Here is a 55,501-nt window from a genome sequence, read left to right on the forward strand (position 1 = left end):
CCAGATTCGAATGACTGGAAAGACAGTGCCGCTGTTTACGGACAGCGCTTTGCATCTGGTCTACGCAGCCAGCCGAGGGATCCCCCGAGTTGTGAACCAAATCTGTCTGCAGGCCCTGTACGCTGCGGCAGCCAAGGACAGCGACGTGGTGGAAGACACTCATATCCAGCGGGTACTGGCCGATCTGGATCGGCAACGAGGAGCAGTCGGTTGACCGGCTGCTCTCCCATGGCTGGGATGGCTGTCGGCACAGCGTTCAGTCCGCTGGCGGAATGACGGTACAACGCTCACGACAATGGCGGTGAGAAATTCACCGCCAAATAGCGTGAGCGGCTACACAATCGGGCAGATACCGACTCAGTTCTGGATGGGATTGAGACTCAGCGTTTCGTACCTGTTCAAAAGCGGACTGTGAAATTGCCATCACGGTTAAGATCGCTCGACTTCCGGATGCAGTATCTTGAATTTTTCCCGACAGAATTGGAACGTTCACCTCCTGAACAATCTTCAACTGTTCGGCGTTCAGGGCAGAGTGGATTTCCTTGATCACCGGACTCGAAGCGTTATTCGAGAGTAATTGAATGGAAATTGGGGCGATGCGGAGTGTGTTGATTTCAGCAATCTGGTGCGCGAAAAAAACCATCCCCAATCCCGTGAACATCGTCGTAAAGGTGAGCGTGACCATCGTTAACGTCCTTGCGTCTGCAACAACCCGCCGGTTCATCATTGCCATCATGAGGCGTGTCATCATGTTCCGCGAAGTTGTTCGGTACAGATGAATTGCGTGTGGAAGGGACCATCTGTACAACAGGTGCGTGCCCACACATACCATGAATATAACGGGAATGGTGGTTGTCAGGAAGGTTGTGTCCCTGGTGATTAGCGCCAAGACATACGCTCCCACTATGAACGCGGGTGCCAATACTCCCCGGAGAATCGAACGGGGCGAAAGGGCGGCGGGATGAATGGTTGTTGTGGGCTTCGTGTGCAGGTGGGTCTGTCTCTCGACACGGAGTGCAATCAAGATACTGTCTGCTATCGCTGCTAGGCCGAACCAAGTTACGGTCCTCCACACCGTGAACTGAGGGATGGAAACGGAAATGGCAGAAATGTGGAGCACGGTTGCCGCAAAAAGGAGGAACAGTCTGTTAAACAGAAGGCCTGCAACAATTCCTGTAACCAGTGCCAGAAGGCAGAGGAGGAGTGTTTCTCCGAAGGTCAACAACCAGATCTGCCTTGGTGTCATACCCAGCGTGAAAAGCAGCCTGATTTCATGTTTCCTGTTTGTTCCTTGAGCGGCGTGTACAAAGAACACGAACAGTGCCGAAAACAGCACTAGGGTCGCCTGACTCATTTCAACCATGGCGAACAGGATTCGTGGTGCCTTTCCGTGCAAAACCGCTGGATTGTTCACGAAGCATGAGTAGAGAAAATAGATCATGACCGCGAGACCGAACGAAATCCAGTATCCAGCGTGCCTGCCTCCGGCGTGCAGGGTGTTTTTCAGGAGTAATCGCGGCCAACTCACAGAATGGCCTCCTCCAATACGGAAAGTGCATTCAGGATCTCATGAAAGAACGCCCGGCGGTTTGCATCACGGTCCAATTGGTTGTACACCTTGCCGTCCTTCATGAATACGACTCGGTGAGCATAACTCGCCGCGAACGGATCATGTGTTGCCATTAGAATGGTCGCACCCTTGGTCTCGTTGAGTTCCATAAACAGTTCCAACACTGATTGCGATGACGCGGAGTCAAGGCTGCCCGTCGGCTCGTCTGCCAAGACCAACGTCGGGCTGTGAACAATGGCTCTTGCCACCGCAGCACGTTGTTGTTGCCCGCCGGATAACTCATACGGGTAACGATTACCGAGGTCGCTCAATTTCAGTTCGGCCATCACTGCATGGACTTGTTGAGTCGCGGACTCGAGGTTCATCCCGTTCAGTGCGAGCGGAAGCGCTATATTTTCTTCAACGGTCAGCGCTTCGAGAAGATTGAACTCTTGAAACACGACTCCGAGTTCGCTCCGCCTCAAGGTGGCCCACTCGTCTACGCTTATCGTTGTCACGTCACGTCCACACCACCAGATGTGCCCGCTGGTTGGACGATCGAGCCCCAAAAGGATGTTCAACAACGTGGATTTTCCGCTCCCAGATGGCCCCATAATGCAGACGAATTCCCCCTGTTGAATGTCCAAATCCACTCCATCCAACGCGGTGACAGCTCCGGAAATGCCCGCCCCGTAGACTTTTGTCAGCTTGCGCACCTTGAGGATACTCACGCGCGTCTCACTCCTTTTTGCCCATCTCCATGCCAAATGATAAACCTATCCGTATCGTGTCTCGGCCATCAATCGACTTCTCGTCGTTCAAACCATCGAATACCACCCCAACCCAGCGCGAATGTCAGGACAATGGCGGCTAGCAGCACAGCCAAGACCGCACTGCAGGATAGCCTTGTTGACGTCATTGGCACGAACAGGCCGTATACCTGATAGAGCAGTCGTATCGGCCAGGACCAAGGGATGAATTCCCAAATGTGGGCTCCCACGCTTGTCGCCCCGACGATGGAAGCAACCAGGATGCCCATAATCCCAAGGGCGATGGAAACCGCCCATCCGATAGCTTCCGCAATCCAGTATGAAGCGAACAACAGGGGCAACGTGGCACACCAACTCGTGACGATCGCGGTCAACAGGGCGCTCCATGCGATAGGTTGGGATACGCCGATGAGGAAGGCCGTTCCAATCGTGCATGCGGTAAGCCACAGAGAACTCAGGAACATTTGTACGACAAGCACGTTCAGCTTGGCCAGGTAAAGGTACGCGGGGGAGACGTTTCGCGCTCGAAGCGAGCGCCAACCGCACGTACCGGTTTCCATGTGAGCCGAGAGACCTGCCGTCAATCCGGCCGCCAACGGTATCCAGATGCCGGACCATAGCTGATTCACCATGTCAATGATGTCATTCCAAGCCGTACGGGACACGTGCTGGGGATGAACGTACAGGGCTGCGACAGCGGTGCAAGCTACCGGCGCCAAGATCATCATCCACATTGTGACGGTTCGGCGGTATTTCATCCATTCTGACCAAGTTGCAGTGAGCAAGGCAGATCCTCCTCATGCCTCAAGTCATCGTGCTCATGTCTGGTGGCGGTTTCCGCTCCCAGACCAATCGTGCACAAAACGTGCTGAATTGAGATGGGAAACCGGCACCCCTTTTTCTCGTCCATCGGGAACATTGCGTCGGTTCTTTAACGCACCTCTGTTCTGCTGAACCATTGTGATCCAAGAAATGTGACCATGACCGCGACAACAATCCCCAAAGCACTGGCGACCGCGATGACACCAGTGTTCCAAAATGGGCTGTTGGCTTCCAATGGCAAGCCATTGGCATGGAACCCGAAGATCGGTTCCAGGGCTCGCACCGGCCAAGCCCACGGATCGAACACCCAAGCCGCCCTTTCACTGGTCACGACGCCGGAAATCAGCCCTATCAACCCCAGAACGACGGTGACTCCGAAACGGAAGACCATCGAGCACCACAGCATGACGGCCAGCAGCGCCAAGCTAGAGACCCAACTGACCGTCGTTCCAAGAACAAGTTTGCCCCACGGAACCGATCCCCGAAGATGCCAGAACTGGGTGAGCAGGATGAATACAGCAAACAGTGCGGTTGCGATCGCGGTATGCAATGCGAGGACGGCAAATTTCGCAGAGTAGAGCCTGCTCGGACTGAGGGGGTGGCTTCGGAGGACCCTCCAGGCACCCGAACGGCGTTCATATGAAGATGCAAGGGCCGCAAGCAATGCCGAACCCAGCGGCAGCCCCAGGACCACCCACCAGTTGTAAATGGTAAGAAGTGTCAAACGCCACGTACGCCCAGCCGGGGCGATGAGAGAAAAGACGAATTCCGCCAGTGCAAGGAGAAGCGGGCCACCCACGATGAACCATGGGGTCAGGGTTCTTCGGTATTTCAGCCACTCTGAGCGAATCACTGACAGCATTTCGGTTCACCATTCCTTTCCAAATGGCTGATCCTGGACGTACTTCATGAAGATGTCCTCAAGATCTTCGCCATTTTCCTGCGTGATGAGATCGTTCAGAGCTCCCTGGTACCGCAACTGTCCACGGCTGATGATCGCTACGTCTTCCACGATCTGTGCGACCTCGGAAAGAATGTGGCTTGAGAGAATCACGGTGATGCCTTGGTCGGCGAATGAGCGGATGAGCGAGCGCATTTCTCGAATGCCGATGGGATCAAGTCCGTTCGTCGGCTCGTCCAAGATCAGCAAATGCGGATGGTTCAGCAACGCGATGGCGATGCCCAACCTTTGTTTCATTCCCAAGGAGTACTGGGAGACACGTTTCCGTTCGTCCACGTCGGCGAGGCCGACGATGTGCAGAACCTCGTCGATTCTGGCTTTGGGCAGTTTGAGCAACCTGCGATGGACCTCGAGATTTTCACGGCCTGTCAGATGTCCGTACAGCGCAGGCGTTTCGATGAGGGCGCCCACGCGAGCCAGGTGCGCTCGAGACCACGGTTCGCCAAACAGGAGGACTTGACCCGATGTGGGACGGAGCAACCCCAATAACAGCTTGAGAATGGTGGTTTTTCCGGCACCATTCGGTCCCAGCAGCCCATAGATTGATCCTTCACGCACCGTCAGGTTCACATTCTGAACCGCACATGTACCGCGATATTCCTTGGTGAGTTTTTTGGTTTCCACGATGGCGTTCATGCCGGAATACCTCCTTCGAAACCGTATCCTACGTCGAGTATGCATCCGGAGGCTGGGACTCGCCTTGATGAAACCTTACAAAACGGCACCGGGAATCTTACAGTTCCGTAAGATTCCCGGTGCCTCAGGACGAAGTTCTAAAAAGCATCAGTCTTACTGTGGACGATTCAAGGCTGGGTGGCAGGAGAATAGAACTTTCGAGTTTCCAAAATCAACGTGAATGTCGTTCCTTGATTTTCTTTAGAAATTACTTCCAAACGGTGTCCTAAGCGATCACAGACTTGCTTCACCAAATACAGCCCCATACCCGTTGCGCGCGAATATGTCCGTCCATTGGTTCCGGTGAAGAATGGGTCGAAGATGTGCGGCAGATCCCGCTCGGGAATACCGATCCCTTGGTCCGTGAATGATATAGTCACACATCCAGGGTACGTTTTAACTTCGATGCGAAGAGGGGTTGGGCGTGTTGCGCCGGGCTTGACTCCGTACTGGAGAGCGTTTCGCAGAAGCTGGTCGCAGATGAAACGTAACCATTTCCGATCCGTGGGCACCGTCACTTGCGTGTCTGGGCCGATGATTTGCGGATATAGGGCATGGCGAATCCAAGCGGTCTTGTGTTCGTTCACCGCTTCCCGCAGCAACGCGATAATGTCGACCGGTTCAATGCGTGCGTCGAAGGAGAACGAGGTCAGGCGAGCAGTCTGAAGAATGAGATTGAGGCTGGCATCAAGGCGCTCCCGTTCCTCCGCTAGGTTGTCGACCAGTGCCATACCGTGGGCCGGCTCTGGAATTTCACGTAGAACCCTCTTGAGTTCTTCTTCAAGAAACCGTATGACGGTCAACGGCGTCTTCATTTGATGTGCAAAGCGTGTCAGGAATATTTCGTAAAATTGACGCCGTTCATCCACTTCCGCGAGCCGTTCGAGATGGGCGCCTTGCACTCGCCGCAACAACCGGATCCACAAGCGCTGTTCGTAGGTTCCACTTGTGGGGATTTCCCCAAGTTGTCCGCTTTGAAGATTTTGGCAGAGCATCTGGGCGGCGCGATATGCACGGTGGCGCAGACGGTACTCGACCACAAGGTGGACCGATAGCATTACCATGGCAAGGAGGCACGCGTAGCCCACGTCAGCGTACGGCACGATGGTCCCGCGATTGCGGGCGTCCAGTACAGGGACCGCAACCGCCATGAGGACACCCGCAAGGTAAAATGCTGCGAGTCTGATGTGATCACGAAGAAAGGTCGACCATTTCATGCTTAATGCGAGCCACCTTCGGGAAACACAAACCGATAGCCCACGCCGCGTACGGTGTGAATGGCATTCGTTAGACCGATGGACGCCAATTTGGCTCTCAACCGTGTGATATTGACGGTGAGGGTATTGTCGTCGACAAAGTGAGTATCGTCCCATGCCTTTTCCAGCAGTTCCTCGCGAGTCACCGCAGCGCCGTTGGCTTCCATCAACCCTTGAAGCAAGCGGAGTTCCGTCGCGGTGAGGTTCTCTGATCGATTCATGTAGGATATTTGTCCTTTCAACAGATCCAACATCACCCCGTGCCTCACCAATACGTGAGACGTGTTCGCTTCTTCAGCATACTCTCCGTACGCGCGGCGGAGCAGTGCTCTCACCTTAGCGAGCAAGACCTCGGGGTTCAATGGTTTCGTCAAATAATCGTCTCCACCGTAGTCCAGGGCAAGCACCTTGTCCATATCCCCAGTCCTCGCGGACACATATACAATCGGGGCTTTCGAGAATCTTCGGATGATCCGGCACCAACGAAAGCCATCGTAGTAGGGAAGATTGATGTCAAGCAGGATCAGGTGCGGATTGTACCTCTGTACCTCTTCGTCGACATGTTCAAAATCACGTGCTATCTCCACTTCGAAGCCGAAACGGCTCAGGTGACTTCGCAGCAATTCAGCCAGGCTATCGTCATCTTCCACGATGAGTATGCGTTCATTGTACATCGGACCCATGCCTCCACAGAACGGCCATTGGCACGCAATTTCATTATACCCCCGTACAAAAGGGTCAGGTGTTCATCACCGGCACACTTTAGTAAACATATGTTTACAAATTTAACCTGAAAGTGTATGTTTACGATGATGACCATGGTCGAGGTACGGTAGGACGAGGAATGATCACGTAGGTCCAGCACGGATGTATGGGCCGGAACACGCTTCCTGGTCCTCTGGTGAGAACCTCCACGCCTCTTTTCGGATCATTACGGGTGACAACCGCGAAAGAGGTGAGGACCATGGAAGTCGTTCAACTGGTCGAGGCATGTCGCCAGGGCTTGCCAGAGGCTTGGAACACGCTTGTCTCCATGTTCCGCCCACAGGCGCTGGGCTGGGTCACGCAGTTTTGCCGGGATCGCGATTTGGCGGAAGACATAGTACAGGAGAGCTGGCTGACCGCCGCACGTCACCTGTCTGAGTTACGGAATCCGCAGGCGTTTCCGCGTTGGTTCTTTCAGATTGTCAAGACGCAGGCGTACCGCGCGTTAATGCGAGCGTACAGGCAGCAGGTCGGGGAGATGAAGGAGGTGGCGTCGGACGCAGACCAAGAACGGAGTATCGTGCTGAAACTGGATTTGGAACGTGCGCTGGAAAGCCTGCCATTGGAGTTAAAACAGGTGTTCGTGTTGGCGGGCATCTACCAATGGCCCATCCGGGATGTGGCCTCATTTCTGAGAATTCCGGCGGGGACCGTCAAATCGCGTTTGTCCAGGGCAAGGCAACAATTGCAAGCCGCCCTGAAGGAGGATGGAGGTGATGCGGCCGGCCGGGAGCCTGTCAACGGGTCGTTGGACGAGGTCCTGTCCGCATGGGGCTCCAGGGAGGGGATGGATCATGCAACGGTGCGCGATACGTTGGCCAGAGCCTGGGCCACGATGAAGAGCCTGAGGTTCACGCTCACCCGGGAATGGCTTTCAGGTGAGCAGATCGGGAGAAGACAACAGGCGCGGTATGCATGGCGTGCGCCCAATTGGCTGCGGATCGAAACAGAATCACCGGATGCTGGGCGCGTCGTCACGGTCATTCATGGACGCCGCATGCGGATTTGGATGGCGAGCACCGGCGCGATTCAAGAGGCACAGGTCCCGCACGAGGCGGATCCATCGTTCATGTTGGGCCATCTTTGGAAAGAGTTGCTGACCCGAGATGACTTGGTGGTCATGCCGCCTGAGCAGGGCGAACGGTTATGGCACCTGTGGGTGGAGCTCGATCGCGATGCCACCGCCGAGCAGGATCATGAGGCGTGTGAGAGCGTCCACTTCTGGATTCATCCGGAAGACGGTCTGCCCAGGCGCATCGAGTACTGGAATGGGCGCGGGTGTGTGTTCCGCGAGGTGATGGAGGACATCGAATGGAACGTACCGGTTGCCAGGCGCGAGTTTCGCCTATCCCCGGATGGCTTACCCGCGGATGGGAAGAGGCAGCGCCTGTGGACGTTGGGCGACATCCTCGGCGGCCTCCCGATTCGTGTTGAGCCGAGCGACGCGATACGGCAATGTCCGTTTCCGTTGATGGGGCTCGACCGGTCCGGCGTGAAAGAACTCGGATTGCGCGACCACATTGAAATCTCCAAGTATCATCACGGACGAGAGTGGGCGGTTCGATACGGTGCACCCGCGCGTTCCATGGCGGTGTTGCGGGGTGAAGCCTTCATCATCTTGTGGCAGGCAGGAGCGGTAACGGACGACGTGCATCGTCATTGGGGGATCTCAGACCTCCAGGACGAGTGTCTGGAACTCGGGACCTAGGCGAGAAGCGGTGAAGTGATCACGCCTCGTTTTGTGATTTCGAGACTGTATTGGGAAATGGACGGGAGGCCGTACCTGCTTATGGCTTCCGGAATCACCACGGAACGGTTGGTGCGCTTGGTGCAGTCGGTGAGGCCCCTGCGCGAAGACGACACGCAGTGAGTGGGCCATCCGCCCGACGATTGCATCGTGGTGATCGCCCCGGCCGACCCGTGCGGGCATTTGCATCCGGGCGCTCCCGGTGGCAATCTGGTGAGGGATACCCTGCCCGATTGGAGGGACGATGCGGTGAAGGCTGTCTATATTGAAGCGTACGGAGGGCGGGATCAACTTCGATACGGCGATTTGCCGGAGCCACGGGTGGGTCCGCGCGACGTGTTGATTGAGGTGCACGCGGCTGCCGTCAATCCGGTGGACTGGAAGATCCGCAACGGCTGGCTGAAGCAGCGGGTGCAATATGCGTTCCCGCTCATCCTCGGCTGGGATTTGGCCGGTGTGGTGGTGAAGACGGGGCCGGAGGTCACCCGCTTGCAGGTGGGCGACGAGGTGTTCTCGCGGCCGGACATCGCCCGCAACGGTGCGTATGCGGAGTACATCGCGGTGGACGAGCGGCTCGTCGCCAAGAAACCGTCCCGTCTGTCCTTCGAGGAGGCGGCCGCGGTTCCGTTGGCTGCGCTGACCGCCTGGGAGGCGTTGGTGGAGGTCGCACACGTGCAGGCGGGTCAGCGCGTGCTGATTCACGCCGGTGCCGGCGGGGTGGGTGTGTATGCCATCCAGTTGGCGAAGCACTTCGGGGCTGAGGTCACCACCACCGTGAGTGCGAAAAATGTCGGACTGGTGAAGGAGCTCGGGGCGGATCGCGTGATCGATTACACGGCTGAGGATTTTACGAAGGACGGGCGTGTGTATGACATCGTGTTCGACACGGTGGGATCAGAGGTCCAGGAACAGAGCCTGGATGTGGTGAAGCCGGGGGGAATCCTCGTATCCATCGTGTCGCCGCCCAAGCCGGAGGCCTGTGAGGAGCGAGGCATCCGCGGTGCGTGGTTTTTCCTCGAGCCGGACGGTGAAAAACTGGCGAAGATCGGGCGCCTTATTGAGGAGGGTCGGGTGAGGCCGGTGGTGGGCGCCGTGTTCCCGTTGGAGGAGGCGGCCAGGGCGCATGAGCTGAGCGAGTACCGCCATCTGCAGGGCAAGATTGTGCTGCGGGTGAAGTGAGTGCGGGTGAAGTGAGGCCGTGATGAATGCCCTCGCGATGGGGGCCAGGCCCGTCCGATGGTAAGCTTGCGCGGGGGCCGCCGGCGTGTACCCGGCGGCCCTTGGTCTCTCGAACCGCTGTGGCCGTCAGATGTACCCGAAGACCGGGGGGAAGAGAAGGACGACCGCGGCCGCCCAGAGGGCGTAGATCGGCAGGTAGACCGTCTGCCACCGCTCCAGGGCGGAAAATGGCGCCCGGCCGCGAAGGAAGCGAACGTAGAGCACGGCGGACCAGGCGAGGTTGGCGAGCAGGATCACGTTCTCGCCCAGGGCGGCCACGCGGTTGGGGCTCCAGCCGAACTCGGAAATCCGTGCGACGATGGCCCAGAGCGCCACCGCGTCGGCCAGAATTGCGCTGATGAGAAGCACCACCTGGAGGATGTCCAGCATTCCGGGCGGTGCGTCGGGATCGCGGGCGGAAACCGAGTACAGGACCAGCCCGAGCACCACGGCCAGCAGCAGGTCGAAGGCGATGAGCGCGTTGCGACCGATGTCGATCCCGCCTCCCCGCGCGAGAAAGGCCACGAGAAACGCCAGGAGGACGGCGGCGAACAGCGGCGTGAACAGCCGGCTCAACACCGGTGCCATGTTCTCGATGACGCTCTGCTTGGCCTCGACCAGCCACGAGGAGACGACGACGGCGCCGGCCGCGCCGCACGGCAGAAGCCACGATGCAAAGAAGGGCTCCGCATCGATGCCGATGGTGGTGAAGATCAGCGTCATCACCGCGGTGAGCACGCCACCGCCCAGGGCAATCAGCACGTAATAGATGAAGAGCTCTCCCGACCAGCGGACGAAATCCATCCGGCGGGCCCAGTCCTGCCACCGGCCGCCGGTGTAGGCCACCCCCACCACCAGCCAGAGGGCAATCGGCAGGTGCATCGCGGTCAGCGCCTCGGTGTTCCCGGCGGGATGGAACGGATAGACGTTCGCAAACAGCACCGCGGCGACGAAAACGGCGGCCAATCCCAGGATCACCGATTGCGGGAGTTTTCGTTTCCAGACAAAGTAACCGATCAGCGCAGGGAAGACCAGCAGGCTCGCGTTGCGGATGTAGAAACCTGCCCGGACGTCCCACAGGGATTCAAAGAGCGCGGGCGCCTTGATGAGCGCAGCCGCCAGAATTGCGAATCCAAAGGCGGCGGCCGCATCGGTCCACCTCTGGGCCCCCTCCTTCTGTTCGACGGACCCGATCACCAACTGCTTCCAGATGCGTTCGGAATGCTCCCGGGCAAATTCCCGGGAAAGGGCGTCGAGATCGCCCATCCGCCGGATTGCCACCAGGAACGCCTCGTCGGCAGCGAGGCCGGATGCCATCAGATCCTCGAGCACCCCGCGCAGGTGATCTTCCAATTCCGCCACGTCCGCGGTCCGAATGGCCTGGCGCCGGCGGAGATAGCCGCGCCACGCCTCAATCTGTTCTTCGAGCCACCGTTGGTCATGGGAGGCCAGCATCCGTCATCCCTCCCCCGGGGACAAGCCCGGACCATGTCCTGTGGACGCTTGGATGGGCTGGTTGAGCAGCGTCCACAGGTTGTGCAGGGTTTCTTCCACGGTCTGCCATTGACGCCGTTCCTCCGCCAGTTCCTCAAGGCCGCGTCGCGTGACGCGGTAGTACTTGCGGCGGCGTCCGTTCTCAGCCACCTCCCACCGGGATTCAATCAGGCCTAGCCGTTCCAGCCGGTGCAGCACGGGATACAGCATGCCGTCCGTCCACTCCATCCGCCCGTTGGACAGTTCGCGGACGCGCTTCAGGATGGCGTACCCGTAGCTGTCCCCTTCCGCTAGAATGGCCAGGACGATGGGGGTGGCGGAAGCGGCGACCAGCTCCTTGTTGATCTCCATGTTCTCCGCTCCTCGGCGGCCCATCGTGTGCGCGCGGGATCGGCAGAGCCGCCGAGCGATTCGGCGCGCCGGAGCCTGGGCCGCCCTCCGACATTATACATCATACTTCTAGGTATGTGGAGGGAGAAAAGGCCACCGACTCAGCGCGAGGTGGATTGTTCCACCCACCGTTGCAAGGCGGTTCCGTCGATGTTGATGAACGTGTTGTTCTGCATGTTGGTCTCGAGGTACAGGTGCCCGCCTTGGCGAATCAACAGATAGGGGAATGTGAGGCCGGGGAGAGACTTGAGCCGGACTTCCAGGCCGTATTGGGCATAGTCCGTTCCCCCGGTGGGAATGGTCATGGGCACGGAGTGCCCGGAGTTCAGGTCGGACACAACCTGTTGAATCAGTTCTGAATCGGTTGAGGTTCTCTTGCCCGAAACAATCATCGCGATATCATCGGTAGTGAAAGTCCGCGCAGGCAGACTTTCGCGCCGATACGTACACTGCCACATATCCCCAATGACATACACAAAGTCTCTCGGGCTTTCCCCATCGATCTTACAGATTACGTCACCGTTCTGAGTTCGGCCAACACGTTGTGAACAGGACTGTTGAATGGGTTTAACATTCATTTCGGCGATGTATGTAATGCCATTCAGTTTCAGCTCTGTTCCTGAGATTTGTCCGATGGGTTCTGTTTCAAACACATAGACCCTGTACAGTACATAGAGTCCAATGAAGAACGCAAGGACAAGAGCGAAGCCAAGGAACACATGGTTGGTCTTTCGTTTGATCATGACCCGTAACCACTCCGGGAATGAGATTAGGAAAGATTGTACCGTAAAAAGGGCGGAGTTCAAGAGTTTCAATATGTCGTCAAAGGATGACCAAAGCTTCCTCATGCGTTGAAGAATCGTTCTGCAGTGCGGGTACAAGGATTCAACCGCGTTTGATGAATTTTTCCAACGGCCACGCACCGGCCATGCGAAGTGCCGGTGTGTGCCGTTGTCTTAGGATGTTACCCCTCTCGTCGTTGGAACGGGATACCATGTCACGGCATCCCATTGCCAACTTGTGGGATGTCGTTTCGCCATCCGTCGCACAGCCAGTTGTACACTTCCGGACTTTCGAGACGCAGGGATTTTTCTGGATGATCCCCGTCCATGATCACCACCGTGTTGTGCGAGGTTTGGTCGAGCACGACCTGGACATTCTTCTCGTTTGACAGTTGCAATTCAAGACCCGGGGGTCCGGCGTACGTTCGTCCCGCTTCCTGTATAGTCTGCACTCCTTCGTTGTGGTTCAGGTCGTTCAGGAGTTTCTCAACCACGTTGTCAGGAACCAGGTACGTGTGCAGTACCGTGACGACAATACCTGAGGTTGGTGCGGGTGGAATGAAAAGCGCGCGCTGAACCTCTTGGACGGTGGGCAAGCATTCTTCGACGGTTGACGAATCCTGTTTCGACGTGGCTTGTGAAGGCGGTGCATCCCGGTCAATGGTGCTCTTTGCGAACACCATGGCGCCTGCGGTGGGTTTGGGTATACTTTCACGGGTTGCGATGGCGTCTTTCAGGTGGAACTCGCCGATCAACGTCTTTCCAGCCCCGATACTCAATCCCAGTGCAACGAGTAAAGCCGTAAGAACCAGTCTCGACATCGTGGCGACACCTCTTCCATCGGTTCATTCGTCAACATAATCGTCAACGGTGACCGGATGGTTACACGACGACAGAGTTGGCACGTGCATATGGGTGGCTAATGGCATGTTCTCAGCATCACGGCACCCATTTTCATGTGCCGGTGTAACACGTGGCCAGCCGGATACGACGATCTATGTGCAAAGCGAGGGATGCCGTTGGCCGACATTCAGCATCAGGCGAAGCGTGCCATTCAGGAACTGTTGGAGCAATACGGAAACGAGATTTACCAATACGTGCTGTACACGCTCGGCGACCGGGGTTTGGCGGAGGATGCGGTGCAGGAAATCTTTTTGCGCGCTCTGGAAGCGTGGCCCCGGTTCGAACACCGGAGCAGTCCCCGGACCTGGCTGTGGGCCATCGCCAGGCATTATGTGCGGGATATGATCCGCAAGAAAAGACGCGCAAGGAACCAAGCAGAGGTCCTGCTCGATCACGTGGCGGATCGACCGTGCGACGACCGTTCGTTGGATCGAATCGAGCTGGAGAGTGCTTTGCACAACCTTCCTGTTTCGTACAGGGAGGTCGTCATCTTGCGTGTGATTCAGGACAGTCCGGTGCGGGAAGTCGCGGAACTCCTTGGTTGGTCGGAGGTCAGGGTCCGTGTGACCCTGCACCGGGCCATCAAAAAACTGCAGAAGGACTTTGTGGAGGCAGATGAACGACGTCCCAACCCGCGGGAAGGAAGGGAATCCGGATGGACTTCAAGCACATACAGGAAAGGTTAAGACCTTTGGGAGAAGTGCAGATGCCCGCCCACCTTCGCGATCGCGTGCGTGACGCCATCGCGCGGGCGGAGGTTCCGTCACGTCCGGCGAACCGCGCGAGCACGAGAAAACCAGTGTGGATGGGCGGGAGCATCGGTGCGGTGGCGGTGTTGATGATCGCGACGGGTGTGTACTTGTGGAACGGTGCGCCTGGGCACCTACCTGGCCCGTCGGGGAAGCAGACGGACAACATGATGCATGCTGAATCACCGACGCAAGGTTTGGGGAGCTCAAACCGGCCGGGCAAGAACGAGGCCGGTACCTCTGCAAATGCGGATGCAACGAGTTTGCCGGGGAACCCCTCGCCTGGTCCAGCGGGAAACCTGCCGGCGAACGGCATGGGAACGGACAACATCATGATTCCCCATGCCGTGGCGTGGGGGAACAGAACGTATGTTCTCACATCCGAGAACGTATCTCGCGTAGGAGCGGAAATCGGGCGGTCCGGGCATTTTGAGCTGTATGCGATACCGGGTGTGCCGGACACGAGCGCGATCGCGGTACACATCAACGGCAACATGTACCTCAAGGCCACAGCAGAGTCGCACCGTGGGGCTTCTCCGTAACGGCGGGCGGAGTGGAACGCAAAGAATGAAAAGGCTATTCGGTGGCCGGGCACCATGTATGAGCGCATGATGGGATTGTGGACATTCAACCACAACCCGTCGTGCGCTTTTTGCATGGCTTCTTTTCGGGGAAGACATGGGGAAGCGCCGGCGCTCCCGTTCACTTGGCCGAGAAACGGAATCTCACGACTCGGTCTGAAGGGGGCGCAGGACCGCCGGAAGGTCACAATGCCGGTAGTCCGATGTCACGCAGACACGCCGGCAGGCACTCTGGCCAACGGGTGTATGGCGTGTCCGGCGTGGTGCACCATTCACATCTTCGGTCGTGCAGGCCCATCGCACACGGCCGGAATGGGGTGCACTTGAGCCGTACGGCATCGTGTACGGCACAAATTTGAAGGGAGGTGAAGAAAAGAGCAGGCAGTTCGGCGACAGGTGTCGCCGGTGATGGGCGCCAGGGCATAGCCCGGCGCACGACGCCCACCGCTTGCCGGAGGCAAGCACCCGTCAGGGTACGTGGGCGGCCACGGTTTATCACGACGGCATTGGCAAATGGCGTCGTGATAAACACCCGCGAAGCGGGAATGTGGCATGCATGCTAACCACAGGCACGAGAGACGGCGAAGGCTGGGGCGTCCGCCTCTGTCTCTGCGCCGGAGGCGGGCAGAGACAGAGGCGGACGGGAGCCGAAAAGTGGCTTGAAATCAAGCGGTTGGCGAGCGGATCGGACGGAAATTCGGCGGAAACGATTCGCCGGGAGCGGGGGATTTTCGCGTCTGGAGGGCAAGGCATCTATCGTTACTACCGTCATCGACCGTCACGGTACAAGGCGGGGAATGCACGCGTGGTGACGATGGTGACGATGGTGACGGTCGTTTTGGAGGAACCTCATCATGGGGAGCACGGAGAAGACACTGATGGACCAGGTGCGGGCGGTGTTTCGCCACACTCGCCAGGGGAGCATTCGCACGCGCGAGCGGTACCGGGAAGCCGGGCAACGGTTGGCGAAGTTTCTTGGTGCACAGTTTCAATTGAAAAATCTGCGAAATTTGCAGGACAAACACTTGGAGGCATACGTGCGGTACATGCAGGCGAACGGGCGAACGCCGGCGCACATCAAAACCGAGCTTTCGGCGATCCGCTGGATTGCGGATCAGGTCGGCTTGAAGCGCCCGCTGGAGGACGCACGGACATTCAACCTCCGGATGAACATCGGTCGCCGGAGTTTCCGAGGGCATGACCGGACGTGGAAAGCAGAGGAGTTGCGGATCATCAACGAAGCACCGGATCGCATTCGGAGCGTGCTCATTCTGGCGCGGGACCTCGGGTTGAGAATTCATGAGGCACACCGGATCGATGTCGCGCACGCGCGCCAGGCGTTGGTGACGAACGTGCTGGAGGTCAAGGGCAAAGGAGGATTGATCCGCTATGTCCCGCTTCGGGGAGAAGCGCGCGACGTGTTGGAACAGGCTGTCCGGCACGCACGACCCGGTGATAAGCTGTTCGTTGCCCCCGGCGTGAAAACCCACGAAGCGATCCGTGAGGTGCAGGATTACATACGCCATCATCGCCCGCCAGGGAGCACGGTCACCGCACACGGGCTTCGTCATGGGTATGCGCGGGACCGATATATGGAGTTTCGCGAGGCCGGGTTGTCGGATAAGGAGGCCAAGGCCCGCGTGAGTGAACTGCTGGGCCATCATCGAGAAGAGGTGACAGACATATATTTGGGGTCGTTGCGTTGATGTGTCACGATGGTGCGTCGTTGTGTACACGGTTGCGGGCGATAGCCGTTGCAACGTGTACGCAATAAATGGGAACCCAGTGAAAAGAGAGATGTTGTTGTGGCTTCGGATAGACGAGGGCTGGGTGATAGATAGATGGATGGCAAACAAGACGTGTATGCGTTGTGTACGCATGACGTACACGATTTCTCGGGAATGTGGTGGCATTCTGTCGGTACTCAGTACGCTGATCGGGCGGACTCGTAGAGATCACGTACGTGGGCACTCCGGGGGACCCGTTCGAACGACGGATCGAACGAGTGTACGGTGTTGAGAGCCGTCCTCGAACATTGACAAGGAAGACAAGTTCTCCACTTTTCATCGCGACGAACGTGGCTGTAAAATTGAACAAAAGTACATTTGGAATCACTGAACCGGGATAGGGTAGCTAGGGTTCCGCTTCGTGCCGGGGGCGCGAAGGTCTGCGACCGAGGGCTACATGTCCGGCTTGTGTCGCCGGATGCACCTATTGGCACAAAAGGCCCGAGGGGGAAGGTTCAGCGCACTGTCATGCGCTGAGAGCCTTTCTCCTCGGGCTATTTCGTTTAGGAGGGATTCGACGTGACACGGATCGACGAAATTCGCCCTGGGGTTGCCATGATCATCTTTGACTCGCACGGGCGTGTTCTTCTGCAAAAGCGAGCCGACGTCGACCTATGGGGCATCCCGTCAGGACATGTTGAGCCGGGTGAAACGGTCGCGAATGCGGCAGTTCGGGAGGTCTGTGAAGAGACAGGGTTACGGACACGGGTCAAGAGGCTCATTGGGATATACTCCGATCCCGAATCGCAGGTATTTCAGTACCCAAATGGGCGGGTCGTGCACTTTGTAACCCTGTGCTTCGAAATGGAGATTTGCGGTGGAAACATCGAGAAGGCTTTACCGGAAAGCTTGGATGTGCGGTTTTTCCCCGTCAATGGCCTACCCGAAGACATCCTCCCAATGCACCCAAGATGGTTGGCTGACGCGCTGGCCCAATCGGGTGCGCCGTTCATTCGCTAAGTGCACGGAAGAGAAAGTGAACGGCCTATGGGCTTCCGACGAGGGCGCGGGGGCTTACAAGTCTTTCTGGTGATTGCGTGGGTCAATGGATTGGGTTTTTGTCAAGTCTCTGAGAAACGAATTTTGTTGAAGTGCAGAACTGAACGACGTGTGTTCGGGCGAGGTGCGATAATGTACCCAGACATTCATGGAGGTGATAGTGAATGGTACGCCGGTTGCTCACGATGACGGAGGTTGCAGAGATCTGTGGAGTGTCAGTCAGTCGCGTGTATGAACTCGCCCGCGAAGGGTTGATCCCGGTTGTTCGGCTGGGTCGGCAACTGCGCGTGGATCCGGAACAACTGGAGCGTTGGATCCAAACGGGTGGCAAAGCTTATCCGGGTGGTTGGCGTCGGGAGGCGAACTGAGATGGTACAGAAAAAGAGCCCAGCTGGAACTGGGCAAAGCAACTCTAACGTAAACAGTGTATCACACAGGGTGACGGTCTGGCAGTATGCGGTCAGGTATGCCCAGCAGGGGTGGCCGGTGTTTCCGTGTCAAGCTGGGGGCAAGCGTCCATTAACCCGTCATGGGTACAAGGATGCAACCACAGAACTGGAGCGAATTGACGAGTGGGCTTGCGCATTCCCCAATGCCAACCTTGCCGTTGCCACTGGTCGAGTCAGCAAGGTGTGGGTGCTCGACATCGACCTTCGGCATGGCGGAATGGTCAACTGGCGGGAGCTCGTCACAGAGCATGCAAGTATAGCACCTACCTGGTGTGTACGTACGGGCGGGGGCGGTTGGCACCTGTATTTCCGTTACAGCCATGACGCTCCAATTGGATGTGGTGTCGGTTCTGGGCGTTTGCAAGGGATCGATTGGCGTGGCGACGGAGGGTACGTCCTGGTTCCACCGAGTCGCACGGAGCAGGCTTATGCGTGGGTGGTCGGACCTGGGACTGCCTCGGTCGTTGAGGCCCCGCATTGGTTGGTCGATTTGCTCTCTTCTTCCAAGTCAATCGTTGACGAGAGTGTCCAATTTGCTCCTTCGAGGACCGAATTGTCCCGGTTGAATGAGCTCCGGGCCATCGCGCAGGGGGTCTCAGAAGGAGTGCGAAACACTGCCGCAAGCCGTCTATGCGGATACCTACTGCGTCATAGGGTCGATCCGTATATCGTACAGTCCTTGATGATTGCATGGAATTTCCAAAATCGACCTCCCTTACCGCACAACGAACTGCTACGCGTGGTGGACAGCATCGCGGTCCGGGAACTGTTTCGGCGTCAGGGTGATTCGTATGTCCGCTAAGGGAGGCATCGCTCGTCTCGCCGAATACGAACGCCGACACGGTTCGGGGGTTGTGCATCGGGACGACGTCATGCCGTTGCCTCGGCATGACGTGCCCCCCTTTCCGGTGGACGTCTATCCACGTCCATTGCAGGAACTTGTGTGGGAAACCGCCGAATCCATCAGTTGTCCACCTGATTACGTTGCGGTGCCGATGCTGTCTGTCGCGGGTTTGTGTATTGGTCCAAGTCGGGTTGCAGAACCTAAGCCGGATTGGCAGGAGGGAGCACGCATTTGGACGGTGGTCGTAGGTCCCTCGGGTCGGGGAAAGACACCCGCAATCCACAAGGCCATCCAGCCGGTCGAGATGATTCAACGGGCGTACGACGAGGAATTTATTCGTGAGCGTGAGATGGAAGCAAGATCCGGTGATTCGGAAGGGTTGACTCCAAAGGAAATCTACACGACGAATTCGACTGTCGAGGCTCTCCTTGAAATCCTTTCCGAAAATCCAACGGGTATTCTGTATTACGTGGAAGAATTCTCCGGACTGTCGCTGTCGTTGAACCAGTATAAGGGCGGACGTGGGTCGGACAAGGCGGTCGTCTTGAGTTTGTGGAGTGGCGAGCCGGTGAGATACGTCAGGAAAAGTTACCGAATCTATGTTCGTAATCCATATCTGTGTATCACAGGTGGCATCCAACCCTCCAAATTGACGGGACTGGCTCATGAATTTAGTTTACATGACGGATTTGCCCAGCGATTTCTAGTCTCGTTTCCGCGACCCGTTCCACAGCGGAATGCCGAGGCCGTTGTGTCCGACCGATCCATGAACGCATGGGTGGATACATGTCATTACCTCCATGAAGTCAGCAGATCCGTTCTAACTCGGCCCATTGTGATGCAATTTTGTCCATCCGCACGGGAGCGCTGGCGGGAGTGGCGATCAAAGCACATCGCTGAACAGAACGACCCGGATTTGTCAGATGACCTGCTTTCGTGGTATGCGAAATTGGATACTTATGCGATTCGCTTGTCCCTCGTTGTGCAGTGTCTGATGGAAGCAACCGGTGAACATCGGGATTTGGTGATCAATGAGGAAGCCGTGTCCAATGCGATCCGGTTGGTGGAATATTTTAAGTCGCACACACGCCTTGTATATGATCAATTGACGTTGCCTATCCGGAGCGACCGGGTGCAACGGGCTGTGGACTGGATCCGACGGCATGGAGGCACCGCAGATACACGCGATATTCAGAGGGCCAATGTCGTGGGGGTGAGGCGGGCTTCGGAAGCAAGACAATTGATCATGGACATCGCGGACCACGGCTACGGGGTAGTTTCAGAGGGACCGCGCGGGGCCTTGCAAATCACCATTATCAGCTCACCCGACATTCCGACATAACCGACACAGTCAGACATCCAGTGCTGCTGGGCGCACGACGACGTGCGAGAACATAAGTTCGATCCGACACAACCCGACAAAAGCTCCCGGGTCACGAGAATATGTCGGGTTGTGTCGGAACCGTGGGCGAGGTCCCGGAATGCGAGGGAGCCAGGATGGACTTGAGTTTTCAAGTATGTGTCGGTATGTCGGGAATGTCGGTCATATGTCGTGAGGTTCCAATTCTTCTGTGGTCAACACGTTTCCTGTCTTCAATTCCCTTCGGGCTTGTTCAGCTCCCGTCCGTTCTCCTTCCGTCTCAGGTTCATCGTCCGCTGGTGCTGACGTGAGCTTCTTCAGCAGTGGATCTTCACCGAGATCGCGCAGATACCTGAGGTAGCGCAGTGCCGGTGCCACTTCACTATCTGGCAACTGGTCAATCAACCGATGCAGTTCCTCCCGCTCCACTCGCATGGGTGTTCCCCCTTGTCATGTTCATTCTGCCTAACTACCATGATACCCGATTTCACCTGAGCGGCGTCGGGGCAACACCGACAAGGGCGTGCGACAGCGTTGAGGACAGCGTTCCTTGATGGATCGGAGCGGTTGGTTTGATCCAGCAGGGAGGCGCAAGGAGGAATGGATCGTCGCGCAAGGACATTGCGACATCTCCGACAAGACCACACGTGATCCGAATCCCGCGTGTGAACCAATATGGTGCAAACACAGGAAGGGAGGTTCACGCAACGGCCATCCACGTAGAACCCGAACTGATTCGGCGGCTGCAGGTACAAGACGAGACGGCGTTCTGGGAGTTGTACAACCGCACCGTGACGGATGTCGCGAGGTTGGTGCACTATCTTCTGGAAAATCCGTCCGATCTCGAAGACGTCGTTCAGGACATCTACGTCGCGGTGTACTGCTCTTTACCACGGTTCGATTCCGCCCGGCCGTTCGGCCCTTGGCTCACGGGGATTGTCATTCGCCAGGTCAGCGCACACCGGCGAAAGCAGTGGCGCCTGGGCCGGCTGAAAGACGCTTTGGTTCGGAGTGCGGATGCGCGGGCCTGCGGGATCCACTTGGACCTCGCGGACGACGTGACGGAATCGCTTCAACGTCAAGCGTTGGTCCAGTCCATCCGCAGTCTGCCGCCCAAATTGAAGACAGTGGTCGTCCTGAATTACCTGCACGACTACACACGTAGGGAAATTGCGGAGATGCTCGGGATTCCGCCCGGCACGGTGGCGTCGCGGACACCGACACCCATGCACGCACAGAAGGAAACGCTCGGGCTATCCGCGGATGGCAAGCATTTCACGGCTGTTGGGACCTCGCCTTCACTCCCCTTGTTGTGTGTCGCCGTGGCGGGGATCACTCGAATGCCTTAATGAGGTCCGCGACACATGGTCTACGCCAGCCGGTTCCCCACAGGGTCCCCCACAGAATCGCCACCTGCATGACCCCGTTATTAGTTGAACTCGCGTCAGCTCGCCCAGGGCTTGTCTTGGGACTGGAAAACCGAGAGGATCGAGGTGTACTTGTCGGGTAAAAGCGGGTCGATGCCGGTGAACGCGCGACTGGTTTCCATCTGCGTATTGAGTCTTTACTTGGCTCTGATGGGGTGCGACCACTCCGGTGGGACGGGGCGTGTTGCGGCCACCGGGGCGGGCAATGAAGCGGTCGGGCAGGGACAGCGTGGACGTGGCAACGGGATCGACAACAGCGGTGAAGCGCCGGGTGGGAGTCGTGTGACGCCAGGGTCTGGTTGGTACTTTGTCCCATTGGCTTCCACCTTCGGTCCGAACGAGGCCATCGCGGGCGTGTCGTTCAGCGGCGATCGTTTGGACCTCTTGATCCGGACGGACTCGGTCGATGACGACGGGAACGTCATGTTTTCGAAGGTCTGGCACCAGGCAAAGTTCGATCCGGCGACAGCCACACTCACGAAAGAATCAGACACCCCGGCCCGGTCCCAAAACACCTATGATGGACCGGTCCGCCTGCAGTTTCCGATGACGTTCCCGGACCACTTTCAGTATCCGCCACTGTATCCGAATCAAGGGCTGCTATTGTGGGGGTTCCGCCGGTGGGATCGATTGGTGGCGTTCAACGTGCGGACGGGCGCTGCGGGCGTATTGGCCGAAGGGATAGGTGGGTGCGAAGACCTGGCGGTCAGAAATGTTTCTCGAGCAGCATACCGACTTGTTGTGCCATCAATGCTGGGGTATGCGGCATGCCTTGTGTAATCCACCATTCCACGACACCCACGTAGGCTGTCCCCACAAAGCGCAGCATCACGTCTTCATTTATCCGCGGGTCGCCTCCCCCTTCTCTGGCCAGCTCATCCCGAAACGACTCAATGAGGTATTCGAGGAAACGGATTCGAAACGACGGAGCTGCCTTGCTGGCCAGCATGGTCGAAAAGAACAGATAGTGCTGCTCGAAGTACTCGAAGAAGATCCGCGTGGCCTCTATCCAGTCCAGTTCACATGCCCACGCCGCGAGGTTTCGCATTTCCTCGATGTGTTCCTCGATGATCTTATCCAATAGATCGAATTTGTCGGCGTAGTGGAGATATATGGTGCCTCGGTTGACATTGGCTCTATCGGCGATGTCCTGAATCGTGATGTCGTCGAAGCTTTTCTCTGACATCAGCTCAAGTACCGCTTGTTTGATGGCCTCTCGAGACTTCAAAACCCTTCTGTCCACCTTTGAATTGGTCATACTGTGAGCACCGCTCCCCGTGGTAAATTTTGAACACATTATCGCGACCTGTTGATTTATCGACGGATGAGGTCAAATTAACGATTGCGTGTCTGTCGGGACTGCCTATGATTATAGACGTGTGTTGATTAAACAATCAACGTTGAGATTTGCCAAGCGAAAGGGGAGGTCGTGCGTGAAGGGCACTGTACTGTACGGCCCTGGTGACGTGCGTTTTGAAGAGCTGCCGGATCCGAAAATCTTGAAACCGACGGATGCCATCATCAGGATTGTCGCAACTTGCGTGTGCGGGTCCGACCTGTGGGATTATCGGGGCATCAACCCTGTAACCCAGCCTACTCCGATGGGCCATGAGTACTGCGGCATTGTAGAGGAGGTCGGCAGCGAGGTCAAGTCGGTCAAGCCGGGCCAGTTCGTCATCGGTTCGTTCTTTGCCTCTGACAACACTTGCGTCATCTGCCACCATGGGTACCAGTCGTCGTGTTTGCACAAGGAGTTCGTGGGCGGTGCGCAGGCCACACGGTTGCGTGTACCAATGGCGGATGGCACGCTCGTTCCTACACCGGAACAGCCACCGCAGGACCTGATCCCGAGTCTTTTGACGCTGTCTGACGTCATGGGGACCGGATGGTTTGCGGCGGACGCTGCCAACGTCAAGCCCGGCTCTACGGTCGTGGTCGTGGGCGACGGTGCGGTCGGTTTGTGTGCCGTGATCGCGGCGAAGCAGATGGGGGCCGAGCGGATCATCGTGATGAGCCGCAACCCGTTGCGGCAGAAGCTGGCACGCGAATTCGGGGCAACCGACATCGTTCCTGAACGCGGCGAAGAGGGCGTGGCTCGCGTGAAGGAACTGACGCATGGCATCGGTGCGGATTCAGTGCTGGAGTGTGTCGGTACCCAGGAAGCGATGATGCAGGCGGTGCGTACCACGCGCCCGGGCGGCTACGCGAGCTACGTCGGCGTGCCTCACGGGGTGGAGCTCGACGGGCAGGAACTGTTCTTCGCCCATGTCCATCTGCACGGGGGACCGGCTCCGGTGCGGCGCTACCTGCCTGAGCTGATTGACCTGGTGTGGGACCGGAAGATCAACCCCGGCAAGGTCTTCGACCTGACGCTTCCGCTGGAGCAAGTAGCCGAGGGTTACCGGGCGATGAGCGAGCGCCGTGCCATCAAGGCGTTGCTGCTGCCGTAAACAACGAGGGCGGCGCAGTCGCCGGAAGGGGCCTGGGTTTCCTCCCAGATCAGGTGGCCATGAAAAACACGTGGAAAATCTACATGCTTGCCTTCATCAGCTTCTTCGTGAGCACATCGGAGTATGTGATTGCCGGGATTCTGGACAAAATCGCTGCATGGGCACACGTCTCCGTATCGACGGCAGGACAGTTGATCACGGTGTTCGCGATTGCGAACGCCATCGGTTCCCCGCTGTTCGTGATGGCGACGACGAACATGAATCGGCGGAACTTGTTGGCACTGTCGCTTGCCATCGTGATGGTCGGATGTACGATAACCGTTATCCTGCCGGGCTTCGAATGGCTCATGCTCTCTCGCATCGTCCTTGCCATCGGTGGCGAGGTATTTGTCATCGGCGCCAAGACGGTGGCCGCTGCACTGGCGTATGCTCGTGATTCCGGCCATGGAAGGTGAAGCGCCCGCTCCGCTGAGGCAGCAAATGGCGCTTTTGACCAACCCGAACATCTTGTCGGGTTTTTCCGTCATATTCTTCTGACAGCTCGGGTATGCGATGCTGTATTCGTACATCGCGCCTTACCTGTTGACGGTGACCTCGATGAGCGAGAGAGATGTGAGCGCCGCTCTTCTGGCCTTTGGCATCGCCACCTTGGCGGGTTCCAGACTGGGCGGGTTCGTCACGGATCGCGTGGGGATCCCGAAGTCTCTGGTGGGGAGCATGGCGATCCAGGTCATCGCGCTGGTGCTCATTTCGACCACCGCCAGGTCGGTATTCGTCACCACGCTTTAGCTCATGCTGTGGGGCTTCTCGGTATGGGCATCCGGTCCGGGGATGCAGTTCAACTTGGTCGAGCTAGCCCCGGCGGCGGCAGGCATCATGCTGAGTCTGTACGGTTCCATCTTGCAACTGAGCATCGCGGCAGCGGGTGGCATCGGAGGCATTGCAGTGGAAAGCTTGTCCGTCCGGGCAGTTCCTTGGATGAGGCTGTATCGGTGGCGCTGGGCGTCATGATAGCGGCCGCCTCGTTTGCAGGCCTGTCGCGCCGCAAAACACGTGAAGGAGTGAATGAGTATGGAAATTAAACGCGTTGGTTACCGACCGTCTGAAAAGGGACCGTCCGAGTATTTTACCGGCCATGTGCGCATTGACAAGCTGTGGGAGGCGCCTGAACCGGCGCGCGTGGGCATGGCGAGCGTAACGTTTGAGCCAGGGGCCCGCACAGCGTGGCACAGCCATCCACTCGGGCAAACCCTCATCGTGATCGCCGGATGCGGTTGGGCACAGCGGTGGGGCGGTCCGATTGAAGAGATCCGGCCGGGCGACGTGGTGTGGTTCGCGCCAGGTGAGAAGCACTGGCACGGTGCGACGCCAACGACGGGTATGACGCACATCGCCATTCAGGAGGCTCTGGACGGCAAGAGTGCAGACTGGATGGAAAAGGTGAGCGACGAACAATACCGTCGTTAATCGAAGAGGAAGGCTCAGCGGCGTGCGTGCCGAGGTTCAGCACGACAGTTACACGTCGCTGACAGGGAACGTACGAACTCGAGGGAGTGAACGCATGCCGCACATTATCGTAAAGCTCTGGCCCGGAAAATCGCAGGTGCAGAAGGTTCGTCTGGCGGAAGCCATCGTCAAGGACGTGGTGAACATCTTCGGTTACGGAGAAGAGTCGGTTTCCGTGGCCATGGAAGAGGTTGATCCACGAGATTGGACGGATCAGGTGTATATCCCGGACATTAAGAACAAGTGGGACCAATTGTACAAGAAACCCGGATACAATCCGTTCGGAAGAGACTGAAGTCTGGGACGGCGGCAGGCTACCGCGCCATCCGGGTCATGGGATCAAGGTCTTACTGTTCGCGTCCATAAGGAGGCTGACTGATGACTACTTGGTCTGAGGATGAACTTCGCAAGATTGCCGAGGCGGATGACCTGCATATCTCACCGTTCCGCGACGACGGCGTGACCTACGGTACCCCGACCTGGATCTGGTCCGTGGTTGTTGGCGACGCCGTGTATGTGCGCGCGTACAACGGGAAAGCTTCTCGCTGGTATCAGGCTGCGGTACGAGAGAAGGCGGGTCGGATCACGGTCGCCGGCATGACGAAGGAAGTGACGTTCGAACCCGTACACGGACCGATCAACGACCTCATCGATGACGCATACCGAGCAAAATACCATGGCAGTCCGTATCTAGCTCCGATGATTAGCTCGCGAGCCCGGGCCGCGACGGTCAAGATCATGCCGCGCGATGCGGTGAGCTAAGTGCGTAGGGTCGCCTGGTCGGAAGTAGAACATTTTTGGAGAGGTTATGGGTTGATGGAAGTACACACATTGGTGGCCGTGAGCGGTTTAGGTGTGTCACTAAGTGTGTAAACTCTGGCGATTTCTCCAGAACTCCGCCGATATCCCTCGATACTCCAAACCGAAAAACCTGGTCACAACAAGTCTTTTCGTCCCTCAACGGAAGTCGAGGGACCTGGGAGAAATGGCTCCCAAGTCCCTCGTAATGAGCAGGTCGTCGGTTCGAATCCGACAGGTGGCTCCATAAAAAAGCCAGGAATGGCGCGGTGTTTCGAGATCGAGAGATCCGATGACACTGCGCCATTCGCGTTTTGTGCGCCTTGAGCCCCTATTTGCTATGAACGCCTCCGGTATGTTGGGGAACGTATGAATCGTTGATTGATTGGGTGTTGCATCGTGGGCATACGATGGACGTAGCAGACCCACTTCTGGATTGTGCAGCGTCCCCATCGCGCAGCCGGTGGTGTTTCCGCCCTCAGTTGCGCGCAGCGTCAGGCTCGGGCCCTCAAGTCAGGCAAGAAAGCGGTGCCGTTAGACCGGCTATTGCGCCAATTGGAGGAGGGGGCCAACCGAATACAGGTGGGGTTATAAAAGCTCTACGAAACAAAAGGGGCGCCACAAAACATAAGGCGGCGCCTCTGACCTTATACAGGATCAGCGTGACGCCGCCGAAAATGTGGCGATGAGTCGATAATGGGCTTCAGGCTATTCGTCGTCCTCGTCCTCTTCGTCGGACAGCAAGGATTCATTGTAGGCGTCGACGACCTTTTGCCATTCCTCTTCGTCCTCGATGATGGCCAGGACCACATCGTCCCCATCCTCGCCTTCGAGCCGCATGATGACGCCTTCATCGTCGTCTTCATCGGCGGGGAGGAGTACGGCGTAATCCTTATCATCCACGGAAATGAAGTCAGTTAGGAGGAAGTTGTGTTCGTTTCCGTCCTCATCCTGCAGGACAATGACCTCTTCGGTCTCGTGATCGTGGTCATGTTCGTGATCGTGAAGATGGTCGTGGTTTTGTTCGGACATGGGTAACCCTTCTTTCCGGTTCCGTCTGGACAACAGTGAGTTCATGGTATCATTATCCGTCTACAAACACAAACAGGATTCCAGACGCTATCGAGGAGGGACTGGCTGTCAATCCTCGGTGATGCGCTCTTGTACCACTCGCCCCAAGTGCTCGCTGACGTCTTGCAACAGGTTGTTCACCGCCGTTTGCGCTTCTTGGAATTCACGTACAACCGGGATTTTCTCCAACTGCTCCAAAAGGGATTCCGATTCCTGCGTCAAATGACGGTAATACCCCTCAGGGACTTTACGGGCCGCAAATTCCTCAATCTGTTCCTGAACGGACCGCAAGCGTCGAATCAATGCCTGGGCCTCTGAGTGCTGCTGGAGTTTGGCTTCGGCGGCCTGGTAGCGCTGAATTTCCTCGGTTTGCAGGATGAGGTCAGCGAGTTCTTCCGCCTGCGCCCATAACTCGTTGCGGTCCATGTGAACGGCCTCCTGCAAAGAATCATTGATGTAGGCGATGGTGCTGCTCGTTGTAACGCTTAAACGGTTCACTCGGCTCGTTTTCGAGCTTATCGGCGAGTACGGCCAACGCAATGCCGATGACGACCAATGCAATCAGCAGGGGATACGAGTGGAGAACAATCCCAAGAAGGACAAAGGCGAACAGCAGGGCGTAGAGACTGTACAGCATCCACCTGCTTTTGATGTGGTTCATCCGCGAGCCCCTTCCTGTCTATGCTGATTCGACCTGTCGGAGTTAACGTGCGCCGAACAGGCGGTAGATCGAGTTAATCTCATTATAGGTTCAACCCGAGAATGGGTCAAAAGAATATTGGTTGACCTCCCTGAGAAGCGCTAGTATTCTGGAACTATAAGCATTAACCTAGAAGCGGCAACACTTCAACCGTAATGACAAGGAAGCGAAACGGCGAGGAACGGAAAATACAGGGGGCGGCTGTATGGGCTTACTCGGAATGGCCGTGGCGGCGCTGGCCACGTTGTTCATGCTCCACATCTGCGCCTCGGAGACCAAGGAAAACTTTGACAAGGCCTTGGCGAAGGAATATCAGGATTCCGAGTCGTAACCCCAGATCTGAGTGTCGGACGGCGGTACCCGGCAAGCGACCCCCAACGGGGGACCGTGGAGCACCTGACGGGAAAGGGCGGATCGACAGAGTTTGGAATCCACCACTTGGTTTCAGTTTTCGGATGCGGATGCCTACGCGTTTTGGTATGAGGACGCGCACCTTGTCCTGATGCGGTTTCAACGCGACGAGGAAAAGATGTTGTTTGTGTTGCGGGAACAAACGGAAGTAGGAGCAAAGCTGACTTATCCGGGGCGACTGTTCCAAGATCGGGTGTTGGACGAGATCGGCGATGTCTTTTTTATCTCGCTGGAAGAATCCGACGGGAATTCGACGCCTCTGGCGCTCGGGGCATACTTTCGAGACAAACAATCCGCGTACGGGGCGTACTATCCGTTGACGGGTTCAACCTTGGAGGTCTGTTTTTTCCAGATTGACAACGAAAATGAGGCATCCAAACTGGGGTCACTCAGCGATGAAGCGTATCAGAGGGTTGCCGAATTGTTTGCGCATCGCTACGGGAGTCTGCTGGACTTACATGGGATGTGAACATGGCGACCAATCGTTGCGGGAACCCTTTTCTAAACGATCTCGGGGGGGACTCTGTGTGGAACACATATCCGCAGTTCAGAGGATATCCGAGAAAACCGGCGCCCGTTGGACACCGGTTTCTCTCAGACGTTTTCGAGCAGGAGTTGGGACAGTTCCATCGCTTCCTGTTCATTGCTGAGGGCGAAGGCTTGCATTAGGTAGGGAATATTCTCTAAATCATCGGCCCCTAAAATCGCGGTACGGCCAGACTGAAGCGCGGTGACCAGCGACTTTCCGTAGAAGTGGCTGGTTGTCGTGATAGCGAGGTCGTAGCGATTCCATTCGCCCGCGTATCCGAGATACCGAGTCGTCGTCGCTTCGCTTTCGTCGTACAAAACCAGTGCACCGTCCAAGCTAAGGCCTCCCATCCCGTGGGGAAAACCGGTTCGAATTCGGCGGTTCCTCCGATTCCATGAGCTGCTTCCATTCCTGTACCGCGTCAAAAAACCGTTGCTTATCCCGTTTGTCCAGCGCCTCATCTATGATTTGTTTCAGTTCGTATTTGCGGGCCGCCCGCATTTCGACTTCCCGAATGACGTCGGCGACCTCCGCTGGCAATGGCAAATCCGGCAGGTTTACAAACAGATACAGCTTTTCGTTTCTCGGCATATATGACTGAAGCAATGCGATAATATCCTTGGGCTGGCTCGCCTTTTGGATGCCTCCACCGTTCGGGATGCGAGCAATCATACCGTGGCGGCCGATGATCAACAGGGGCACGTTCTCTAACACAATGCTGGTCAATTCCACCTGCTGCAGATACGAAGACAGGAAATCCAGAATCATGTCCGCGCCGGCCGGGAGTATCTTCGTCTTCAAATGCAGGATGTCTTCCTTTGCAATCACGATGCTCCCCTCCCATCCAGTGGCTCACGAATATCCTGTCGATCCGTATGACCAGTTATGTTACCGTATGCAGCTTACGTATCCCAGGCGCGGGCGCTGTGGGACGTTGTGTGTACTACTTATTGTAGCAAAATTTATCTCGAGATAGAAGTCAAGGGGAGAAAGAGGAAAGCGCCCGACTGGTGACGTGAATTTCATACCGGGGATAAATATTGATTTGTTCTCGTTTGAATATTTTGCGTGATACCATAAGGGTGACAAACTCTTCGCAAAAAATCCTTATACCGCATTGACTTAGGATTCGCATGATGGGTACTCGGAATCGCATGCTTGCAACGGTGTATGGGGGTGTACATCGGTTGAAAAAAGGACTGATTCTGCTGGATGTGCAGGAAGAGTTTTTGCGCAGTTCGTTGGACTACGTGGCGCGTTTGTGCCAAAAGTTTTTAAATCAACACGGAGACGACTACGCAGCCATCATTTTGACGCGCTGGGTGTATGACGAACTGGAAGGAGAGAACACGCTCCTTTTGTCACATCCTCGAGCCTATGTCGTCGAAAAGTCTACCTACTCCGGGTATACGGAACGCGTGCGGCGCATTCTGTTAGAACACGCAGTACAAGAGGTGCACGTGGCCGGGGTGGACAGTGAGCTGTCGGTGTTGGCCACCATGTTTTCGCTGTGGGACGCAGGGTATTCGGTAAAGGTCTTGGAACGCCTATGTGCGTCGTACCACGGACGAAACTGGGAAGCCATGATGATTGCCCGGCACGCGATTGGCAATGAGAACGTGATACCGTTAGGCGGCGACCGGGTTTACCTGTAGGTTGTTCAAAACGGGGTCAGAACGACCTAATCCCTTTCTGGACACACAATTTCAGCGGGGGTAGACCGAGACCTTTGCGGTCGGTCCGGTAACGATTGGCGTGGGGAGGCGGTTCTCCGGAGCGCATACTAAAACCCGGGGGGAGGCGAAGCCGATGAGCCACTGGGTGTATTTCGCAGGGCTGTACGACTCGAAGTTTGAAGCCTATTGCGCGGTCATGTGGATTGAAGCGGATGAACGCATCCGCGGGCCTATACACGCGGATGAAGTGCAGGTGTATCAAACGCGGCACGGCAAGTACGGCGTCCGTTTCCGCCAATTTGCCTGAGGACGAGGGGTTCCCTGTCACGGCGAACCCCATAGCCTCTGCTTCTTTCTGCCAACACCTACACATCTTCGTCCGTATGTGTATGATCCGGCATCGGCTCTGCTGCTCCTTTTCGGGATGAATGACCCCGTTCCGACTCGTGGCTTTCTTCCTCGTTATGCTTGTCCCGGGACTGCCCGCTCGAGCGACGTTCGTCCTGCCGCCGCTCGTGTCCGGTGTGAATTCGGTCTCTTGCCTTGGTGACCGGTGGCCCATCAGTCGGTGTAAGGCGGTTGACTTGTTCCGCAATGGCGGTCAGCGGACACCAACCGGTGATCCCTTCGGCGACTTTCATGGCGCCAAAGGCCATTAACAAGCCTTTGCCGAGGCCTCCTTTGCGCATCTTGGAAGCGCCGCCGTAGGCCATTAAGCCGGCTACCAGGCGCAGGTAGCGGTCGGCCGTGCTGATGTTACTCTTCATGCTGGCTTTCCCTCCCTTCTGTATACTTAAGGACAATGACATAGGGCATGAAGGTAGTATTTCCGGGAAGGCGTCACCTACATGCGGATTTTGACTTTGACTTTCCTTGACTAATTCATGCGATTACGGCATACTGAATGTGTCAAAGCTATGTGCTGATGAGTGGTGAGGAGGGATTTTGGATGAGTTTGGTACCGATTGTCATTGAACAGACAAGCCGGGGCGAACGCAGTTACGACATCTATTCGCGGCTTTTGAAGGATCGGATTATTTTTTTGGGAACGGCTATCGATGATGAGGTGGCCAATGCGGTGGTTGCACAGCTCTTGTTTTTGGCGGCTGACGACCCAAACAAGGACATCCAGATGTATATCAACAGCCCGGGCGGATCGGTCAGCGCAGGTTTGGCTATTTACGATACCATGCAGCACATTAAACCAGATGTATCGACCATTTGTGTCGGAATGGCGGCAAGTATGGGCGCGGTACTGTTGACCGCAGGTACGAAAGGCAAGCGTTTCGCCCTGCCAAACTCGGAAGTGATGATTCACCAACCCCTCGGGGGGGCGCGCGGACAGGCGTCCGACATTAAAATTCACGCGGAGCACATCATCCGCACGCGGCAGCGCTTGAACAAAATCCTCAGCGAACGAACTGGTCAGCCGCTGGAACGGGTGGAGCAGGATACGGACCGCGACAACTTTATGTCGGCGCAAGAAGCGAAAGAGTATGGCTTGATTGACGACGTGATACAGCTTAAGGAATGAATCCGATGGCACTTAAACGGTCGGGGAGTCATCAGGCAACAGTGGGTGAACAAACGTTCGCCCACTTTATGGATTCGGCCTTATATGGGCCAGGCGGCTATTACTCCGAACATGTATCGATTGGCAGGCGGGGGGCCGACTTTTATACGGCCAGCAGCCTGCCGCTGTTTGCAAAGACGCTGGTACGGTGGGCGGCTGGCGTATGGCGTCGTTGGGGAAAACCAGCGGCCTTGCAAATTGTCGAGTTAGGCCCGGGTGAAGGAGACTTTGCGGTCTCCTTTTGTGAGGCTTGGAGTGAGCAGGAAGTGCGTGAATGTAAGCTTCGCTACGTGTTGGCCGAGGTTTCCCCAATATTGCGACGACGGCAACAGCAGCGGTTGAGCGCTCAAATTTCCGTCGCTCACATTCCCACCGTGATGGAAGTCGTTTGGGACGACATTCGCAGCGACTGGCCGACGCTCATCATCGCCAATGAAGTGTTGGATGCACTCCCGGTGGAACGAGTCCGCCGCACGGAGGAGGGCTGGGAGCAGGCTTGGGTCGTCTTGGATAAACGTCACGGCACCTCAAGGCTTGAATGGCGCACGGCGGATTCCCACGTTGCCAGACTCGCGAACGAGTACGTCGACTGTCCGGTGAATGGCGAAGCGGAGGTTGCGCCCGCACTGGTCGATTTCTTTTCGAGTCTTCGTTTCTGGGCAATCCCCATCACCGCGGTCTTCTTTGACTACGGAATAACGCGCGAGGAGTGGCAGGCCGGCGCCCGCCCCTTTGGGACCCTGCGCGGCTACCGGCGTCACCGGGTATACGGAATCACGGAAATTTTGGACCAAGCAGGTATGGTCGACATTACAGCGGATGTCAATTGGTCCCATGCGTGTGCGGCTGCCGAACAAGCTGGCTTTACGGTCTTACCGCTTTGTTCGCAGGCCCATTTTCTGATGGAACACGGGATCTTGCAGGTGGCCGAGGGGCTGGCGTCGCGCGTGTCGTGGTCGAAGATGGCGGCGCAGATTAAGCAATTGACGTTGCCGGATGGCATGGGGGAGCGGTTTTCCGTCTTGGAGATCCGGACGGAGGAGTGAGCGCGAGTGCTGCGGGGACTGGCGATTGCCTGTTTGGCTGCGGGCATGCTTTTCTTGCTGCTTGGTGTCCATTACGTCCTTACGATGCGATGAAGTAGGAATTTCGATGAAGTAGGAATTTCGATGAAGTAGGAATTTCGATGAAGTAGGAATTTCGATGAAGTAGGAATTTCGATGAAGTAGGAATTTCATCAGGGCCCGCTTGAGAGTCCACTGGGCGGGCTTTTTTGGTGACTTGCGTACAGCGAGTCACCCTAAACACTGACAATGTGATGTTATAAATGACTATAACGCAAATATATCGTGGATCATTACATAAAAATGATGTAATATATAGAGGAGGGATCCCTTTCGATGCTGTTCTGAGAAGGAGCGAAGGCGGAACAATGGCAATACGCATAGCCATTAACGGGTTCGGACGGATTGGTCGGATGGTCTACCGGCGAGCGCTGCAAGTGGACGGTGTTGAGGTGGTGGCGGTCAATGGCACGGCCGACGCAGACACCCTCCTTCATCTGCTCAAGTACGATTCGGTTCATGGCCGGTGGTGTCCCTCCTTCGAACGGACGGACGACGGGTGGGCGGTGGATGGACAACAAACCCGTGTCTTCTCCACGCGTTCTGCCGAGGAATTGCCGTGGGGGGAGCTGCAGGTTGACGTGGTGATTGAGGCGACCGGGAAGTTCCGGACGCGGGAGAAAGCTTCCGTACACCTTGCTCAGGGGGCGCAGAAGGTGGTCGTAACGGCGCCCATGAAAACGGATGCGGACGCCGACGTGACGATTGTGGTGGGGGTTAACGACGAGGCTTACGAGGCCAGCCGTCACCATATCATCTCCGGCGCCTCCTGTACGACCAATTGTCTAGCGCCGGTGGTGAAGACGCTGCACCGCGCGTTTGGCATCGAAAGTGGTCTTGTGACGACGGTCCATGCTTACACCAACGATCAACGAAACCTAGATAACCCGCATTCTGATTGGCGTCGGGCGCGTGCCTGTGGACAGTCCATCATTCCGACCAGTACGGGGGCAGCTCGCGCGATAGGCCTCGTATTGCCAGAACTTAAGGGTCGGCTGGACGGAATTGCCGTGCGTGTACCCACGCCGAATGTCTCCTTGCTCGATTGTGTGCTCTCTTTCCAAGACCACGTGACCCGAGACAGGATTCATGAGGTCCTCCGTGAGGCGGCCGAGACCGACTTACACGGCATTCTTGGGCTCTGCGAAGAACCCCTGGTATCGACGGACTTCAACGGTGACGCTCGTTCTGCGGTCATCGACACGGAGTCGACCCTCGTGCTCGGCGCGCGACAGGCCAAGATCCTGGCTTGGTATGACAATGAATGGGCGTACGCCTGCCGCATGGTGGATCTGGCCCGCCTGGTCGTACGTGAGCGTATGCAGCAGGATATGCGCCATGGGGCGGTAGTGGCGGTTTCGCAACCTTAAAAAATCATAACGACCTAGCGTATCTCCATAGCATGCGGGAGAGACCGCCGGACGGGTTGTGTGGCCCGTCCGGTTTTTATGTTAAAATGGTGTATCGCACAAAGGGGTTGGAGTGGATGGAGCTTTATTTTGACAATGCGGCCACGACGCCGCTATTACCCGCAGTCAAGGACGCAATTCGTGAACAGATGTGCGCGTTTGGGAATCCATCCTCTCTGCATCGCAAAGGCAAGGAAGCGGAAGACATCCTCACTTCCACCCGGCGTCTCCTGCTCCACGCGTTGGGGGCGGAAGGCGGCAAGGTCATCTTCACCGGCAGTGGTACGGAGGCGAATAACCTGGCCATCCTGGGTACGGCTCGGTTGTTGGCAGGGAGAGGAAGGCACATTGTCAGTACGGCTGTGGAGCACCCGTCCGTTCTTGAACCCTTGCGGGCCTTGCAGAGACAGGGATGGGAAGTCAGTTTCGTTCAGCCAGACGCAGATGGTAGCGTTGCGGTTGCGGATGTTTTGGCAGCCGTGCGTGAAGATACAGTATTGGTCACGATGATGCACGTGAATAACGAGACCGGAGCGATTCTTCCGGTGGACGAGGTCGGCCGTGCACTGGCGAAAAACCCGAAGGTTCGTTTCCATGTCGACGGGATTCAGGCGTTTGGGAAACTAGCGCGGCCAGTGCGGGCCTCTAGAGCCGATTTGTATACCCTTTCTGGCCATAAGCTTGGCGCCCCGAAAGGCGTGGGGGCTCTGTACGTGCGGGACGGAGTGTCATTGGAGCCCGTGGTCTATGGCGGTGGCCAGGAGTACGGTCTACGCTCCGGCACGCAAAATGTACTCGGGATTGCGGCGCTGAAGGCGGCGGTCGAGGTGATGAGCGAAGGGATCGACAAAGCCTGGCAACATGTTTCACGCCTGTGTGAACGGATGGTTGCTGGGTTGCGTGCGCTGCCGCAGTGTCAGGTTCATGTCCCAGAGCCACATTCACCATATATTCTCAACGCCTCGTTTCCAGGCTTGCGGGGAGAGGTATTGGTGCACGCGTTCGAGTCGAAAGGGTTGTATGTATCGACCGGATCGGCTTGCTCGACAAAAACGGGCCATTCCTCCCCCAGCCACGTGTTGACCGCAATGGGACTCGATGAGTCTGCGGTCGATGGGGCGATTCGGCTATCGTTTACGCGCTGGATTACCGAGGAAGAGGTGAATGAGGCCCTCTCCATCATTGAGCAGCAAACGCGCTGGCTGCGGAACATTTTGTAGCTGGTCCACGCGGTACGGCCGATCTGGCTTTGTATTCAGACAAGGTCGGTATCTTGACCGCGTGTAAGGGCTGGCGGTGGAAAGGATTGGACCCGAATGGTCGATCACGTCATCGCGCGTTACGGGGAAATTATTTTAAAAGGAAAAAATCGGACCGAGTTTGAGCGTCTGTTAATCCACAACATGCAACGGGCACTGGTGGACTGGCCGGAGGTCGACATCCGCAAGGCCGGATCGCGCTTCTCTATTTACCTGAACGGAGCACCGGTGGATGCGGTCATCGAACGGCTGCAGCGGGTGTTCGGACTTGTTTCACTGAGTCCGGTGCAGGCGGCGGACTTGGACCTGGAATCGATTCGCGACCGGGTGTTGCAGTTGCTGCAATCCTACAAGGAGCAAAACGGAACAGCCGGCAGCTTTAAACTCGAGGTCAAGCGGGCCAACAAACGGTTCCCCTTGACCTCCCCGGAAGTCGCGCAGCGTCTGGGCGCCCTCGTCCTGCCGCGGGCACGGGAGTGGAAGGTCGACGTACATAATCCGGACCTTACGGTGTACGTCGAAATTCGCGATACGGAGGCCTTGGTCTTTGGGCAGAAGATTCCCGCCGTAGGAGGCTTGCCGGTCGGCATGAGTGGTCGGGTCGGCCTCTTGTTGTCTGGCGGCATCGACAGCCCCGTGGCGGGATGGATGGCGATGAAGCGGGGGGTTCGGCTGGAGGCCATCCACTTTCACAGCTTTCCGTTTACGAGCGAACGCGCCCTCCAGAAGGTAGAAGATCTCGCCCAAATCCTCGCCGATTGGGGTGGTGAGGTGAAGCTGCACGTCGTGCATTTCACGGAGGTGCAAACCGCCATCCGCAAGGCCTGCAAGGAAGAACTGGGGATTACAATCATGCGCCGAATGATGCTGCGAATTGCGGATGAAATCGCGCGTCGGAGACGGCTGTTGGCGCTGTGTACCGGGGAAAGTTTGGGACAGGTGGCAAGTCAAACCCTGGAAAGCCTACGAACGATTAACGCGGTAACAAATCTCCCCATTTTGCGGCCGCTGATTGCGGAAGACAAGGTCGACATCATCCGTCGGGCGCGGCAGATTGGGACCTATGAGACGTCTATCTTGCCCTATGAGGACTGCTGTACGATTTTTGTCCCCAGAAACCCCCGGACCAAACCGCGGCTAGAGGAAGCCGAACAAGCGGAGCAAAACCTGGATATTGCGGGTTTGGTCCAGCGTTGTGTCGATGAGCTCCAAACCAAATCATTCACCGCTCGGCGAGGGCATTGAGGCGTCGAAAGTCGGCCACCCTAGAGGCGGGGGAGGCGGATGGTGATGAGAACACTCAAGACCCTATATCGCCTGTTTCGGTGGGCGGCGGTTATCTATACCTTTTTACAGACGTTCAAACGCAGCCGCATGCTCTTAGTGGCTGCGATGCTGTGGCGATTGCTGCGCCGGATTCCCTGGTCGAGTCCGCGACGGACGGCGATGGTCCGTTTTGTGGGCGGAGGCGAACCCGCGATTTATCGCCGTCGCGGCTTGCGCCGGATGGTCCGTTAAACAACCCAACAGGTCTGAGGAGGGTCGGAATGCCGACCCTCTTCTGCTGGTTTAAATCTATCGTTCTTTGGGAATAACGGTTAAAGAGACAAAGGAGTTGTGTACGCTTTTGGGAGGCTAGTGACATGCGACAGAGTGTACGGACAATGCGTCAGGACGCTTGGACACAGGAAGATGATGCAATCTTAGCGGAGATCGTGCTTCGTCATATCCGGGATGGCAGCACGCAATTAGCCGGATTTAACGAGGCCAGCCGTCGTCTGGGGAGGACCGCGGCCGCCTGCGGTTTTCGGTGGAACGCGGTGGTTCGAAAGCAATATCGTCCGTCCATTGAAGGAGCCAAAGAAGAGCGAAAGGAAAGGAAGTCCCAACAGATTCAAGCCCAGCTAGAGGGGGGCGATTATGACCACCCGACGGCTACCCTGATGAGTTGGGCGCAGGTGCTGCGCTTTCTTCGCCAAGAAAAGAATACGGCTCAGCAATGGGCTTCGCGTTGGCGGGCTGCCGAACGTCAGGCGGTTGAGTGGAAAAATAAGTTTGACGCCTTAAATCGGGATCACCAGAAGCTCTCGGAACAATATGAACGATTGAGCCGAGACTATGAAGTGATGGTTCAGGATTATCGGGCGCTGGTGCAAATTGTGGAGCGGGCCCGCAAGGCCGCCCTGTTTGAAGGCGAAGCCGTGGATCAAGGATTCATGTACCGCATTGACGAATACGGCAATCTCGAGCGGATCCCTCAAACCCGTTTGGAATCGGCCGAGTAGCGGCGATATGTAAGTCAGGTATAAAGGCGCAGCTGGGAGGCAAGCTAACGGCCATAGGGAAAGGTGGCCGAAGCGATGCACCGCCTGCGTAAGTGGGGAGTTTGGTTAATGGCGGTATCCTGTCTCAGCCTGTTGACAGGGTGTTTTGACCGCCAGGAGCTTGAACAATTGGCGTTTGTCACGGGGGTGGGCTTGGACAAGGCGCCACACGGATTGATTGATGTGACGTTACAGATTGCTGCGCCCGAAGGCAATGACGAGGGCGGCGGTGGCGGCAGCGGCAAGGAACAAGGCAAGGGCACTCAGCCCGTCACATTCCGCGTACACAGCATTCCTGAGGCGTTGTCGCTGGCCAATACGAGCATCGAGCGCACGGTCACGTTATCGCATTTAAGCATCGTGATCTTTGGTGAAAGTCTGGCGAAAGAGGGGCTGAAAAAGACGCTGGAGCCGATGGTGCGGTTCCGCGAGTTTCGGCGTACCTTGTTTGTGGCGGTGGCGAAAGGTGAAGCGAAAGACATTTTCGCCAACGATAATCTGATGCTCGAGCGTTCCACCGCCCGCCTGGCGGATAACTTATTCGTCATGGGGAATCGCAATGGGCTGTTTCCGTCGAAGCAGCTGCAAGACTTTCTGGTCGCGGTTGAAAACCCGCATGAAGATCCACTGCTTCCGGTCTTTGCCGTGAATCAAGCGGTGGCGCAGACCTCAGGCGGGGAGGCTGCCAGCGGCCAAAACGATTCAGGCGGCGGTCAAGGGGATTCGGCTGGCGGATCGATTACGAAGACGACGGTCGATTTCACCGCAGGTCAAGTGGCCCGCGCGGGCGGGAATCCGGTGGAGTGGATTGGCGGAGCCCTGTTTCGCGGCGATAAACTCGTCGGCTACCTCAGCGGCCGAGAAATGCTATATCTGCGGATTTTAGACGGATCGCTCCACAGCGCAAAAGTCGACTTTGCCGATCCGCTCCATCCTCAGCAAACGATAGGTTTGTTCTTACGTAAGGAGCGCTCGCCCAGTGAACAGTTGGTCTTGACCAACCCGCCGCGGGTTCGGTTTCTGGTCCCGTTAGACGCGGACTTAACCACGGCCGTGGAACCGTCCGCAGAGCGTTCGCTGGCCAGTCAAGAGATTGAACAATCCCTGGACAAAACGATGGCGAATGAGATGGCTGCGTTGTTGAAAAAGCTGTATCACCAATATGGAGTCGATCCCATTCCGTTGTCACGCAGGCTGCGCACGCACTTCCTCACGCATCAGGCGGTGGTGCAGTACCCATGGCGGGAACGGATGCGAAAGGCTCATTTTCAGGTGCGGGTCGACCTGAACATCCGTCGCTTTGGCATCCAGGCGATGCCGCGTCAAACAAAATAATTGCCCGAAAGGCATCGTAAAGCCGAGACGGTCATTCCAGCCAATACGGGCCTGTTGGTGCGGACGGCGGCCGCGGCGCAACCGAGTGTGGCCAGGCGGATGGGGGATTTTGGTTTGGTTGAGGCGTTCCGGGTGTACCGGGACCAGGGTATAGCCACCTGGGGGCTTCGCCAGCTGGAAAGCGCTCAGGGGCAGTATAGCTGTCTGGTGCCCTCGCACCCGGTGCAGCGGAGGCTCGCGGCGGATGAGTTTCTGTCTCGGCGTCATCGGCATTGGCGATGGAGGCGGCCGACTGGCAGGCCCATTGCAGCATCGTGCGAAACAATGGATTCTCCATCAACAGGAGCAGCGGTTTGCCATCGACAACCCCGTTTTGGACCAGTCCGCTGCGCAAGGTTTCTGCCAGGGATAGAAGCAGGTTGAGATATTCCTGCGCGGATAAGCCGAGTCTGGCTGCCTCAGACTGCACGCGTTCCCATAATGGCTTGGGCACCCGCATGGACCGATTGCGCTTGACGTGCCCGTGGCTCTGCGCTGACTTCGTTTGACTGCGCTTGCGGGCCTTGTTGGTCACGGTTCCCCACCTTTCAGGTGTCACCCACACATGCTTGAGCCGGCAGGTCCGGTTTTGGTTGCGCGTCTCACCGACATAGAATGCACTTCGCTCGCAAAAAGGCTGGGCCCCGTGGAGCGGGGGCACGTCTCTTACATGGTCAGGAGTCCCCCATTGGGACTGATGACCTGGCCGGTGAGGTAGGATGAATTGGGTAAAGCCAAAAAGCGCACGCAGTGCGCCACATCTTCGGGGCTTCCCATGCGACCCGCTGGGATTTCCGCGATGAGCTGGGCCCTGTCCTCCGTGGACAAGGAATGAGTCATATCCGTCGCGATAGCCCCGGGTGCCACAACATTGACCGTGATGCCGGTCCGTCCCAGCTCCTTGGCCAAGGCCCGGGTCATGCTAATCAAGCCTCCCTTCGCAGCCGAATAGGCGACTTCACACGCTGCCCCGGACATTCCCCAAATGGAAGAAACGTTGATAATCCGCCCGTACCCCATCCGCAGCATATACGGAAGAACGGCCTTTGTGCAGAGAAACGCGCCGGTCAGATTCGTGTCTAGAAGACTCTGCCAGACTTCGAGCGGAGTATCTTGAAACAGACCGGTCCAGGCCAGACCCGCGTTGTTGACCAGAATCGACGGTTGCCCGAGATCCGTCGCGAAGGTTGTCAATCGTTCTACCTCGGCCGGACGGGATACGTCCGCTTGGACGGCGCGGGCTGCGCCCGCAAGCTGTTGGCATTTTGCCGCGACGGCTTCGGCCTGGTCTTTCGCTTGCCGGTAATTGACGACGACGTACGCGCCCCAGGCAGCTAGGGCCAGGCAAACGGATTCCCCGATTCCCCGACTGCCGCCCGTCACAATCGCCACCTGGCCTCGCAGCGGCTGCGTGTTGTGTTCTTCGTTCATGGCCACTTTTGCCCACCTTCTATGGTCTCTCTGGCGCCCATCAGAGCAAAACCGCGCTGAGATGCTTAGACATTCGTCAAATGACGCTGTTCATTGTATCATAGCAATTGAACCGTATTGAAAGCGCTTCCCCTGTTTGGTCTGCTGGTTTTGGCCTGGATGGATTTTGGCTTCGTTCCTTGTACACGCGTCCTGCGCACGGCTGATGCATCCAGCTCGAAAGTGCGCATCCGGAAAGGGGATGTTCGCGTTGATACGCAAACTGCTCGTGGCCAATCGCGGCGAAATTGCCTGCCGCATTCAACGGACCTGCCAAAGGCTCGGAATTGAGACGGTCGCAGTCTACTCGGACGCCGATACGGACGCCCTTCACGTTCAGGAGGCGGACGAACGGGTCCACATTGGCCCACCGCCGGTCGCGCAGAGCTACCTGCAGATGGACGTCATCGTAGACGCAGCATTACAGACAGGCGCGGACGCTATCCATCCGGGGTACGGGCTGCTCAGTGAAAACGCCGCTTTTGCCGCCTTGTGCCAGGCAAAGGGATTGACCTTCATCGGTCCGTCCCCAGACGCCATTGCCCAGATGGGAAGCAAGGTCCGGTCTCGCGAAGTGGCGGCCCGAGCTGGGGTGCCCACGATTCCGGGGTCCAAGGGCGCCATTGCGAACGTGGAGGAGGCCTGTCGGACGGCCGCGTCCTTCGGCTATCCGGTGATGCTGAAAGCTTCGTTTGGGGGCGGTGGCATTGGCATGCAGCTTGTCGCCGACGAAGTTGAACTCCGGCAGGCCTTCCAAAAGAATGAGGCACGAGCGCGGGCGTACTTTGGCAATGGGGAACTGTTTTTGGAAAAACGCATCCCGGCCCCGCACCACGTGGAAATCCAAGTCTTGTTTGATCAGGCGGGGAACGCGGTGTACCTGTGGGAACGCGAGTGTTCTATCCAGCGACGACATCAGAAGGTGGTCGAAGAGGCGCTATCCCCATTCGTCGATGAACCCTTGCGCGAGCGCATGGGGGCGGCAGCGCTGGCGATAGGCCGCGCCATTGGCTATACGGGGGTGGGGACCGTGGAGTTTTTGGTGGACGCTCGGCGACGGTTCTACTTTCTGGAGATGAATACCCGCCTGCAGGTGGAGCATCCGGTGACCGAGATGGTCACCGGCACGGACCTGGTGGCGCTCCAGATTGCCGTTGCCCAAGGGGAACGACTTCCGTTTACCCAAGCAGAGGTCCCCCGATTCGGCCATGCCATTGAGTGTCGGATTTACGCCGAGGATCCGGTCAAGATGATACCCTCGCCAGGCCGGATTCGGGAGTTTCAACCACCGACAGGGCCGGGGGTGCGCAACGATGTCGGTGTTCGAGCCGGCAGCTCTGTACCTCCATTTTACGACGCCATGATCGGCAAGCTGATTGTGCACGGGCGAGATCGTAGGCAGGCTGTGGAACGCATGAAACAAGCTCTCACCGCGTATCACATCACCGGAATTCAGACGAACCTACCCTTGTTGCAAAAAATTGTTGCATCACCCGCGTTTCGGAAAGGCAATACGACGACCGACTTCCTCGCACAGCTCTGACGGATTTTGGAATGGGTGCGAGGTTGCCGGCAAACGGGTGTACGGCGGCCTGGCGTTCACGAAACTGTTGGCAGGAGGGCGAGAATATGACCAACGTGGTTGCACCGATGGCAGGCACGGTATTAAACGTACTCGTTCAGACTGGGGACCGGGTGGCCCAAGGTTCGGACGTGGTCGTGCTTGAGTCGATGAAGATGGAGATCCCGGTTCCGGTCGATGTGTCGGGGACGGTGCAAACCATTCGCGTTGCACCGGGTGACTTTGTCAACGAGGGGGACACATTGCTGGAACTTTCCGACTGATTTTCGGGAGGGGTGCGTATGGGTTTGCCAAGCCACGTCGTCATCCAAGAGGTCGGGCCCAGGGACGGATTGCAGCATGAGCCAGGGTTTGTCCAAACCCAGACAAAGGTGGAGCTGGTGCAGCGATTGGTCGACGCGGGGTGCCGGCGTATTGAGGTCAGTTCGTTCGTGCATCCGCGCTGGATTCCGGCATTGGCCGACGCGGACGAAGTCTTTGCCAGTCTGTGTCGCGTGTCGGGGGTGGAGTATAGTGCGTTGGTCCCCAACCTGAAGGGACTCGAGCGGGCGCTGGCGGCCCGTGTGGACGCGGTGAGCGTGTTCATGTCGGCCAGTGAGACGCACAATCGGAAAAACATTAACAAATCGATTGCGGAGACATTTCCGGTCTTGCAGCCGGTTATCCGCCAGGCCAAAGCGGCGGGTTTGCGGGTGCGCGGATACGTTTCCACCGCGTTTGGTTGTCCGTATGAGGGCCCCGTACCGGTGGACCAGGTTATACGGGTGAGTCAACACTTGCTGGAAATGGGGGTGGACGAACTCTCCATTGGAGACACGATTGGCGTCGCGGTTCCCACACAGGTGGAGCACCTGTTGAGTGCATTGGCTCCGCACATTCCACTCTCCCGCGTGGCGCTGCACTTTCACGACACCCGCGGTACCGCTTTAGCGAACATTTATGCGGCCTTAGAGATGGGGGTCAGCACGTTCGACGCATCTATCGGGGGATTGGGGGGGTGTCCGTATGCGCCGGGGGCGACGGGCAACGTCGCCACCGAAGACGTTCTCTACATGCTGGAAGGGATGGGCGTTGCAACCGAGATCGACACCAACCGGTTGATGGAGGTTAGCGAGTGGCTGGAATCTGAACTCGGACGTCCCCTGGACAGCCATGCCAGCCGCGTGGCTCGATCCGCCCCGATGATGCGTTCTGCTTCGGAATCGCCGCACGCCTCAGGACAAGCAAAAGGGAAGGAAAAGCAAGCGTCCGTCGACTTGCAATCCTCGTCCGCGGAGTCTCTCTTGCTGCGGCAGGAGTTAGATGATGGACAGATTGTGGTATTAACCTTAAACCGTCCCAGGCAACGCAATGCCCTTTCGCAATCCCTGTTGGCACGGTTGGAAGAGGAGCTGCAGTGTCCAAAGACCCTACGGGCGCGGGTCCTAATTTTTACTGGGAATGGGAGTGCTTTTTGTGCCGGTGCGGATTTGAAGGAACGTAGAACGATGGACGACCAGGCGGTATTACGGGCTGTGGCGCGGATTCGAGGGTTCGTGGCGACGGTGGCTCGGTTGCCGATGCCTGTAATTACCGCCATTCACGGCGCGGCCCTTGGCGGTGGTTTGGAGCTGGCGTTGGCTGCCGACATTCGCCTTTGTACCGAGGACGCGGTGTTCGGGCTGCCCGAAACGACGCTGGCCATCATCCCGGGCGCGGGCGGCACACAACGGCTCCCACGGCTCATCGGCCCCGCTCGCGCTAAGGAACTGATTTATACGGGCCGGCGGATCGATGGAAAAATGGCGTTGTCCATTGGCTTGGTCAATCAGGTTGTCGATTCCTCTGCACTGATGTCCACCGCCGTGGCACTGGCACGCGATATCGCGCAGAGCGGTCCACTCGCGGTCCGACAGGCGAAATTCGCCATCGACCAGGGGCTAACCCTTGACATTCCGGCGGGTCTGCGCGTTGAGGCGAACGCCTACGCACAGTTGATTCCCACCACGGACCGACGAGAAGGCCTGGCTGCGTTTGCTGAGCATCGACCCCCGCGTTACCAAGGGCGCTGAGGACGGGGAAAGCTGCGTGTCCGGAAAGGGTTATGTCTCGGCGGACCCCTTTCCGGACCACCTCGAAAAGGGTTGGGAGGGATATAAGTGGCTGCACATCACAGCGACCCGAGCTACATGGAACGGGTCAGGCAGATCCGGGCTGGCGGCGCTTTGAAGTACCACGAGAAGAATCGTGCAGCGGGCAAGTTGTTTGTACGCGAACGACTGCTCCGTTTGTTCGACGAGAATATGGAATTTGAGGATGGCTTGTTCGCCAACTGCATGGCTGGCGATCTACCGGCCGACGGGGTGGTTACGGGAGTCGGGCGCATCCATGGCCGGTTTGTGGCGGTGATGGCCAATGACAGCACGGTCAAGGCTGGGAGCTGGGGGGCGCGGACGGTCGAAAAAATCTTACGCATCCAGGAGACGGCTGAGAAACTCCGCATTCCGCTCCTGTATTTGGTGGACTCGGCGGGCGCGCGGATTTTTGACCAGGTGGCGATGTTTCCGGGGCGGCGCGGCGCTGGACGGATCTTCTATAACGAGGTGCGTCTGTCCGGGGTGGTGCCACAGGTCTGCATCCTTTTTGGCCCATCGGCGGCAGGCGGCGCCTACATCCCTGCGTTTTGCGATGTAGTCATTATGGTTGATAGAAACGCCAGCATGTACTTAGGGTCACCGCGCATGGCCGAAATGGTGATTGGCGAGAAAGTGAGTTTAGAGGACATGGGTGGAGCCCGGATGCATTGTACGGTCAGCGGGTGCGGGGACATCCTTGCGAAAGATGAGGAGGAGGCCATCGCGCTTGCGCGTAAGTACCTCTGCTACATGCCGGACAGCTGCGGGCAAGCCCTCTATTCAGAACCGGCGCGTCCCCCGCAGGACGTGGGTTCCTTAGCCGCGCTCATCCCTGTGAACCAAAATACGCCGTTTGACATGTACCGGTTGATTGACGGGATCATCGACGCGGACAGTTGGTTTGAAATCAAACGGCTGTTTGCCCCGGAAATCATCACCGGCTTTGCCCGTATCGGCGGGCATCCTGTCGGTGTGATAGCCAATCAGCCGCGCGTGAAGGGCGGGGTGTTGTTTGTCGATTCCGCGGACAAGGCGGCGCGGTTTATTTCCCTCTGCGACGCCTTTGGCATTCCCCTCTTGTTTTTGGCTGACGTTCCAGGGTTCATGATTGGCACAAAGGTGGAGCGGGCCGGGATGATTCGGCACGGGGCCAAACTGATTGCGGCGGTGTCTGAGGCCACCGTACCGAAACTGAGTATCATCGTCCGTAAGGCGTACGGTGCGGGTCTGTACGCGATGGCAGGGCCAGCCTTTGAACCGGACGTCTGTTTGGCGTTTCCAAGCGCGCAGATTGCCGTCATGGGGCCGGAGGCCGCGGTGAACGCGGTGTATCACAATCGCATTGTCCAGTTACCTGAGACGGAACGGGCCAGCTTTATAGCCGAGAAACGAGAGGAGTATCAACGCGATATCGACATCTATCGACTGGCCTCCGAAATGGTGATTGACGGCGTCATTGAACCGGACGCGGCGCGGGAGGAACTGATTCGCCGTTTGCAGGCTTACGAAAGCAAGCGCGTGGATGGTGTGCGGAAAAAACACGCGGTTTATCCCGTATAAAAGGTCGCCCTGGACCGCGGTCAAGCCCTGGGCTGGCGCAGGCGCAGCAGCAGAGCCTTGCCGGCAACGACCGCGGTTGCAATCACCAGGGAGCTGGTTATCCATTGTCCCAGGGAGAAATACACTGGCAACGGGTTCCCGGCGAGGACAATGGTGTCGACAAAGGACCTGGGTAGTGCGGGATGGACTTCAGGTCTATGCAACAGCGGCAAGACGCGTTTTAATATGGTTACGGTCACCTGATTGATGCCTTGCCCAATGGCGTCTGCGATCAAGAACCACAGGAAAAACGGGCCCGATATCAAGGCGGAGACAGGTGAGAGCCAGAGAATCAGAGCGTCCATCAGCAGCACCGCCGCAAGCCAGTACCAAGCAATACGAAACCTGCTCGCCAATGTCCGATAGAATCGAGACAGCAACCAAATCGCGAAAACCGGTCCGGTGGCGACGATGAACCCCCAAAACCAGGTTCGCCTGGATACTCGCGGTGTGTGGGGCGGGCTCTGTGGGGTCAAAGGGTCCCGGTCCGATCCCGCTTGACCCTGTGTCCCATCGGGCTCGGTCCATGCCTCTTCATCCCGCTCGGGGTCCTCGCTCATCCGCAGTTTATTTCCGATTCCGGTGTCGCGTCTCCATCCGGGCGGAGTTTGTTCATTGACCCGGTTGGTTCCTAGGTCTCGACCGCGTGGTCCAGGCCGCCGCAGGACCGGGTGTGTCGTCATGAGCTGTCGGAATTCCGCTTCACTGATCTTGGTGTTCAGAATTTCGGGATCCAGGTCCAATACATATACGCAAAATTCAAGTTCCCATTCGTGAACCGATTTCCGATTGGAAATCGGTTGGGTAAAGTCGCGCTTCACCCAGGACGGATTCATCTTCGTTTCCAGCCTCCACGTTTCGCCATGCTGCACATAGTATAGCGTATCTGGGCTTAGACCGGGATGACGGTTTGTTGATGCCGAAAGGAAGCCTTGTGCTTCTGCGTGCTGCCCACACTGCGGCTTTACTTCTGAAAGTACAGTCGATATGATAGTGTGACGAATGGCAACATGAATTTTGATTGCGGCCAAAGGAGCGATACACACGGATATGAAATGGATTCGGCGAACGGCTGCCAGCGGCAATCCGCTGACAGACCTGCACCTCTCGTCGTTTGCGATGGTATCGCACCTGTATGACGGGCAAGATCCAACACGGCTTGATACATATCGCGAGCGCGCGCGGCAGATTTGTTTGCGCTTTTCGCGTACGCAGCGGGAAGCTTTAGTCAATACCTTACGAGATTATCACAAGGGATTGGGAGCCTCGCAAGCCACCTTCGCGCAGTTTCAGCGGCTATTGGACCCAAAGGCGGTCACGGTGGTTACGGGTCAACAGGCGGGGTTGTTCGGCGGTCCGATGTTCTCGTTGTATAAGGCCCTAAGTGCCGTCGGGGTGGCCCAGAGGCTGGAGTCGGAACTGCGATGTCCGGTCATTCCGGTGTTTTGGGTGGCTTCCGAAGACCACGACTGGGCAGAAGTGGACCACGCGTATATCCTCGACGGATCCGATGAAATTCGCAAGGTGCAGCTGCGTCAGAAGGTGCCTCCGCATCAAATGGTGTATCATCAGCCGTTGTCCCGAGAATCGGTGGATGAGGTGCTGGCTACGGTGCACCGGCTTTTGGCCGGAGAACCTTACACCGTCGAGACTTTGCAGGAGATGCGCGCTCTGTTTGAACCTGGGATGTCGTTGGCCACATGGTTTGCCCGCTTGATGGTGCACTTGACGTCTCAGCATGGTCTCGTTTTATTGGATCCTTGTCTGCCGGGACTGCGCGAACTGGCCAAACCCGTCTGGGAACAGGCGCTGCAAGGGCATCGGGAGGTTCAGTCGTCTCTGGATGCGGCCTACGCGGACGTGACGGACCTGGGAGTTACGCCGGCGGTCGTCCGGGATCGGACCAACACGACCCTGTTTTATGTGCAAGATGGGAAGCGTTATGTGTTGGAACAGACGGATGAAGCGGGAATCTTACAGGTTCGCGGTCTTGGCCTGCGCAAACCTGTTTCCGAATGGTTGGCCTTGGCCCAGGCGGACCCGACGCGCTTTAGCAGCAACGTGTTGCTGCGACCGGTCGTGCAGGATACCATCCTACCCACCTTGGTCTACATCGGCGGGGCGGCGGAGATTGCGTATCACGCGTTAGCCCGGGGAACGTTTCGAGCGCATGGGCGTTCGTTACCCCCACTGCTGTTGCGGCAGCGGATGACCCTCTATCCAGCGAGTGTCCTGCGGCACATTGAGCACTGGGAAATTCCACGGGAGCGGCTTTATGAACCGACGAATCTGGTGGAGAACGCGCTGGGACGGATGGGGCTGTCCGACCTCGAGGCGTCACTCAAGACTTTACAGGAAGAAAGTGAACGACGCTGGGCATCCTGGGCGGAGAAGTTCGGCTATATGGGGGCACAGCTCCGCGATATGGCTCGGGCTCAAGCCGAGCGGGAGTGGAAAGAAGTGCACCGGTTTGGCGCCAAGGCCAGGCGGTTGTTCGAAGCGCGCCACGATGTGCAGGTACGCCAGCTGCGCCATATCGAGCGTTGGCTTTGGACCGATGGTCATCCACAGGAACGGCGGCTGTGCCTGATGAACTTCGCCTGTCGACAGGGCGATGCACTGCTGCGCGAGTTGCCTCTCTGGGGAGATTATGATCAACCAGGGACACTGTTTGAGGTGGACGTTCTGGAATCCTCCCGGTAGGACGGTCCGGATTTGAGGTTTGTCACATACCGGTTTTAACCCACAAACGTTGCGAGGCTGAAGCGGCCAAACGCTTCAGCCTTTTTTGATCTGTGTATCCAACCATGTTTAAAAATTTTTCTCCGTCAAGAAGCAGGAGAATTCACCCGCAGAGCGAAAGCTATGTGCTGAGTGGTACGAAGTGGGGAGAAGTGGTGAAGCATGGGGCGAAGGTGGTGAGACGGGGTGTTCATGGGCGAGTATCAACATACGCTCGACGACAAAGGGCGTATGATTATGCCGGTCCGCTTTCGCGAAGGCCTGGGCGACTCGTTTGTGATTACCCGCGGTCTCGACAAGTGTCTCTTCGTATACCCCATGTCGGAGTGGGAGATCCTCGAGGGCAAGTTGAAAAGTCTGCCCTTGACCCGTGCCGATGCACGTTCGTTTGTCCGGTTCTTTTTCTCAGGAGCCAATGAATGCACCCTGGACAAGCAGGGGCGCATCCTCATTCCAGGTCCCTTGCGCGAATACGCCAACTTGGAGCGGGATTGCGTTGTTTTAGGAGTGTCGAACCGGGTCGAAATTTGGGCACAGGCGACCTGGCAGACATATTCCGCCAATGCGGCAGAATCGTTTGCTGAAATTGCGGAAAATCTGGTAGATCTTTCGTTTTAGGGGTCGATGATGTCGATGACGACGGAGCCATTTCACCACGTTACGGTACTCCTTGAGGAAAGTGTGGACATGCTGCAGCCCAAGCCTGGGGGATGGTTCATCGATTGCACGTTGGGCGGTGGTGGACACACTCGCCAACTTTTGCGGCGCACCGCGCCAAACGGGCGGGTTTTAGCCTTAGATCAAGACATATCCGCCTTGAACCACGCGCGTGCCTGGTGTTCAGAAGCCGACAGGGCGCGTTTGCTGCTTGTTCATACCAACTTTCGTCGGATTCAAGCGGTGGCCAACGAGCACGGGTTTGACGCGGTGGATGGCGTGCTGTTCGATTTGGGCGTCTCCTCGCCGCAGTTTGATGACCCGGAACGGGGATTCAGCTATCGGTATGACGCAGACCTGGACATGCGTATGGATCCGGACGGAGAAGGGACTTCGGCAGCCGAATGGGTCAACCAGGCGGGGGTTGACGAACTGACGCGAATCTTTCGCGAGTACGGGGAAGAACGGTTTGCTCGGCGCATCGCCAAGGCGATTGAGCGAGCTCGCCAGGTACGGCCCATCACCCGCACGGGGGAGCTCGCCGAGCTCGTGAAAGAGGCCATCCCGGTGGCGGCTCGGCGGTCCGGTCCACACCCCGCTCGGCGTGTGTTTCAGGCCCTGCGGATTGCGGTCAACGATGAGTTGGGAGCGCTTCAGACCGCCTTGGAACAAAGCTTCGATTTGCTGAAGCCGGGCGGACGGGTGGCTGTAATCAGTTTTCATTCCTTGGAGGACCGGATCGTCAAACACACCTTTGCCAGCTGGGCCCAAGGTTGCGTCTGTCCCCCTGACTTCCCGGTCTGTCGGTGTGGTCGATTCCCTCGCGCTCGCGTGGTCACGCGCAAACCCATTGTTCCTGGGCAGGATGAGGTCGCACGCAACCCGCGCTCCCGTTCCGCGAAGCTGCGCGTGGCGGAGAAGCTGACAGCACCCGACCATCATGGCTTACATCGCGTCTGATGACACTATGGCCTGACCCTGGCCTGTGGAAAAATACTTCACTCATTTTTAGGAGGAGAGACCAATGCCAGCAAGTCCGTCTAATGCCGCGTGGGCAGCCCCGCAACGTGAACCTGTTCGTGAACAAGCGCCTGTTTCGGCACCTGCGTCCCAACCAAGGCGAGAACGGTTTTCCCGTTTCGACCGCATCTCGATTTTTGGCTGCATCGTGGCATCGGCGGGCATCCTCTGGTTTATTGCCACACAGAGCGCGCAGATCGACCGCGTCAATTACCATATCGCGTCTCTAGAGCAGCAAACCCAGCAGGTAGAGGCGGAGAATGCGGCTTTGACGAAGGACGTGGACGAGTTGAAGCGACCAGCGCGGATTCTCTCGATTGCCTTGCATCAGTTGCACATGAAGTACGCCAATCCGATTCAGATTCAAGGGACTCCCAACGGGCAATAGATAGGCGGTGCGGTGATGAATCCGAAACGTCCAAGTCGACATCGTAGACGCTTATGGATTTTGCAAGCCGGGTGCGTGTTGGCGCTGGCATCGGTCGCCGTCCGGATTCAGATTGTCCAACATGTGTTTGGCGGACGTCTCCTGGCGCAGGCCGATAAGGCGCAAACTGTGACCACAGAGCTTCTGGCACCCAGAGGGGATATCTTGGACGCGCAGGGCAACCGCTTAGCCTACGACATGCCCGCTTACATGATGGACATCCGCGTGAAAGACTTTGCGGATCGGACGAAATTGGCACAAATCCTGAGTAAAGACCTGGGGGTCAAACTGACCGAGGCCAAGTCTCTGGTGACGAGCCAGAAATATACGTGGATTCGTTGGCCACAACCGATTTCAGAGACCCAGCGTGAGGCTATTGTGTCCGACCTTGGCGCGTGGGGCAAAACCCAATCCCGTGCTGCGAAGACAGGGACTTCGCATACGAACGTAGACTTCACGCAGAGCGTCACGTTCACGCCGACGGAGGAACGGTTTTATCCGAACGGTTCATTTGCAGCGAATGTCTTGGGGTACGTGGATCATCACGGACAAGGGCAAGGTGGGCTGGAACTGCAGTATAATCGTCTGTTGTCCGGCACGAACGGTCTGATTCGTTATACGCAAGACGGTGCTGGGTTTCCGCTGCAGTGGACGATGCAGGTTGAGAAGCCGCCCAAGTCCGGGGACGACTTGCAGTTGACCCTCGACTCCACGATTCAGGGCTTTGTCGAAGAAAAAATGGACGAGCTGGTCAAGGAGTACCACCCGGAGCACGCCTCCATCATCGTCACCAACCCCAATACGGGCGCTATCCTCGGCATGGCCAGTCGACCAACCTTTAATCCCAACACGTATTGGAATGCGAGCAACAATGCGTTATCGAATTGGGCGGTGAACAGTGCCTTTGAACCCGGCTCGACCTTTAAGGTGATTGTTCTGGCCGCGGCGTTGACCACCGGGGTGATTCACCTGAGTGACACGTTTGAGTCTGGGCATTTGCAGGTCGCTGGGCGGATCATCTACGACTGGAACCGGATTGGTTGGGGACGTATCACATTTCAACAGGCGCTCGAAGAGTCGAGCAATGTCGGGTTTGCCACCATCGCCCTGAAGCTGGGCTGGTCCAACCTGTTATCGTTCATGCACCGGTTCGGGCTCTTGGACAAAACCGGGATTGACCTGCCCGGTGAGGCGAATTCCTTGATTTTCCCCCAGTCGGAACGCGGGAAACTACAGCTGGCGACCTCTGGCTTTGGTCAGGGCATTGCGGTCACGCCGATACAGCAGGTGGCGGCCGTAGGTGCGATTGCCAACGGTGGTAAGCTAATGAAACCGTACCTGGTGCAAAAGGTCATTGACCATGACTCGGGCAAGGTCATCCAATCGATTCATCCCACCGTGGTCGATCCGCAAGTGGTGCCAAAGAGTGTGGCGAACACGGTATCCCACATCATGGTCCTAGATGTCTCCAAAGGCATTGATAAGGCCGGATACTTGCCGGGGTATGACGTCGCGGGAAAGACGGGCACGGCCCAAGCGGTCGATCCGAAGACGGGAAAGTATTATTCAGACCGCTTCATTGTCTCGTTCATCGGCTATGCACCAGGTTGGGACCCAAAGGTGGAAGTGTACGTGACCCTCTATTGGCCCAAGACGGCGGCTGGGAATCAATGGGGGAGTACGGTGGCCACACCGGCAGCTCGGGATATCCTAAAGGAATGCATGGAGTACTACCATATCGCTCCACGCGCTGATACGAGCAAGGGAACGACTAAGCAGGCGAACCAATCGGCTCCGCGCCGGACGGATTATGTCCAAATGCCGGATGTTACGGGGCAGCCTTTGTCTGCGGCCAAAGCCGCCTTATCCAAACAAGGCTTTCAGGTACAAACCATCGGCGGGCATGGTACGGTTGCCCGCCAATGGCCAAGCGCCGGACTCTCGCTGGCCAAGGGAACGACCGTTTACCTATATGCGCCCGCGAGCGGGGATTCCCTTCACATGCCGGACCTAACTGGCGCCTCTCTCCGCGATGCTGGAAACATCCTGGCCGTGCTGGGGCTTCATATTCAGGCCCAGGGAGTGGGGTTCGTGCGTACCCAGTCTGTGGCTCCGGATGCGCCCATAAAGCCCGGACAGACTGTCCACGTCACCTGCAGCCCGACTTCCGGATGAACGGGAAATGGGACGAGACGTCCTCCTTTGAAGTCTAGCCCACGGATTGTCCGCATACGATGTGGGTGAGAACAGGCTGGGGGGCGACGTCGGTGCGTGTGACACGCGGTTTCATGAGGCGGCGTTTACTCTTTTTGTTGTTTTGTCTGCTGGTTGCGGTTGGGGGGCTGGCAGGCCGACTGTTTTATATCCAAATGATACAGTCCCCTTGGCTCGGAGCGCAGGCGGATGCCCTGTGGCGGCGCAACATTCCCGTGGCGGGGATTCGCGGCACAATTTACGACACGAATATGCACGAATTGGCGTATACTGCAAGTGCTCCCACGGTGATTGCCGTGCCGGCGCAAGTGGAGGACAAGCCGAAGACAGCCGCCACACTTGCGAAAATCCTCAAAATGCAGGAAGACAAGGTCTTGCGACTGCTGAAAAAGCGTTCCTTGACGGTCTATATTTCTCCAGGAGGAAGACGGATCAGCGAAGAGCAGGCCAATCAGATTCGGGACCTGGAGCTGCCCGGCATTTACCTCACGGAAGAAGGAAAGCGGGCCTATCCCGAAGGTGCGTTGGCCGCGGAGGTGGTTGGTATCACTGGATCGGACAATCAAGGCTTAACGGGTGTGGAAAAAGAGTACGACAAGCAGTTGGCAGGACAAAAAGGGTACATCAGCTTTTTTGCTAAGGCCAGCGGTGAAAAAATGCCTAATTCTGGACAAGCGTACGTTCCTCCCACGGATGGGGAGGACCTAGTCTTGACCATCGATGACCAGATTCAGCGCTTTGCGGAACGGGAAATTGAGCAGGCGGTCGCCGAATATAACCCCGATGAGGCGACGGTGATTGTGGCTGACCCGAGAACCGGGGCCATTTTGGCCATGGCCAATTATCCGAGTTTTGATCCGTCCCACTGGCAGGATTATCCGGCCTCCACGTACAATCGCAACCTCGCAATCTGGAAGACGTTTGAACCGGGATCCACCTTTAAAATCGTCACCTTGTCTGCAGCCTTGCAGGAAGGGAAAGTCAGCTTAAATGATCACTTTTACGACCCCGGATACTACGAGGTGGCGGGTCACCGGATTAAGTGCTGGAAAGCGGGCGGGCACGGGTCTCAGTCGTTTCTCAATGTGGTGGAAAACTCGTGCAATCCGGGGTTCATAGCCCTTGGCGAGCGGCTGGGGAAAACGACACTGTTTTCCTACATCCGCAAATTTGGTTTTGGTCAGAAGACGGGAATTGACTTGCCGGGGGAAGGGAACGGCATCCTATTTAAGGAAAGTAAAGTGGGACCGTTGGAGCTGGCTACGACGGCCTTTGGGCAAGGCGTGTCGGTGACCCCGATTCAACAGGTGATGGCCGTATCGGCGATTGCCAATGGGGGACTACTCATGAAACCTCACGTGGCGAAGGAGTTTATCAATCACGATACGCATCAGGTTATCCGGACGGTGGAGCCGGAGGTCGTGCGGCGCGTGGTGTCTGCGGAGACGGCGGCCAAGGTGAGGGAAGCCATGGAGAGCGTCGTTGCGCATGGGTCGGGCAAGAACGCCTATGCAGAAGGCTATCGGGTAGCTGGGAAAACCGGCACGGCGCAAGTGGTGGAGAACGGGCGCTACAGCAGCACTCACTATATCGTTTCGTTCATCGGCATGGCACCGGCCAACGATCCGAAATTGGTGGCCTATGTGGCGATTGACCACCCTCGTCCAAAGCAGGGCGCCGTGTTCGGAGGAACGATTGCGGCTCCGATTGTCGGCCGCCTGTTGGCCGACAGTCTGGCCTACATGGGTGTAGCGCCGTCCAATCAAGGTTTGAGCAAAGAACGCACTTGGAACGAACCTGTCATGGTCACGGTACCCAATCTGGTCGGACTCTCCATCGGGGACGCGCAGAAAAAGACGTTGGCGAGCGGATTGAACTTGAAGACCCAGATTACCGGGACGGGAAAATACATTGTTTCCCAGGCGCCGGCAGGAGGAACCAAAG

At 57.3% G+C, this 55,501-nt stretch carries 62 protein-coding genes and 2 pseudogenes (1 of these 64 cut by a window edge); 42 read left to right on the forward strand and 22 right to left on the reverse strand.

From position 1 onward, the window contains the following. Positions 1 to 214: pseudogene (locus H522_RS21720) on the forward strand (ExeA family protein); the annotation flags it as partial. Positions 215 to 310: 96 nt separating this feature from the next. Here H522_RS21720 and H522_RS0105920 read toward each other — a convergent pair. From H522_RS0105920 to H522_RS0105950, 7 genes are all read right to left on the reverse strand, one after another. Further along, on the reverse strand, positions 311 to 1,528 hold the full coding sequence (locus H522_RS0105920) for an FtsX-like permease family protein (protein WP_026961609.1): 1,218 nt from the start codon (positions 1,526 to 1,528) through the stop codon (positions 311 to 313). Continuing rightward, positions 1,525 to 2,280, reverse strand: coding sequence for an ABC transporter ATP-binding protein (locus H522_RS0105925; RefSeq protein WP_026961610.1), 756 nt, complete (start codon positions 2,278 to 2,280; stop codon positions 1,525 to 1,527). The genes H522_RS0105920 and H522_RS0105925 overlap by 4 nt, the downstream gene beginning before the upstream one ends. Positions 2,281 to 2,348: 68 nt before the next feature. Beyond that, positions 2,349 to 3,104, reverse strand: coding sequence for a lantibiotic immunity ABC transporter MutE/EpiE family permease subunit (locus H522_RS0105930; protein WP_155836223.1), 756 nt, complete (start codon positions 3,102 to 3,104; stop codon positions 2,349 to 2,351). A gap of 146 nt (positions 3,105 to 3,250) precedes the next feature. Beyond that, the gene (locus H522_RS0105935) at positions 3,251 to 4,003 is read right to left on the reverse strand and encodes a lantibiotic immunity ABC transporter MutE/EpiE family permease subunit (protein WP_026961612.1); all 753 of its coding nucleotides are present in this window, start codon (positions 4,001 to 4,003) and stop codon (positions 3,251 to 3,253) included. A 6-nt stretch (positions 4,004 to 4,009) separates the two neighbouring features. Next, positions 4,010 to 4,738, reverse strand: a complete 729-nt coding sequence (locus tag H522_RS0105940; RefSeq protein WP_026961613.1) for a lantibiotic protection ABC transporter ATP-binding subunit — start codon at positions 4,736 to 4,738, stop codon at positions 4,010 to 4,012. Between the two features lie 167 nt (positions 4,739 to 4,905). After that, positions 4,906 to 5,994, reverse strand: coding sequence for a sensor histidine kinase (locus H522_RS0105945; RefSeq protein ID WP_026961614.1), 1,089 nt, complete (start codon positions 5,992 to 5,994; stop codon positions 4,906 to 4,908). Positions 5,995 to 5,996: 2 nt separating this feature from the next. Then, complete coding sequence (locus H522_RS0105950; RefSeq protein WP_026961615.1) at positions 5,997 to 6,707, reverse strand: response regulator transcription factor; 711 nt, start codon at positions 6,705 to 6,707, stop codon at positions 5,997 to 5,999. 290 nt (positions 6,708 to 6,997) lie between these two features. On the opposite strand from H522_RS0105950, the gene H522_RS0105955 reads away from it, so the two are divergent. Both H522_RS0105955 and H522_RS0105965 read left to right on the forward strand, forming a co-directional pair. Next, positions 6,998 to 8,506 (forward strand): RNA polymerase sigma factor, encoded by a 1,509-nt coding sequence (locus tag H522_RS0105955; RefSeq protein ID WP_026961616.1) that lies wholly within the window; start codon positions 6,998 to 7,000, stop codon positions 8,504 to 8,506. A gap of 288 nt (positions 8,507 to 8,794) precedes the next feature. Then, positions 8,795 to 9,724 carry an NADP-dependent oxidoreductase gene (locus H522_RS0105965; RefSeq protein WP_026961617.1) on the forward strand — a complete coding sequence of 310 codons (930 nt, stop codon included), beginning with the start codon at positions 8,795 to 8,797 and terminating at the stop codon, positions 9,722 to 9,724. Positions 9,725 to 9,850: 126 nt separating this feature from the next. Here the strand turns inward: H522_RS0105965 and H522_RS0105970 are convergent, their stop codons facing one another. From H522_RS0105970 to H522_RS0105985, 4 genes are all read right to left on the reverse strand, one after another. Next, complete coding sequence (locus tag H522_RS0105970; protein ID WP_026961618.1) at positions 9,851 to 11,218, reverse strand: permease prefix domain 1-containing protein; 1,368 nt, start codon at positions 11,216 to 11,218, stop codon at positions 9,851 to 9,853. 3 nt (positions 11,219 to 11,221) lie between these two features. After that, entirely contained in the window at positions 11,222 to 11,608 is a 387-nt protein-coding gene (locus H522_RS17890; RefSeq protein WP_051343959.1) for a PadR family transcriptional regulator, read from the reverse strand. A 140-nt stretch (positions 11,609 to 11,748) separates the two neighbouring features. Then, positions 11,749 to 12,390 carry a hypothetical protein gene (locus tag H522_RS0105980; RefSeq protein WP_026961619.1) on the reverse strand — a complete coding sequence of 214 codons (642 nt, stop codon included), beginning with the start codon at positions 12,388 to 12,390 and terminating at the stop codon, positions 11,749 to 11,751. A gap of 254 nt (positions 12,391 to 12,644) precedes the next feature. After that, complete coding sequence (locus tag H522_RS0105985; RefSeq protein ID WP_026961620.1) at positions 12,645 to 13,250, reverse strand: hypothetical protein; 606 nt, start codon at positions 13,248 to 13,250, stop codon at positions 12,645 to 12,647. A 198-nt stretch (positions 13,251 to 13,448) separates the two neighbouring features. Here H522_RS0105985 and H522_RS17895 point away from each other — a divergent pair, with 198 nt between their 5' ends. From H522_RS17895 to H522_RS0106020, 7 genes are all read left to right on the forward strand, one after another. After that, the gene (locus H522_RS17895; protein WP_051343960.1) at positions 13,449 to 14,018 is read left to right on the forward strand and encodes an RNA polymerase sigma factor; all 570 of its coding nucleotides are present in this window, start codon (positions 13,449 to 13,451) and stop codon (positions 14,016 to 14,018) included. 20 nt (positions 14,019 to 14,038) lie between these two features. Then, complete coding sequence (locus H522_RS0105995) at positions 14,039 to 14,623, forward strand: hypothetical protein (RefSeq protein WP_026961621.1); 585 nt, start codon at positions 14,039 to 14,041, stop codon at positions 14,621 to 14,623. A gap of 893 nt (positions 14,624 to 15,516) precedes the next feature. Then, complete coding sequence (locus H522_RS20405) at positions 15,517 to 16,368, forward strand: tyrosine-type recombinase/integrase (protein WP_051343961.1); 852 nt, start codon at positions 15,517 to 15,519, stop codon at positions 16,366 to 16,368. Positions 16,369 to 16,968: 600 nt separating this feature from the next. Further along, positions 16,969 to 17,409 carry an NUDIX domain-containing protein gene (locus tag H522_RS0106005; RefSeq protein ID WP_026961622.1) on the forward strand — a complete coding sequence of 147 codons (441 nt, stop codon included), beginning with the start codon at positions 16,969 to 16,971 and terminating at the stop codon, positions 17,407 to 17,409. A 203-nt stretch (positions 17,410 to 17,612) separates the two neighbouring features. Continuing rightward, positions 17,613 to 17,816, forward strand: a complete 204-nt coding sequence (locus H522_RS0106010) for a helix-turn-helix domain-containing protein (protein ID WP_026961623.1) — start codon at positions 17,613 to 17,615, stop codon at positions 17,814 to 17,816. 1 nt (position 17,817) lies between these two features. Further along, a complete protein-coding gene (locus H522_RS17905; protein WP_051343962.1) occupies positions 17,818 to 18,699 on the forward strand; it encodes a bifunctional DNA primase/polymerase in 882 nt (293 codons plus the stop codon). Next, positions 18,689 to 20,083: a DUF3987 domain-containing protein gene (locus tag H522_RS0106020; protein WP_026961624.1), complete on the forward strand. Its 1,395-nt coding sequence runs from the start codon at positions 18,689 to 18,691 to the stop codon at positions 20,081 to 20,083. The genes H522_RS17905 and H522_RS0106020 overlap by 11 nt, the downstream gene beginning before the upstream one ends. A gap of 201 nt (positions 20,084 to 20,284) precedes the next feature. Here H522_RS0106020 and H522_RS0106025 read toward each other — a convergent pair whose 3' ends face one another. Further along, entirely contained in the window at positions 20,285 to 20,536 is a 252-nt protein-coding gene (locus H522_RS0106025) for a hypothetical protein (protein WP_026961625.1), read from the reverse strand. Positions 20,537 to 20,766: 230 nt separating this feature from the next. On the opposite strand from H522_RS0106025, the gene H522_RS17910 reads away from it, so the two are divergent. Continuing rightward, on the forward strand, positions 20,767 to 21,450 hold the full coding sequence (locus tag H522_RS17910) for a sigma-70 family RNA polymerase sigma factor (RefSeq protein WP_162143485.1): 684 nt from the start codon (positions 20,767 to 20,769) through the stop codon (positions 21,448 to 21,450). A 144-nt stretch (positions 21,451 to 21,594) separates the two neighbouring features. Beyond that, complete coding sequence (locus H522_RS0106035; RefSeq protein ID WP_026961626.1) at positions 21,595 to 22,308, forward strand: hypothetical protein; 714 nt, start codon at positions 21,595 to 21,597, stop codon at positions 22,306 to 22,308. On the opposite strand, the gene H522_RS0106040 is transcribed toward H522_RS0106035, so the two are convergent. Next, a complete protein-coding gene (locus H522_RS0106040) occupies positions 22,235 to 22,786 on the reverse strand; it encodes a TetR/AcrR family transcriptional regulator (protein ID WP_026961627.1) in 552 nt (183 codons plus the stop codon). The genes H522_RS0106035 and H522_RS0106040 overlap by 74 nt on opposite strands. 175 nt (positions 22,787 to 22,961) lie before the next feature. Between H522_RS0106040 and H522_RS0106045 the strand changes: the two genes are divergently transcribed. The 7 genes from H522_RS0106045 (at position 22,962) to H522_RS0106075 (ending at position 26,246) form a co-directional block, all read left to right on the forward strand. Continuing rightward, positions 22,962 to 23,978: a zinc-dependent alcohol dehydrogenase family protein gene (locus H522_RS0106045; RefSeq protein WP_026961628.1), complete on the forward strand. Its 1,017-nt coding sequence runs from the start codon at positions 22,962 to 22,964 to the stop codon at positions 23,976 to 23,978. Between the two features lie 59 nt (positions 23,979 to 24,037). Next, complete coding sequence (locus tag H522_RS22075) at positions 24,038 to 24,433, forward strand: MFS transporter (protein ID WP_026961629.1); 396 nt, start codon at positions 24,038 to 24,040, stop codon at positions 24,431 to 24,433. Positions 24,434 to 24,575: 142 nt separating this feature from the next. Beyond that, positions 24,576 to 24,767, forward strand: a complete 192-nt coding sequence (locus tag H522_RS22080) for a hypothetical protein (RefSeq protein WP_245578034.1) — start codon at positions 24,576 to 24,578, stop codon at positions 24,765 to 24,767. A 54-nt stretch (positions 24,768 to 24,821) separates the two neighbouring features. Further along, on the forward strand, positions 24,822 to 24,989 hold the full coding sequence (locus tag H522_RS22085; RefSeq protein ID WP_245578035.1) for a hypothetical protein: 168 nt from the start codon (positions 24,822 to 24,824) through the stop codon (positions 24,987 to 24,989). Positions 24,990 to 25,049: 60 nt separating this feature from the next. Beyond that, positions 25,050 to 25,445: a (R)-mandelonitrile lyase gene (locus tag H522_RS0106065; protein WP_026961632.1), complete on the forward strand. Its 396-nt coding sequence runs from the start codon at positions 25,050 to 25,052 to the stop codon at positions 25,443 to 25,445. A gap of 94 nt (positions 25,446 to 25,539) precedes the next feature. Then, on the forward strand, positions 25,540 to 25,779 hold the full coding sequence (locus tag H522_RS0106070) for a tautomerase family protein (RefSeq protein WP_026961633.1): 240 nt from the start codon (positions 25,540 to 25,542) through the stop codon (positions 25,777 to 25,779). A gap of 83 nt (positions 25,780 to 25,862) precedes the next feature. After that, the gene (locus H522_RS0106075; RefSeq protein WP_026961634.1) at positions 25,863 to 26,246 is read left to right on the forward strand and encodes a DUF2255 family protein; all 384 of its coding nucleotides are present in this window, start codon (positions 25,863 to 25,865) and stop codon (positions 26,244 to 26,246) included. A gap of 744 nt (positions 26,247 to 26,990) precedes the next feature. On the opposite strand, the gene H522_RS0106080 is transcribed toward H522_RS0106075, so the two are convergent. The 3 genes from H522_RS0106080 to H522_RS0106090 form a co-directional block, all read right to left on the reverse strand. Continuing rightward, the gene (locus H522_RS0106080) at positions 26,991 to 27,314 is read right to left on the reverse strand and encodes a DUF1292 domain-containing protein (RefSeq protein ID WP_026961635.1); all 324 of its coding nucleotides are present in this window, start codon (positions 27,312 to 27,314) and stop codon (positions 26,991 to 26,993) included. Between the two features lie 108 nt (positions 27,315 to 27,422). Next, a complete protein-coding gene (locus H522_RS0106085; RefSeq protein ID WP_026961636.1) occupies positions 27,423 to 27,779 on the reverse strand; it encodes a YlbF/YmcA family competence regulator in 357 nt (118 codons plus the stop codon). A gap of 22 nt (positions 27,780 to 27,801) precedes the next feature. Beyond that, positions 27,802 to 28,014, reverse strand: coding sequence for a hypothetical protein (locus H522_RS0106090; RefSeq protein ID WP_026961637.1), 213 nt, complete (start codon positions 28,012 to 28,014; stop codon positions 27,802 to 27,804). A 244-nt stretch (positions 28,015 to 28,258) separates the two neighbouring features. On the opposite strand from H522_RS0106090, the gene H522_RS22305 reads away from it, so the two are divergent. Both H522_RS22305 and H522_RS0106100 read left to right on the forward strand, forming a co-directional pair. After that, positions 28,259 to 28,384 (forward strand): hypothetical protein, encoded by a 126-nt coding sequence (locus tag H522_RS22305; RefSeq protein ID WP_273365601.1) that lies wholly within the window; start codon positions 28,259 to 28,261, stop codon positions 28,382 to 28,384. A gap of 93 nt (positions 28,385 to 28,477) precedes the next feature. Beyond that, complete coding sequence (locus H522_RS0106100; RefSeq protein ID WP_026961638.1) at positions 28,478 to 28,933, forward strand: hypothetical protein; 456 nt, start codon at positions 28,478 to 28,480, stop codon at positions 28,931 to 28,933. Between the two features lie 125 nt (positions 28,934 to 29,058). On the opposite strand, the gene H522_RS0106105 is transcribed toward H522_RS0106100, so the two are convergent. After that, positions 29,059 to 29,328: a DUF3055 domain-containing protein gene (locus H522_RS0106105; protein ID WP_245578036.1), complete on the reverse strand. Its 270-nt coding sequence runs from the start codon at positions 29,326 to 29,328 to the stop codon at positions 29,059 to 29,061. 1 nt (position 29,329) lies between these two features. After that, on the reverse strand, positions 29,330 to 29,821 hold the full coding sequence (locus H522_RS17920) for an IDEAL domain-containing protein (RefSeq protein ID WP_051343964.1): 492 nt from the start codon (positions 29,819 to 29,821) through the stop codon (positions 29,330 to 29,332). A gap of 359 nt (positions 29,822 to 30,180) precedes the next feature. Here H522_RS17920 and H522_RS0106115 point away from each other — a divergent pair, with 359 nt between their 5' ends. Next, complete coding sequence (locus H522_RS0106115) at positions 30,181 to 30,648, forward strand: cysteine hydrolase family protein (protein ID WP_026961640.1); 468 nt, start codon at positions 30,181 to 30,183, stop codon at positions 30,646 to 30,648. 154 nt (positions 30,649 to 30,802) lie between these two features. Next, positions 30,803 to 30,976 carry a hypothetical protein gene (locus H522_RS21835; RefSeq protein ID WP_169726624.1) on the forward strand — a complete coding sequence of 58 codons (174 nt, stop codon included), beginning with the start codon at positions 30,803 to 30,805 and terminating at the stop codon, positions 30,974 to 30,976. Positions 30,977 to 31,034: 58 nt separating this feature from the next. Here the strand turns inward: H522_RS21835 and H522_RS17925 are convergent, their stop codons facing one another. Beyond that, positions 31,035 to 31,436, reverse strand: a complete 402-nt coding sequence (locus H522_RS17925) for a YgaP family membrane protein (protein WP_035452873.1) — start codon at positions 31,434 to 31,436, stop codon at positions 31,035 to 31,037. A gap of 182 nt (positions 31,437 to 31,618) precedes the next feature. Here H522_RS17925 and clpP point away from each other — a divergent pair, with 182 nt between their 5' ends. From clpP to H522_RS0106170, 8 genes are all read left to right on the forward strand, one after another. After that, on the forward strand, positions 31,619 to 32,203 hold the full coding sequence (gene clpP, locus H522_RS0106130; protein WP_026961641.1) for an ATP-dependent Clp endopeptidase proteolytic subunit ClpP: 585 nt from the start codon (positions 31,619 to 31,621) through the stop codon (positions 32,201 to 32,203). A 5-nt stretch (positions 32,204 to 32,208) separates the two neighbouring features. After that, complete coding sequence (locus tag H522_RS0106135; protein WP_162143486.1) at positions 32,209 to 33,288, forward strand: SAM-dependent methyltransferase; 1,080 nt, start codon at positions 32,209 to 32,211, stop codon at positions 33,286 to 33,288. A gap of 386 nt (positions 33,289 to 33,674) precedes the next feature. Further along, entirely contained in the window at positions 33,675 to 34,736 is a 1,062-nt protein-coding gene (gap, locus tag H522_RS0106145; protein ID WP_026961643.1) for a type I glyceraldehyde-3-phosphate dehydrogenase, read from the forward strand. Between the two features lie 116 nt (positions 34,737 to 34,852). Then, on the forward strand, positions 34,853 to 35,995 hold the full coding sequence (locus H522_RS0106150) for a cysteine desulfurase family protein (protein WP_026961644.1): 1,143 nt from the start codon (positions 34,853 to 34,855) through the stop codon (positions 35,993 to 35,995). Between the two features lie 96 nt (positions 35,996 to 36,091). Next, entirely contained in the window at positions 36,092 to 37,279 is a 1,188-nt protein-coding gene (thiI, locus tag H522_RS0106155; RefSeq protein ID WP_026961645.1) for a tRNA uracil 4-sulfurtransferase ThiI, read from the forward strand. Between the two features lie 45 nt (positions 37,280 to 37,324). Continuing rightward, entirely contained in the window at positions 37,325 to 37,552 is a 228-nt protein-coding gene (locus H522_RS0106160; protein WP_026961646.1) for a hypothetical protein, read from the forward strand. A gap of 125 nt (positions 37,553 to 37,677) precedes the next feature. Then, positions 37,678 to 38,319, forward strand: a complete 642-nt coding sequence (locus H522_RS0106165) for an RsfA family transcriptional regulator (RefSeq protein WP_245578037.1) — start codon at positions 37,678 to 37,680, stop codon at positions 38,317 to 38,319. A 75-nt stretch (positions 38,320 to 38,394) separates the two neighbouring features. Then, positions 38,395 to 39,693, forward strand: a complete 1,299-nt coding sequence (locus H522_RS0106170) for a Ger(x)C family spore germination protein (protein WP_026961648.1) — start codon at positions 38,395 to 38,397, stop codon at positions 39,691 to 39,693. A gap of 31 nt (positions 39,694 to 39,724) precedes the next feature. Here the strand turns inward: H522_RS0106170 and H522_RS0106175 are convergent, their stop codons facing one another. Together H522_RS0106175 and ymfI are read right to left on the reverse strand one after the other, a co-directional pair. Further along, positions 39,725 to 40,267: a hypothetical protein gene (locus H522_RS0106175; RefSeq protein WP_026961649.1), complete on the reverse strand. Its 543-nt coding sequence runs from the start codon at positions 40,265 to 40,267 to the stop codon at positions 39,725 to 39,727. 131 nt (positions 40,268 to 40,398) lie between these two features. After that, positions 40,399 to 41,163: an elongation factor P 5-aminopentanone reductase gene (ymfI, locus tag H522_RS0106180; RefSeq protein ID WP_051343979.1), complete on the reverse strand. Its 765-nt coding sequence runs from the start codon at positions 41,161 to 41,163 to the stop codon at positions 40,399 to 40,401. A gap of 250 nt (positions 41,164 to 41,413) precedes the next feature. On the opposite strand from ymfI, the gene H522_RS0106185 reads away from it, so the two are divergent. The 5 genes and pseudogenes from H522_RS0106185 (at position 41,414) to H522_RS0106200 (ending at position 46,458) form a co-directional block, all read left to right on the forward strand. Then, positions 41,414 to 42,745, forward strand: a complete 1,332-nt coding sequence (locus H522_RS0106185) for an acetyl-CoA carboxylase biotin carboxylase subunit (RefSeq protein WP_425387003.1) — start codon at positions 41,414 to 41,416, stop codon at positions 42,743 to 42,745. 86 nt (positions 42,746 to 42,831) lie between these two features. Next, on the forward strand, positions 42,832 to 43,047 hold the full coding sequence (locus H522_RS0106190; protein WP_026961652.1) for an acetyl-CoA carboxylase biotin carboxyl carrier protein subunit: 216 nt from the start codon (positions 42,832 to 42,834) through the stop codon (positions 43,045 to 43,047). Positions 43,048 to 43,065: 18 nt separating this feature from the next. Beyond that, a pseudogene (locus H522_RS22090) lies at positions 43,066 to 43,956 on the forward strand (hydroxymethylglutaryl-CoA lyase); the annotation flags it as partial. Positions 43,957 to 43,968: 12 nt separating this feature from the next. After that, on the forward strand, positions 43,969 to 44,835 hold the full coding sequence (locus tag H522_RS22095) for an enoyl-CoA hydratase-related protein (protein ID WP_169726625.1): 867 nt from the start codon (positions 43,969 to 43,971) through the stop codon (positions 44,833 to 44,835). 117 nt (positions 44,836 to 44,952) lie between these two features. After that, positions 44,953 to 46,458 (forward strand): acyl-CoA carboxylase subunit beta, encoded by a 1,506-nt coding sequence (locus tag H522_RS0106200; RefSeq protein WP_051343980.1) that lies wholly within the window; start codon positions 44,953 to 44,955, stop codon positions 46,456 to 46,458. Between the two features lie 20 nt (positions 46,459 to 46,478). Here H522_RS0106200 and H522_RS0106205 read toward each other — a convergent pair whose 3' ends face one another. Then, a complete protein-coding gene (locus H522_RS0106205; protein WP_026961654.1) occupies positions 46,479 to 47,333 on the reverse strand; it encodes a hypothetical protein in 855 nt (284 codons plus the stop codon). A 214-nt stretch (positions 47,334 to 47,547) separates the two neighbouring features. On the opposite strand from H522_RS0106205, the gene bshC reads away from it, so the two are divergent. From bshC to H522_RS0106235, 6 genes are all read left to right on the forward strand, one after another. Next, positions 47,548 to 49,200: a bacillithiol biosynthesis cysteine-adding enzyme BshC gene (bshC, locus tag H522_RS0106210; protein ID WP_026961655.1), complete on the forward strand. Its 1,653-nt coding sequence runs from the start codon at positions 47,548 to 47,550 to the stop codon at positions 49,198 to 49,200. Positions 49,201 to 49,425: 225 nt separating this feature from the next. After that, on the forward strand, positions 49,426 to 49,857 hold the full coding sequence (gene mraZ / locus H522_RS0106215; RefSeq protein ID WP_026961656.1) for a division/cell wall cluster transcriptional repressor MraZ: 432 nt from the start codon (positions 49,426 to 49,428) through the stop codon (positions 49,855 to 49,857). A gap of 15 nt (positions 49,858 to 49,872) precedes the next feature. Continuing rightward, positions 49,873 to 50,856, forward strand: coding sequence for a 16S rRNA (cytosine(1402)-N(4))-methyltransferase RsmH (gene rsmH, locus H522_RS0106220; protein ID WP_035452875.1), 984 nt, complete (start codon positions 49,873 to 49,875; stop codon positions 50,854 to 50,856). A gap of 64 nt (positions 50,857 to 50,920) precedes the next feature. Beyond that, the gene (locus H522_RS0106225) at positions 50,921 to 51,304 is read left to right on the forward strand and encodes a septum formation initiator family protein (protein WP_026961658.1); all 384 of its coding nucleotides are present in this window, start codon (positions 50,921 to 50,923) and stop codon (positions 51,302 to 51,304) included. A gap of 15 nt (positions 51,305 to 51,319) precedes the next feature. After that, positions 51,320 to 53,518 carry a peptidoglycan D,D-transpeptidase FtsI family protein gene (locus tag H522_RS0106230; protein ID WP_035452877.1) on the forward strand — a complete coding sequence of 733 codons (2,199 nt, stop codon included), beginning with the start codon at positions 51,320 to 51,322 and terminating at the stop codon, positions 53,516 to 53,518. A gap of 92 nt (positions 53,519 to 53,610) precedes the next feature. After that, positions 53,611 to 55,501, forward strand: partial view of a stage V sporulation protein D gene (locus H522_RS0106235; RefSeq protein WP_483756915.1) — the 5' portion only. It continues 47 nt past the right edge of the window; the window shows 1,891 of its 1,938 coding nt (coding positions 1-1,891); the start codon lies at positions 53,611 to 53,613; its stop codon lies off the right edge, out of view.

The organism is Alicyclobacillus herbarius DSM 13609, assembly GCF_000430585.1.
Classification (GTDB): domain Bacteria; phylum Bacillota; class Bacilli; order Alicyclobacillales; family Alicyclobacillaceae; genus Alicyclobacillus_G; species Alicyclobacillus_G herbarius.

Excerpts from the sequence above, each read along its gene's own strand:
- H522_RS22305 (WP_273365601.1), top strand. The coding sequence starts at position 28,259 with ATGGGCTTACTCGGAATGGCCGTGGCGGCGCTGGCCACGTTGTTCATG.
- H522_RS22080 (WP_245578034.1), top strand. The coding sequence starts at position 24,576 with ATGAGCGAGAGAGATGTGAGCGCCGCTCTTCTGGCCTTTGGCATCGCC.
- H522_RS22075 (WP_026961629.1), top strand. The coding sequence starts at position 24,038 with ATGAAAAACACGTGGAAAATCTACATGCTTGCCTTCATCAGCTTCTTC.
- H522_RS0106160 (WP_026961646.1), top strand. The coding sequence starts at position 37,325 with ATGAGAACACTCAAGACCCTATATCGCCTGTTTCGGTGGGCGGCGGTT.
- H522_RS0105950 (WP_026961615.1), bottom strand. The coding sequence starts at position 6,707 with ATGTACAATGAACGCATACTCATCGTGGAAGATGACGATAGCCTGGCT.
- gap (WP_026961643.1), top strand. The coding sequence starts at position 33,675 with ATGGCAATACGCATAGCCATTAACGGGTTCGGACGGATTGGTCGGATG.
- H522_RS0106225 (WP_026961658.1), top strand. The coding sequence starts at position 50,921 with ATGCCAGCAAGTCCGTCTAATGCCGCGTGGGCAGCCCCGCAACGTGAA.
- H522_RS0105940 (WP_026961613.1), bottom strand. The coding sequence starts at position 4,738 with ATGAACGCCATCGTGGAAACCAAAAAACTCACCAAGGAATATCGCGGT.
- H522_RS0105980 (WP_026961619.1), bottom strand. The coding sequence starts at position 12,390 with ATGATCAAACGAAAGACCAACCATGTGTTCCTTGGCTTCGCTCTTGTC.
- H522_RS0106070 (WP_026961633.1), top strand. The coding sequence starts at position 25,540 with ATGCCGCACATTATCGTAAAGCTCTGGCCCGGAAAATCGCAGGTGCAG.
- H522_RS0106170 (WP_026961648.1), top strand. The coding sequence starts at position 38,395 with ATGCACCGCCTGCGTAAGTGGGGAGTTTGGTTAATGGCGGTATCCTGT.
- H522_RS0106010 (WP_026961623.1), top strand. The coding sequence starts at position 17,613 with ATGGTACGCCGGTTGCTCACGATGACGGAGGTTGCAGAGATCTGTGGA.
- H522_RS0106200 (WP_051343980.1), top strand. The coding sequence starts at position 44,953 with ATGGAACGGGTCAGGCAGATCCGGGCTGGCGGCGCTTTGAAGTACCAC.
- H522_RS0105935 (WP_026961612.1), bottom strand. The coding sequence starts at position 4,003 with ATGCTGTCAGTGATTCGCTCAGAGTGGCTGAAATACCGAAGAACCCTG.
- H522_RS0106025 (WP_026961625.1), bottom strand. The coding sequence starts at position 20,536 with ATGCGAGTGGAGCGGGAGGAACTGCATCGGTTGATTGACCAGTTGCCA.
- H522_RS17890 (WP_051343959.1), bottom strand. The coding sequence starts at position 11,608 with ATGGAGATCAACAAGGAGCTGGTCGCCGCTTCCGCCACCCCCATCGTC.
- H522_RS0106075 (WP_026961634.1), top strand. The coding sequence starts at position 25,863 with ATGACTACTTGGTCTGAGGATGAACTTCGCAAGATTGCCGAGGCGGAT.
- H522_RS0105955 (WP_026961616.1), top strand. The coding sequence starts at position 6,998 with ATGGAAGTCGTTCAACTGGTCGAGGCATGTCGCCAGGGCTTGCCAGAG.
- clpP (WP_026961641.1), top strand. The coding sequence starts at position 31,619 with ATGAGTTTGGTACCGATTGTCATTGAACAGACAAGCCGGGGCGAACGC.
- thiI (WP_026961645.1), top strand. The coding sequence starts at position 36,092 with ATGGTCGATCACGTCATCGCGCGTTACGGGGAAATTATTTTAAAAGGA.
- H522_RS0106065 (WP_026961632.1), top strand. The coding sequence starts at position 25,050 with ATGGAAATTAAACGCGTTGGTTACCGACCGTCTGAAAAGGGACCGTCC.
- bshC (WP_026961655.1), top strand. The coding sequence starts at position 47,548 with ATGAAATGGATTCGGCGAACGGCTGCCAGCGGCAATCCGCTGACAGAC.
- H522_RS0106135 (WP_162143486.1), top strand. The coding sequence starts at position 32,209 with ATGGCACTTAAACGGTCGGGGAGTCATCAGGCAACAGTGGGTGAACAA.
- H522_RS0106090 (WP_026961637.1), bottom strand. The coding sequence starts at position 28,014 with ATGAACCACATCAAAAGCAGGTGGATGCTGTACAGTCTCTACGCCCTG.
- H522_RS0106040 (WP_026961627.1), bottom strand. The coding sequence starts at position 22,786 with ATGACCAATTCAAAGGTGGACAGAAGGGTTTTGAAGTCTCGAGAGGCC.
- H522_RS0106230 (WP_035452877.1), top strand. The coding sequence starts at position 51,320 with ATGAATCCGAAACGTCCAAGTCGACATCGTAGACGCTTATGGATTTTG.
- H522_RS21835 (WP_169726624.1), top strand. The coding sequence starts at position 30,803 with ATGAGCCACTGGGTGTATTTCGCAGGGCTGTACGACTCGAAGTTTGAA.
- H522_RS0105985 (WP_026961620.1), bottom strand. The coding sequence starts at position 13,250 with ATGTCGAGACTGGTTCTTACGGCTTTACTCGTTGCACTGGGATTGAGT.
- H522_RS0106080 (WP_026961635.1), bottom strand. The coding sequence starts at position 27,314 with ATGTCCGAACAAAACCACGACCATCTTCACGATCACGAACATGACCAC.
- H522_RS0106205 (WP_026961654.1), bottom strand. The coding sequence starts at position 47,333 with ATGAATCCGTCCTGGGTGAAGCGCGACTTTACCCAACCGATTTCCAAT.
- H522_RS0105995 (WP_026961621.1), top strand. The coding sequence starts at position 14,039 with ATGCCCGCCCACCTTCGCGATCGCGTGCGTGACGCCATCGCGCGGGCG.
- H522_RS0106190 (WP_026961652.1), top strand. The coding sequence starts at position 42,832 with ATGACCAACGTGGTTGCACCGATGGCAGGCACGGTATTAAACGTACTC.
- H522_RS0106150 (WP_026961644.1), top strand. The coding sequence starts at position 34,853 with ATGGAGCTTTATTTTGACAATGCGGCCACGACGCCGCTATTACCCGCA.
- H522_RS0106165 (WP_245578037.1), top strand. The coding sequence starts at position 37,678 with ATGCGACAGAGTGTACGGACAATGCGTCAGGACGCTTGGACACAGGAA.
- rsmH (WP_035452875.1), top strand. The coding sequence starts at position 49,873 with ATGACGACGGAGCCATTTCACCACGTTACGGTACTCCTTGAGGAAAGT.
- H522_RS0106085 (WP_026961636.1), bottom strand. The coding sequence starts at position 27,779 with ATGGACCGCAACGAGTTATGGGCGCAGGCGGAAGAACTCGCTGACCTC.
- H522_RS17925 (WP_035452873.1), bottom strand. The coding sequence starts at position 31,436 with ATGAAGAGTAACATCAGCACGGCCGACCGCTACCTGCGCCTGGTAGCC.
- H522_RS0105945 (WP_026961614.1), bottom strand. The coding sequence starts at position 5,994 with ATGAAATGGTCGACCTTTCTTCGTGATCACATCAGACTCGCAGCATTT.
- H522_RS0106020 (WP_026961624.1), top strand. The coding sequence starts at position 18,689 with ATGTCCGCTAAGGGAGGCATCGCTCGTCTCGCCGAATACGAACGCCGA.
- H522_RS17905 (WP_051343962.1), top strand. The coding sequence starts at position 17,818 with ATGGTACAGAAAAAGAGCCCAGCTGGAACTGGGCAAAGCAACTCTAAC.
- H522_RS22095 (WP_169726625.1), top strand. The coding sequence starts at position 43,969 with ATGCGTTCTGCTTCGGAATCGCCGCACGCCTCAGGACAAGCAAAAGGG.
- ymfI (WP_051343979.1), bottom strand. The coding sequence starts at position 41,163 with ATGAACGAAGAACACAACACGCAGCCGCTGCGAGGCCAGGTGGCGATT.
- H522_RS20405 (WP_051343961.1), top strand. The coding sequence starts at position 15,517 with ATGGGGAGCACGGAGAAGACACTGATGGACCAGGTGCGGGCGGTGTTT.
- H522_RS0105970 (WP_026961618.1), bottom strand. The coding sequence starts at position 11,218 with ATGCTGGCCTCCCATGACCAACGGTGGCTCGAAGAACAGATTGAGGCG.